Genomic DNA, 55,623 nt, shown 5'->3' on the forward strand with positions numbered 1-55,623 from the left:
AGTTCGCGGGTGTAGGTGTGCTGGGGGTGGTCGAAGATCTCCTCCGGGGTGCCGCTCTCCACGATGCGGCCGCTCTTCATCACGTGGACCTGGTGGCAGAGCATGCGGACCACCGCCAGGTCGTGGCTGATGAAGACGTAGCTGAGGCCCAGCCGCTTCTGCAGGTCGACCAGCAGGTCGAGGATCTGGGCCTGGACCACGACGTCCAGGGCCGACACCGCCTCGTCGAGGATCACCACCTCGGGCTCCAGGGCCAGCGCCCGGGCGATCGCCACCCGCTGCCGCTGACCGCCGGAGAGCTCGTGCGGGTACCGGCCGGCCAGCGACGGGTCGAGGGCGACCTGGGTGAGCAGCGCCGCCACGCGTTCGTCGCGTTCCGCCGGCGTGCCGACCCTGTGCACGTCGAGTGGCTCCCGGATGGCGTCACCGATCGTGTAGCGCGAGTCGAGCGACGCGTACGGGTTCTGGAACACCGGCTGGACCCGGCGCCGGAAGGCGAGCAGGTCGGCCCCCTTGATCCCGCTCACGTTGCGGTTGTCGAAAAGGATGTCGCCGGACGTGCTCTTCTCCAGCATGAGCAGCATCTTCGCCGTGGTGGACTTGCCCGAGCCGCTCTCCCCGACGATGCCGACGGTCTGGCCCGGCGGGACCCTGAAGGACACTTCGTCGACGGCGGTGAAGAGCGAAGACCTTCCCAGAGCACCTTTGCGTACGGCGTACTGCTTACTGAGCGCGACCACCTCCATGACCGGACGGCTCTTGGTCTCCGGGTCGGCGGGCGCGACCAACGAGCCGGTCGACAGGCTCGGCGCCGCGGAGATCAGGCGCTTGGTGTAGTCGTCGGCCGGCTCGTTCAGCACGGTCGCCGCGGGCCCGGACTCGACGATCTGACCGCGATTCATCACCACCACGTGGTCGGCGCGTTCGGCGGCGAGCGCCAGGTCGTGGGTGACCATCAGCACCGTGGTGCCCATCGATGCGGTGAGCGCGGCCAGCTCGTCCAGGATGATCTTCTGGACCGTGACGTCGAGGGCCGAGGTGGGCTCGTCGGCGATGAGCAGCGCGGGACGGCAGGCCAGGCCCATCGCGATCAGCACACGCTGCCGCATGCCGCCGGAGAACTCGTGCGGGTACTGCCGGTACCGGCGCTCCGGCTCCGGGATGCCGACCAGGCTGAGCAGTTCCAGGGAACGGGCCCGGGCTTCCTTCCCGTTCGCGACCTTGTGCACCCGGAAGACCTCGGCGATCTGCCGGCCGATCGGCAGCAGCGGGTTGAGGTTCGACATCGGGTCCTGCGGGACCAGGCCGATCCGGCGGCCGCGGATGCCGGTCATCTCCCGCTCGGAGAGGGCCAGCAGGTCCTGCCCGTCGAAGGTGACCGAGCCCGCGGAGACCCGGCCGTTCGGGGCGAGCAGCCGGTTCAGCGCCGTGGTCAGCGTCGACTTGCCGGAGCCGGACTCGCCGACGATCGCCACCGTCTGGCCGGGCAGCACGCTGAGCGAAGCGTCCCGTACCGCAAGGAGGTCGCCGTTGCGGGTCCGGAAGGTGACGGAGAGGCCGTCGATCTCGAGCAGGGGTTTCATGGTCGCAGCAGTCTCCTGGGAAGAGGTCATCGTTCGCGGCCCTTCACGTCGAGGACGTCGCGCAGGCCGTCGCCGAGGAAGTTGATCGCGAGGACGACCGAGACGATGGCGAGGCCCGGTCCGGCGGCGATCCACCACTGGTAGAAGTTCGCCGAGCCCTCGGTGATCATGGCGCCCCACTCCGGGGAGGGCGGCAGCGCGCCGAGCCCGAGGAAGCTCAGCGAGGCGACCAGGATGATGATCATGCCGAGGTCCATGGTGGCGCTGACCAGGACCGGGGTGAGCGCATGCGGCAGCACGTGCTTGCGCAGGGTGGCCAGCCGGCCCATCCCGATCGCCCGGGCCGCGGTGACGTGCTCGCGTTCCCGGATCGACAGGATCTGCCCGCGGACCAGCCGGGCGTAGATCGGCCACCAGACCACCACGATGGCCAGGAACGCGTTGGTGAGCCCGGGGCCGAGCGCGGCGGCGACCGCCATCGCCAGCAGGATCGACGGGAACGCCATGGTGATGTCGGCGAGCCGCATCAGCACCGCGTCGAGCACGCCGCCGAAGAAGCCGGCCAGCGCCCCGATCAGGCTGCCGGCCAGCGCCGAGATCGCGATCGCCAGCACCGCCATCGGCAGCGACTGCCGGGCGCCGTAGAGCACCCGGGTGAAGACGTCGCGGCCGAGCGCGTCGGTGCCGAAGAGGTGCCCGAGCGACGGGGCCTGGAGCCGGGCGCCGGAGGCGGCGAACGCGTCGTGCGGCGCCAGCACCCCGGCGAAGCAGATCACCAGGATCCAGAGCACGATCACGATCCCGCCGCCGACCACGCCGGGGGTGAGGAACGGGCGGACCCGGCTGATCATGAGAGCCTCACTCGGGGGTCGACCACCGCGTACGCGATGTCGGTCAGCAGGTTCGAGACCAGGAAGATGCAGCCGCCGAGCAGGCAGACGCCGGTGATGGCCGGGAAGTCCAGCGAGCGCGAGGACTCCACGGCGTAGGTGCCGATCCCGTTCCACGAGAAGATCGTCTCGATCAGCACCGCGCCCATGATCAGCATGCCGATCGAGACGCCGACGATGGTGATCACCGGGGTGACCGCGTTCTTGAGGACGTGCCGGTTGAGCACCTGCCCCTGGGACAGGCCCTTGGCACGCGCCGTGCGTACGTAATCGGCGGTCTGCTCTTCCAGCATCTGTGCCCGGACGATCCGGATCACCGTGCCGAGCAGCGCCAGGCTCATGATGAACGCCGGCATCACCAGGTGCGAGAACGCGTCCACGAAGAGCGGCCAGTCGCCGTGCAGCAGCGCGTCGACGGTGTACATCCCGGTCACCTCGGGCGGCGGGATCACCCGGGGCGAGAGCCGGCCCGGGCTCGGCGCGACGCCGAGCCGGGCGTAGAAGACGGACAGGAAGATCAGCCCCACCCAGAACACCGGCAGCGACGACCCCGCGAGGGCGAGCACCCGGACCGCCGCGTCACCGGCCCGGCCCCGGTTGCGCGCCGCCAGGACGCCCAGCAGGGTGCCCAGGACCACCGCGATGACCAGGGCGAACAGCGCCAGTTCCAGGGTGGCCGGCAGCCGGGTGGCGAGGTCCGAGCCGACCGCCGACTTGGTCCGGAACGACGTGCCGAGATCGCCGTGCAGCAGGTTGACGACGTACGTCACGTACTGCTCGAAGAGGCTCTTGTCGAGTCCCCAGCGCTCGGTCGCCGCCTGGACGATCTCGGCGTTGTTGAGGTTGCGCTCGCCCACGATGGAGACCAGCGGGCTGTCCCCCACCGCGTGCGAGAGCAGGAACGCGATCGTGACGATGCCCCAGAGCAGCAGGGGCATCACCGCGAGGCGCCGCAGGATGAAGCGGATCATGACTTGAAGCTCAGCCGGCTGAGGTCGAGGTTGCGGGTGATGTCGTAGTTGTTCCCGGTCACGTCGGCCGAGCTGGCCAGCAGGTACTTCGGGTTCACGATCGGCAGGATGATCTGGTCGTCGTACATCGCCTTGCCGAGCGCGTTGTAGGTCGCGGTCCGCGCGTCGCCGGTCTGGGTGAGCGCCTTCGCGGCCAGCGAGGTCTCCTCGGCGCTGACGCCGGTGCCGGAGCGGGCCAGCCAGGAGGAGCCCTCGATCATGCCGAAGTACTGCACGTACTGGATGGTGTCCGGGTGGTCCGGGGCGAAGTAGACGCTGGTCACCGCCGCGCCGTCGCCGCCCATCAGGGTGGCCCAGGCGGTGTACTCCAGCGGGTGCAGGGTCAGCTCGATGCCGGAGGCCTTCAGGCTCTGCTGGATCGACTGGAACATCGTGGTGAAGTTGACGCCGTAGATGGTGAAGTTCGGGTACGTCGCCTCGAGCTTCAGCCCGTCGGCGTAGCCCGCCTCGGCGAGCAGCGCCTTCGCGCCGTCCGGGTCGTACTCCGGCAGCGTGAGTCCGTCCGTACCCTCGAAGCCGTTGGGAATGGCGGTGGACTGCTTCTCGCCCTGCCCGGCCACGGTCGCGTCGATCACCGCGTCGTAGTCGATCGCCTTGCGGAACGCCTCGCGCACCTTGACGTTCTTGAGCGCCGCACCGCCCGGAGCGCCCGGCGCGAGCCCGACGTAGACGAAGTTGTAGGACGGCACCACCGAGCTGGTGATGTTCGCGTCCGACTTGATCTGGTCCAGGGCGTCGAAGCTGAGCTGCATGGCGACGTCGATGTCACCCTGCTGGAGCTGCTGCAGCTGCGCCGACGAGTCGGCGACCTGCTTGAACGTCACGTCGGTGAAGTTGGGCTTCGTCCCCCAGTAGTTCGGGTTCGCCTTCAGAACCAACTGCGAGCCCTCCGCGTACGACCCCAGCTGGTACTGCCCCGAGCCGGCCGAGTTGGCCATGAACCACTGCTCGGCCTGGTCGGTCTTCGCGGCGTCCTTGTCCGCGGTGGCCCCGTTCTCGCTCGCCACGTCGGAGTTGATCACGCCCATGTAGCTGGCGGTCACGATGTTGAAGAAGGCCGAGTTCGGCGCGGACGTGGTGACCACGACGGTGTGTGCGTCGGGCGCCTCGACGCTCTTCACCCCGGACATGAAGTAGCTCGGCGAGCCGCCCAGGTTCTGCAGCCGCTCCCAGGACCACGCGACGTCCTTCGCCTCGACCGGCGAGCCGTCCGAGAAGACCGCGTCGTCGCGGAGGGTGAAGGTGAACTCGGTGTTGTCCGTGTTCGCCTTCCACGAGGAGGCGAGCAGCGGCTCCAGGCTGCCGTCGTCCGGGCTGGCGTGGATCAGCGTCTCGTAGACCGCCGAGTTGTAGATCTGGCAGGTGTCGCAGAGCGAGCGGGAGATGTCGAGGGTGGTCACGTCCATCGAGCGACCGAGGATGATCCCGGTCCGCGCCTCGGTGGCGGGTCCGGTCGACGAGCAGGCGGCGACGGCGAGCAGCGCGGCCGTGGCCACCGCGACCATCCGTACGGGAAGGGTGAATCTCATCGGGCGTCTCCGGAGAATCGAAGGAGAATCGAAATGATCAGGAGTTGAGCGCGGCGAAGGCCTCGCCGGTGCGCGCGAGGGTGTCGTCGATGACCTCGGCGGTGTGCGCCGTGGAGAGGAACATGTTGTGCCAGGGGTGCAGCAGCACCCCGCGCTTGGCGGCCTCACCGGTGAACGCGAAGGCCTTCTTCAGCTCCGGGTCGTCCTCGAAGCCCAGCAGCGGCATCTGCACCGGCCCGGTCAGCCGCAGCGGCATCCCGGCGGCGGCGCCCTGCGCTTCGAGACCGGCCTTCAGCCGCTCCCCGGCGACGCGCATCAGCTCGGGCGCGTCGATCTCCGCGGCGGTACGGACGGTGGCGATGCCGGCGGCCATCGGGACCGCGGAGTACCAGAACGAGCCGGTCACGTAGATGTCCGCGGCCGCCGGGCGCAGGCCGTCGACGCCGACCACCGCGGCGATCGCGTGCCCGTTGGCGAGGGCCTTGGAGTACGCGGTGAGGTCCGGCCGGACGCCGAGCGACTCCCACGCGCCGCGCACGTCGAGCCGGAGCCCGGTGCGCACCTCGTCGAGGATCAGCGCCGCGCCGATCCGGGTGGCGAGCTCCCGGGCGGCCTTCGCGAACGCCGGGTCGACCAACTCCTGCGCGACGAACGCGTCGTGCCGGAACGGGGTCAGGATGATCGCGGCGACGTCGCCGTCGTGCTCGGCGGCGGCCTTCTCCATCGACGCGATGTCGTTGTAGTCGAACTCGACGATGTTCAGCCGGTCCTGCGGCGTGGTGCCGACGGTCTTCGGCGTGAACCAGTCGTTGGCGCCGTGGTACGCGACGGCGGCCTTGAGCAGCTTGGTCCGGCCGGTCGACGCGCGGGCCACCCGGACCGCGGCCGACGTCGCGTCGGTGCCGTTCTTGGCGAACATCGCCCACTCGGCGTGCGCCACGGTCCCGGTCAGCAGCTCGGCGAACTCGACCATCCGCGCCGACGGCCCGGAGAGCGTGTCACCGGCGCGGGCCTGCTCGGCGGCGGCCGCCTCGACGACGGGGTTCCGGTGACCGAGCAGCATCGGGCCGAACGCGCAGAAGTAGTCGATGAAGCGGTTGCCGTCCACGTCCCAGGTGTGCGCACCCTCGCCGCGCTCCCAGAACTGCGGGAAGGACGGGGGCATGGTCCGCTCGTCGGCGGTCATGTGGCCGTACATGCCACCAGGGATGACCTTGGCGGCGCGGGCGCGGAGGGCGCGGTCAACAGGGGTGTTCGTCACGGTGTCTCCTCGGCGGTACGGTACTGAGTACAGGATTTATTTCATACGTACGGAATAATTTGCGGAGCCATTAAGCTCCGGTGAACTGACCTGGTTGAATACCTGCCCAGACCCCTACGGACGAGGAGCCCGATGCCCAAGATCGTCGATCACGAGGAGCGCCGGCAAGAGGTGCTCGGCGCCGTCTGGCGGCTCATCGGCCGGGAGGGCCTGGACGCCGCCACGACCCGGCGGATCGCCGACGAGGCCGGCTACTCCATCGGGGCGATCCAGCACTACTTCCAGAACAAGGAGGACATCCTCGTCCAGGCCCACCTGCTGGCGTTCTCCCGGGCCAGCGACCGGATCCTGCGGGTCACGCAGGGCCGCACCGGTGTCGACGCGCTGCGTCTGGCCATGATGGAGGCCCTGCCGCTGGACGCCGAGCGTCTCCTCGAAGCACAGGTGGACGTCAGCTTCCTGGGCCAGGCCGTCGGCAACCCGCAGCTGCGCCGGATCCGCAGTACGTCCAACACGGAGTCGCGGGCGTTCTGGGAGGGCTTCGTGACCGCCGCGCAGCGCACCGGTGAGATCGCCGCGGACGAGGACCCCGGGCTGATCGTCGACGAGATCTTCGCGCTGATCGAGTCGCTCTCCATCGAGGCGATCATCGCCCCGGAGCGGATGACGCCCGAACACCAGATGGTCCTGGTCGAGCGCTTCCTGACCCGGGTGGCGGCTCATCGCTGACCGTCGCTCTGGTGGGCCTCGAGGGCACGGCGCTGCGTCGCCGCCGCCTCGTGCAGGCTCACCGCCAGAACCAGCTCCGGCATCCGGGAGCGGAAAGCCGCGCCCAGCGTCTCCTCCAGCTTCGCGAGGCGGTGCCGGACCGTTCGTTCCGCGATTCCCAGGGTACGGGCGGCGACCTGGGCGTTGAGTCCCGCTCGCGCATAGACCACGAGGGTCTCCCGAAGCTCGGCGCTGCGCGCGTCCGCCCCGTTCAGGCGGCGCAGTTCGTGATCGGCGAAGGCCCGCGCCGTGCTCTCGTTCTCCAGCGCGACGGCGAGCAGCGCCACGTCCTCGTAGGCGACCACCGCGTCCACCGGCGCGACCAGCTTGCGCGCCCAGAGCGAGGCGGCGAGCCGCGCCTGCCGGTGGCCGGCCGCGAACCCGTCCCGCCCGCCCGCCGGCGCACCCAGCGCGAACCGCCCGGCACCGAGCCCGGCGAAGGTCCCCCGCACCGCTTCGGCGTCCTGACCTGCCACGATCGCCAGCCACGCCCAGGTCTCGCCCTCACCCGCCTGGACGATCAACGACGCGGCGCCCAGCGTCCGGCAGGCCGCCGCGACGGTGTCGCGCAGGTTCTCGGCACCCCGGGCGACCACGGCGACGTGCGTACCGGCCAGGCGGTAGCCCAGCTCGGCCTCGGGCACCGCGACCCCGTCCAGCACCTGCTCGACCAGCCGGCGGATCCGCTGGTCACGCTCGTCGCGCTGCTCCAGCCGGACCCGGGCGTACACCTCGCCCGCGCCCGTCGACAACCGGTCGAAGTAGGTGAAGAGCCGGTCCGAGACCGCCCGCAGCACCAGCGAGTCGTCGGCGCGCGCCAGCTTCAGCGCGGCCAGTTCGGTGATCACGGTTTCCCAGAGCACCTGATGAGTCAGGCGGTAGCTGCGGTCCAGCGACTCCCAGGAGAGCCCGTTGCGGGCGGCCGCTGCCGACTCGGCGACGACCTCCCGGGGCAGCCCGGCGACGGCCGGATCATCGGTCATCGCCAGCAGCGCGTCCTCGATCACGGCCGAGAGCGCCTCCCAGCCCGCGGCCTGGAAGTCGCTGGCCGCAACGGCGTAGTACTCCGGGACCACCTCGCGCAGCCGGGGAGCGAACCGCGCGCCGATCGCGTCCTGCTGGCGGTGCACCGCGGCGGCGAGGTCACGCACGTGGTTCCTGGTGCGGTGCACTGCCCCTCCCCTCGCGGGGAGCGTATCCCGGATCATCGCGGGGAGGCCCCGACTTCGTCCGCCCGCGCGGCCCAGAAGTCGAGCGTCCCGGCCAGGTCCACGATCCCGGCGTCGGAGCCGAGGCCCTGGGCGACCTGCGCGGCGGCCGCGGTGCCGAGCCGGGCCGCGTTCACCACGTCCCGCCCCTGGTGCAGGCCGGTGATCAGGCCCGCGACGAAGGCGTCCCCGCAGCCGGTGGTGTCGACCACCGCACAGCGGAACGCCGGGATCCGCTCGGCCACGCCCTCGCCGTCGGCGCTGTCGCCGACGACCAGCGAACCGTCCCCGCCCATCGTGACGATCACCGTGCCGACGCCGCGGTCGCGCATCACCCCGGCCGCCTCGCGCAGGTCGTCGCGGCCGGTCAGCACCCGCAGCTGGTCCTCGTTGGGCAGGAAGTAGTCGACGTACTGCCAGGCGTCGCCGAGGAAGTCCGGGCTCTCCGGCCCGCTCAGCAGGTCGAGCGTGGTGGTCGTCCCGCTCTCCCGGGCGTGCCGCAGCAGCCCCGGCACCGCCGCCGCGGTGAACCCGCCGAGCACGTCCGGACCGCCCAGGTGCAGGAAGTCCGCCTCCGCGACCAGCGCCGGGTCGACGTCCGCGGCGGTCAGGGTCGCGGTGACGCCGGGCAGGTGCAGCGAGGGCCGCTCCCCGTTCTCCCGGATCGGCAGCACGGTCGCCGAGGTACGCCCACCGGCCCGGACCACCAGCCGCGAGGTGTCGATGCCGTACTCCTCCAGGAGCATCCGCAGCAGCCGCCCGCTGGTGTCGTCGCCGATCGCGCCGACCGAGGTCACCCGGGCGCCGAGCTTGGCCAGGTCGACCGCGGTCCCCGCCGCCGTCCCCGCCGCGGTGATCCGGATGTCGTCGACGAGCGCACCGCCCTGTCCGGGAGGGATCACGCCGACCGGTCGTACCAGGACGTCCACGATGTGCGGTCCGAGACAGACCACCCGGGCGGTCATCGGGCGTACCCCGTCGCGAACGCGGCGGCGACCTCGGCCAGCTCCTCATCGGTCAGCACCCGTGGCCGCCCGACAGCGGTGGCGCGCAGGTAGAGGTCGCAGAGCCATTCGAGCAACCGGGCCCGCTCGAACGCCTCGTCCAGCGAGCCGCCATAGGTCACCGCGCCGTGGTTCTGCATCAGCGCGGCGCTGCGCCCGTCGAGCGCGGCCGCCACCGCGCGGGCCAGCTTCTCGCTGCCGTAGAGCGCGTACGGCGCGACCCGCGGCGCCCCGCCCAGCCGGACCACGTAGTAGTGCAGCGGCGGCAGCTCGTCGACCACGGTGGAGACGCTCACGCTGCGGATCCCGTGGTGGTGCACCACGGCCCGCGCGCCGGTCTGCCGGTAGACACCCAGGTGCAGCCCGGTCTCACTGGACGGTTCGGCGGTGCCGGGCTCCCCGATCAGGTTCCCGTCGAGGTCGAGCACCGCCACGTCCTCCGGCCGGACCAGGTGGTACGGGATGGAGGAGGGCGAGATCGCCACCCGATCGCCGAACCGCACGCTGACGTTGCCCGCGGTCCCCTCGACGAGACCGTCACTGATCAGCCGCAGCCCGGCCTCGACCACGGCCGCCCTGGCTTCCTCCATCGCACCCACGCGCTCTCCCTCAGCACTCGAAGGAGCCCAGTCTCCCGGTACGCCGTCCCGCCGCGGTTACCGTCTTCCGGACATCGTCGTGCCATCCGCGTCCGGATCCGGCAACGGGACCGGCCGGGGGAAGCCGTCCACCAGGCGCTCGTAGGCGCGGGCCACCCGCAGCGCCGTCAGGTCGTCGCCGCGGCGGGCGACGATCATCAAGCCGACCGGCAGGCCGTCCGCCAGGCCGCAGGGGACGGTGGTCGCCGGGTGGCCGGTGACGTCGAACGGGGCGGTGTTGCCGAGCATCTCCTGGGCGCGGCGCTGTACCTCGGCGAGGGGTGCGCCCGGGGCGGGCAGCGGCGTCGCCACCATCGGCAGCGTGGGCAGGACCAGCGCGTCCACCTCGGTGAGAGCCTCGTCGTAGGCGGCGGTCAGCACCGGCACCGCGTTCTGCGCCGCCGCGTACCAGGCGCCGTGGTACCGCTCGGCCAGGTACTCCCCCAGCAGCAGGGTGATCTTCACGGTCGGCGAGAGCTCGGCGCCGCGGGTGGCCCGTGCCTGGCCGAAATGGGTCAGGTAGGACGCGGAGTGGAACCCGCCGTGGCCGGTCCCGTAGCCGTTGCCGTTCACCATCTGGGCGGCCGCGCCCTCGGTGGCGATCGCGCTCCAGACGTGGATGCCGTCGGCGTGCCCCGGCACCGACACGGGAGCGACGCTCGCGCCCGCCGCCGCCAGAGCGGCCGCCGCGGCCCGGACGGCCCGGTCGACACCGGGTTCGGCACCGGCGAAGCCCTCCTCCAGCACCCCGATCCGCAGCCCCTCGACCGGCGTCTCCAGCGCGGACGCGTACGGCACCGGCAGCGGGCCACCGCGCTGCCGGGCGTCGAGCGGGTCCGGCCCGGCGATCGCGTCCAGCAGCAGCGCCACGTCGCCCACGGTCCGCGCGATCGGCCCGAGATGGTCCAGGGTGAACTCGATCGGCGCCGCCCCGGTGTACGGCACCAGCCCGTACGTCGGCTTGTGCCCGACCACCCCGCACCAGCTCGCCGGGATCCGGATCGACCCGCCCTGGTCACCGCCGAGCGCGAGGTCCACCTCCCCGGTGGCGACGAGGATCGCGCTGCCCCCGGAGGATCCGCCCGCGGCGCGCGACGGGTCCCACGGGTTGCGCATCGGCCCGGTCCGGCAGGTGTGGCTCCCGCCGGAGAGGCAGAGGTCCTCGCAGGCCGCCTTGCCGGTGATCGTCGCGCCGGCGGCGAGCACCCGGCTCACCACGGTGGCGTCGTACTCCGGAACGTATCCCTCCAGGAGGGAACAGCCGTTCATCATCGGCAGCCCGGCCACCGCGATGTTGTCCTTGACCGCGATGGATCGCCCGGCCAGGGGCCCGTCCGGCGCACCCGGCACGGTCGCCTTCCAGTACCAGGCGTTGAGCGGGTCCTCCGTGGCGGAAGGACGGCGGCCAGAAGCACGGGCCGGGACGTCCTTGGTGACCGAGAGCCCGTCGACGACCGCGTACGACCCCAGCAGGCCGCCGATCACCGAGGTGAAGGCGGCGATGTCGGTGTCGGAGAGCCCGAGACCGTGCCGCTGCGCGATCCGGCCGATCTCCTCGGGTCCGGGTGGTTGAAGCTCCATGACCAATCCTCCTAAACGCCCAGGTACTCGTGTTGCATGTCGCGATCGGCCAGCAGGTCCGCGGTGCGCACCGACCGGACCACCTCGCCCTTGTCCACGATCAGGGCACGGTCGCAGACCCCGGCGGCGAACTCCAGGTTCTGCTCGACGAGCAGGACGGTGAGCCCGTGCTCGTCGTTCATCCGCCGGACCGCGCCCGCGATCTGGTCGACGATCGACGGCTGGATCCCCTCGGACGGCTCGTCGAGCAGCAGCAGCCGCGGCCCGGTCATCAGCGCCCGCCCGAGCGCCAGGATCTGCTGCTGCCCGCCGGAGAGGCTGCCCCCGGCGGCGTGCCGCTTCTCGCGGAGCACCGGGAACTCGTCGAACACCTGCTCCAGGCGCCCGGTCCGGTCCGCCACCCGCAGGTTGTCGAGCACGGAGAGGTCGGGGAAGATGTCCCGCCCCTGCGGCACGTAGGCGATGCCGGAGCGGGCCCGCCGGTGCGCGGGGTGCCCGGTCACGTCGGCGCCGTCCACCAGGATCCGCCCGCCGGTCGCCGGGACGAGGCCGATCAGCGTCTTGAGCAGGGTGCTCTTGCCGACGCCGTTGCGGCCCAGCACCGCCGTCCGGGAGCCGGCCGGCACGCTCAGCGTCATCCCGTGCAGCACCGCGGTCCGGCCGTAGCCCGCGTGCAGCCCCTCGACCTCAAGCATCGGCCTTCGCCCTTCCCAGGTAGACGTCGAGGACCCGGTCGTCGGCGCGCAGCTCGGCGATGCTGCCCTCGGCGAAGACGGTGCCCTCGTGCAGCATGGTCACCGGCGCGCCGAGGTCGCGGACGAACTCCATGTCGTGCTCGACCACGAGGACCGTCGCCGAGCGCGCCAGCACCGCGATCAACTCCACATAGCGGCTGGTCTCGGCGCGGGTCATGCCCGCGGTCGGCTCGTCGAGCAGCACCACCCGGGGCCGCCGGACGAGCACCATGCCGATCTCCAGCCACTGCTGCTCGCCGTGCGCGAGCGCGCCCGCCGGCAGCTGGGCCTTACCGGTCAGGCGCAGCCCCGCGAGGACCTCCGCGACGCGCTTCTCCGCGTCCGGTCCGGCGCCGTACGCGGCGATCCAGACGTTCTCCGCCACACTCAGCTCGGGGTAGATGCTCGGCACCTGGGTCTTGATCCCGAGCCCGAGGCGGGCGCGCTTCTCGGGTCGCAGCCGGTTCAGCCGCACGCCGTCGAGCAGGATCTCCCCCGCGTCCGGCCGGTGCCGCCCGGTGAGCAGCCCGAAGAAGGTGCTCTTGCCCGCTCCGTTCGGCCCGATCACCGTCCGCACCTCGTTCGGCGCGACGTCGAGCGTCACCCCGCGCAGCACCCGCAGCCCACCGAACCGCTTCTGCACGTCGACCGTCCGCACCCGCGAGGCAGGCGTGGCGTCCCGGCCGAAGGCCGCCTCCGGATCCGGATCACTTTCGGCCACCCCGAGATCAAGGTCGGTTCCTTTCCGTACGGCGGAGAGCACCCTCTCCCGGAGCGGGTGAAGCACGCCCTCGGGCAGGAAGAGGACCACGACCAGCAGGATGGCGCCGAGCACCGCGGGGATGACGGCGCCCTCGGTCACCCCGCCGAGGTAGTCGGAGAGCGCCTGCACCGCGAAGGCACCCGCGAACGCGCCCGGAATCGAGCGCCGCCCCCCGACCAGCGTCCAGATCGCCACCAGCGAGGCCTGCTGGAGCGAGAAGACCTGCGGGTTGATGAAGTTGCCCCAGGCCGCGTAGAGCGCACCGGCCAGCCCGGCGACGAACCCGCCGATCACGAACGCGCCGAGCTTGCGGGCCCGGACCTCGTACCCGAGCAGCTGGGTGCGGACCTCGTTCTCCCGGATGCCGGCGAGCACCCGGCCGAACGGGCGGCGCAGCAGCACCGCGATCCCGATCGCCACCCCGCCGGCGATCAGCACGACCACGGCGAGCACGCCGTTCGCGGTGAGCCGCTGGCCGCCGGGGAGCACCAGCCCCGGGATGCCGACCATGCCGTTGTAGCCGCCGAGCAGCGCGTTCCCGATCCGGTACGTGCTGTCCGAGGTGCTGGCGAAGAAGGTGAGCAGCACCAGCGTGGTGGCGATGGTGATCACCGCGAGGTAGACGTCCCCGACGTCGCCGTAGAAGACGAAGTAGCCGAGCAGAGCGGCCACCGCGGCGGCGACCAGCGCGGCGATCAGCAGCGACGAGAGCGACTCGCCGGTGGACGGCACCAGGTTGATCCCGGCGACGCCGTACGCGTAACCGCCGATGCCGAAGAAGGCGGCCTGACCGAGACTGAAGATCCCGCCGTGCCCCCAGACGAAGGTGAAGGAGAGCGCGAGCAGGCCGTAGACCACCCAGAGGGTGACGCTGTGCGCGGTGTAGGGGGCGAGGGTCAGCGCGAGCAGCGCACCCGCGCCGACGGTGAGCGGGCCGGTGAGCCCCGGGCGCATTCTGATCATCGGGACCTCCTCCAGAGGCCGGTCAGGCCGGTCGGCAGGAACCGGAGTACGAGCATCGAGACGAGCAGCAGGGCGACCGTGCCGAGGACCGGGCCGGCCAGGTTGGAGACGCCGGCGTTGACGCCGCCGAGCAGGGCCGCCGCGCTGGTGGTGCCGAGCAGCGGGCTGGCGCCACCGACCACGACGGTCATGAAGGCCCGGCCGATGTAGCCCTGCCCGAAGCTGGGGCCGACCCCGCTGACCGGGGCGAGCAGCGCGCCGCCCAGCCCGGCCAGCGCGGCGGCGACACCGAACGAGATCATGTTGGTACGGGCCACGTTGACGCCGAGCGCCGAGGCCATCTCGGGCAGCGCGGCGGCGGCCCGGGCGGTCGCCCCGAACGGCGTGCGGTGGAAGAGCAGGTAGGTCGCGACGATCATCACGACCGCCGCGCCGATCATGACGAGGTTGTAGGCCGACACCGTGTAGTCGCCGACCTTCACCGTGCCGAGCGGGTTGGCGATGCCTTCGGTGGTCGTACCGAAGAAGAACTGAACCGCACCGACCAGCAGAAGGCTGAGTCCCCAGGTGGCGAGCATGGTCGCCCAGATCCGGCCGTAGAGGCGCCGCAGGATGAGGCGCTCGACGGCCATCCCGAGCAGACCGACGGCGAGCGCGGCGACCGGCACGGTGAGCCAGAACCCGAGCCCGGCGTGCACCAGCGTGATGCTGACGTACGCCCCGAGCATTAGCAGCTCGCCGTGCGCCATGTTGACCACGCGCATCATCCCGAAGGCGAGCGCGAGCCCCAGCGCGGCGACGACCAGCAGGGAGACGCTGTACAACAGCGACGTACCGATGATGACGACATGATCGAAGTGCACAGCGTCTCCTCCGGTCACGGCTTGAACTGCTGGTTGGTGTCCGGCTTGGTGATCAGGTCGCAGGTGGAGTGCTCGAACGCAGGCGACACCTGGTCGTAGCTCTGCAGGACGCTGAACGTGCCGTCCTTCGTCCCCTGGGCGACGTAGACGTTCTGGATCGCGTGGTGCGACCCGCCGTCGATGGTGATCTTCCCGCCGGGGCCGTCGTAGGAGACGCCGGACTCCAGGGCGCCGATGACCTTGTCGCGGTCGAAGGTGCCGGCCTTGGTGACCGCGGCGGCCCAGAGGTGCCAGTCGTTCCAGACCGCGACCGCCGACGGGGTGACGTAGGGGTAGTCGTCGCCGTACTTCGCGTGCCACTTCGCCAGGAACGCGGTGTTCGCCGGGGTGTCGAGTTCCTGGAGGTAGGAGTAGGCGATCACGATGCCCTCGGTGGCCGCGCCGCCGATCGAGAGCTGTTCCTGCCCGTCACCGAAGACCGGGGTGATGATGTGCGTCGAGGCGCCCAGCCCGGCGGCGGCGAACTGCTTGTAGAACGCCATCTGGTCGCCGCCGACCAGCAGCGACACCACCACCGACGGCTTGTCCTGCTGGAGGTTGTTCAGGGTGGAGCCGAAGTCGGTCTGGTCCAGCGGCAGGTACTCGGTCCGGGTGACCGTCCCGCCGTTCTCCTCGATGTACTTCTGCGCCCACGCCGCCTCGTCGTGCCCGAAGTTGTAGTCGGCGGCGAGGATGGTGAAACTGCTTCCGAAATTCTTCTTCGCGTACGGCACGAGCTGCGCCAACTGCTGGGACGGGACGGAGCCCGTGGCGAAGACATTGCCGTCGCAGAGCCCGCCCTCGTACAGGTTGCCGTAGAAGTAGGGGATGCCGGCCGCGTCCACGATGGGCCGGATCGCCTCGCGGGAAGCGCTGGTCACGCCGGCGTCGATGGCGGCGACCTGGTCCTTCTGCACGAGTGCGGTGGCGTACTGGGTGTACTTGGCGTTGTCGGACTGGGCGTCGTAGCCGATCAGGTTCAGCTGCCGCCCGAGCACCCCGCCGCTGGCGTTGATGTCCTCGATGGCGAGCTTCGCGGCGTCGGACTTGGGGGTGCCGATCGCGCTGAGCGAGCCGCTCAGGTCGTAGATGGTGCCGACGTCGACGGGTCCGTCCCCGTCGGCCACGGCGGAGCCGGACTGACAGCCGGCGGTTCCGATCAGGAGCGCGGCCACCAGGCCGGCGGCGCCGAGGCGCGGTGCAGTCTGCAAGGGGTACCTCTCATGTGATGGTTTCTCTTTCGGGGCCGGGCGCCGCGGCCGCGTAGCGCACCGGTGTCTTCGCCGTCGTGTCGACGGTCAGCGAGAAGATGTCGGGCCGGGCGTAGTGCCCGGTCACGTCGAAGTCCAGGCTCATCCGGACGATCTCGGCCCGGTCCACCTCGGCGAAGAGCAGCGTCTCCGCGTCGAAGACCGGTCCGGCCAGCACCTCGCCGGTGGGGGCGACGACCGCGCTGCCGCCGCGCATCAGCACGTCGTCCGGGTCGTGGCCGAAGAGCGCCTGGTAGTCGTCGGGGTAGTCGCGGCGGCGCATCACCTGGCAGGCGGAGATCACGTAGCAGCGGCCCTCCAGGGCGATGTGCCGGATGGTGGAGAGCCAGGACTCGCGGTCGTCGGCGGTCGGCGCGCAGTAGATCTCCACGTCCTGGCCGTAGACCGCGGCGCGCATCAGCGGCATGTAGTTCTCCCAGCAGATCACCGCGCCGAGCCGCCCGGCCGGGCTCGCCACCACGGGCAGCGTCGAGCCGTCGCCGAAGCCCCAGATCAGCCGCTCCGAGCCGGTCGGCATCACCTTGCGGTGGTGCCCCACCCGGGAGCCGGTCTCGTCGATCAGCACGACCGTGCAGTAGAGGGTCCGCCCGGCCCGCTCGACGATGCCGAGCACCACGAAGACCCGGTGCTCGCGGGCCGCGGCGGCGATCGCGGCGACCTCGGGCCCGTCCAGCGCGACCGCCGCCGCCCAGGAGCGGGCGAACTCGTCGCGGCCCAGCTCGGTGCGCCGCCCGACCGGGCTGCCGAACGCCAGCCCCTTCGGGTAGGTGCCGAGGTACGCCTCCGGGAAGACGACCAGGTCGGCGCCGCCCTCGCGGGCCCGCCCGATCGCGTCCACGGCCTTGGCGACCGAGGCCGGCGCGTCGAACGCGACCGAGCCGATCTGGGCCACGGCGATGCGGGTCATGCAGTCCTCCTCGCTGGTTCGAGGCTCTTGGCGAGGTCCTCGACGGTGCGGACCATCCACTTCACCCGGGGGTCGAAGTCGCGGGCCTGGTGCCAGACCACGGACACGGTGAAGGACGGCAGGTAGATGGGCGGTTCGCAGACCGCGAGCCCGAAGTGCCGGCCGAAGACCCGGGCCACGTGCCGGGGCATGGTGGCGATGGTCGCCACCCGGGTCAGCAGGTACGGCGCCATCGCGAAGTGCGCGGTCGAGGCGATCCGGTTCCGGGAGAGCCCCTCCGCCTCCAGGGCGTCGTCGACGATGCCGCGCGTCCCGTCGTACGAGATCATGATGTGCGGCAGGCTCAGGTACTCCTCTTTGGTGAGCGCGCCGTCGTGGCCGACCAGCCGGGGGTCGTAGACACTGGCGTACCCGGACTCGAAGAGCTCCCGCGAACGGAACTGACTCCCCCAGGCGGTGGAGGCGGAGACGCCCAGATCGGCGTCGCCGGCTTCGAGGAGGGCGGCCATCCGCAGCCGGGTGGTCTGCACGCAGTAGAGCGAGAGCCCGGGGCTGCGCGGCTGCACGGTGCTGAGCACCTCGGGCATCAGCACCGCCTCCAGGTCGTCGGACATCCCGATCCGCAGGGTGAACCGGTCGGTGTGCGGGTCGAAGATCGGTTCGCCGCCGATCGCCACCTCGAACGAGCGCAGGCCCTCCAGGATCGGGCCGTACATCCGCTGGGCGCGCAGCGTCGGCGCGACACCGCCGGGAGCGCGGACGAAGAGCTGGTCGCCGTGCATCTTGCGGAGCCGGCTCAGCGCGGCGCTGACCGCGGCCTGGCTCATGTGCAGGCGCAGCGCGGCGCGGGTGACGCTGCGCTCCTCCATCAGCGCGACGAAGACCACGAAGAGGTTCAGGTCGTGGTTGCGCAGCTCGGCGGGCTCAGTCATCGAGGACCGTCCAGCGGCTGGTGGCGTACTCCAGGATCCCGGTGCCGGGGTGGCAGTTGACGTACTCGTAGGACGAGCTCTCCGGGAGCACGAAGACCTCGTGCCAGGTGGTGACCGTCCGGTCCGCGCCGTACTGCCGGTTCTTGGCGATGGCGTGCTCGTAGATCGCGGCGTGCGTGGCGTGGCTCTCCGCCCACTCCTCCAGATCGCGCAGGCTGTGGAAGTAGGCGAGCGTGGAGGTCTCCCGGCGCGGCGCCAGGGTCGCCGGGTCGACGCTGGTCAGCACCCGCAGCGACATCGTCCCGGTGGCGTCCCGATGCCCGGCCAGGTGGTCCATCCCCCGATCGAGCTTGGGTTGCAGCTCGGTGAGGTAGTCGTCCAGCTGGTCGCCCTCGGCCCGCTCCCAGTGCTGGCCGCTGCGGATCACCGCGGTGTTCAGCCCGGTCACCGCGCGCAGCCGGGCGCCACGGGACGGGGCCGGTTCGCGGTGCCGCAGGTGCGGCGCGGGGGCGTCGAGATCGTCCACAGCGGAGATCGGCAGCCGGTCGCGGGCCGCGCCGTAGTAGCCGTTCGTGGTCATCTCGTCGATGGTCATTCCCGGACAGGCCGCGTAGCCGAACGGCCGCCGCGGATCCGAGAAGATCATCTCGGCGCGGTCCGGGGCCACCCGGATCACCTCGTGCCAGGCGCCGAAATCGATCACCGCTGGGTCGAGGCTCCGGAACCACCGGCCGGGCGCCGAGCGCTCCACCCAGCGGGCGTGCTGCGCGGCGTCGGTCCAGTAGCCGAGGTGCACGACGTTGAGCAGGCCCTCGGCGTCGACCGTGGTCAGCAGTTCGGACGACTCGGGCGCGGCGGGCTCGCCGGCCCGGCCGAGCAGGGACCGGAACTCGTCGGCGGCGGCCACCGAGGGCACCTGCACCGCCAGATAATCGGCGACGACGGCCGTGAAAGGGGCCGGATAACCGACGGTCCAGCGCGGCGCCCGGGGCTGATGCCCGGCCGGACGGCGTGCCGGGCGCAGTCGCGGATACTCCGGTCGCCATCCCATGCCTGCCTCCTTCTGACCAGCTCAGAGCCGTGGTCCGTGTGGAAAGCAAGCTACCGATCAAGCCGAGTTCAGAAAAACAAATAGTCCGCATAACCGATATCAGGAAAGCTGAATACGCCTGGCGGGCCCGCGCCCGTCACAGACCCGAAACCTCCCGGGTCTTGCACGCCGCCCCCTGCCCGATATTCGATCATCTTGCTCGAATAAGCGGGCGGAGGGATGGGCACGTGGAGTTGATCGTGGCGGGACTGCAGGCGGCGGGGGCGCCCGGGGACGTCGCGGCGAACCGGGCACAGCTGCGCGACGCGGCGCGGGAGGCGGCCGCCGCCGGGGCCGGGCTGCTGATCACCACCGAGCTCTTCCAACAGACCCTCGAGTACGTCGGCCGCAGCAGCATCGTCGCACCCTCCGGCGCGGTGCTCGCCGGGGCCGTGCACGGCGACCATCTGCTGCTCGCGACCGTCGACACCGGTGTCGTGGCCCGCGACCGGGCAGCCAACCCGTACCTCACCGATCGTCGCCCCGACCTCTACTGACTCCTACGGCCGACGCGGTCCACGAGCATGTGGTCGCCCCTGCACCGCACGACGTACATCGGCCTGGACCGAGCGGTCAGCCCTTCGGGCAGAGGGCGGCCGGGATCGGGGTGGTGACCCGCATGGTGTCCGGGTCGAAGCGGATGTCGACGGTGCCGTCGCTGGTGGTCAGGCGGGCGCGTCCCGGTTCGAACGACGCGATGCCCTGGTACGTGGTCGCGGAAGCCGCGAGGCAGCCGGCGTCGGTGGCCACGAAACGGAAGGTGCCCCGGCGCTCGACGAGGACCTGCCACTCGGACGGGCCGTCCGCGTAATCCCAGGAGTAGATCCGCAGCTCGTAGCGGCCGTCGGCGGTGTAGGCGTCACCGGCGAGGTCGTGCCCGCGCCGGACGAACGAAGCCGGGCTCTCCAGGAAGAACCCGCCGCCGCAGATGAGCGCTATCACGACGACGCTCACCAGGACCGCCGCCAGCCGTCCGACGGTCCAGGAGAAGAGCTCCAGCGCCAGGACCATCAGCAGGCTCGCCGTGCCGAACGCCCAGTTCCCCGACAGTGGATGATCCTGCAGGAACGTCAGGTGCATCGGGTTGGTACGCGCCAGCACCAGGACGACCGCCACCGTCAGGGCCGCCGCGGCCGCCACCCGCACCCGCCGCGGGCGGGTCTCCGCCCGCTCCCTGACCCGGCGCACCACCGTCTGCGTATCCACTTCTTGATCATGAAGAGCCCGGGGCGGCGGGTCAACCGCCGATCAGCGCGGGCGGGGTAGCCCGGCGGGGGTGATCACCTCGACGTCGCCGGCGGTCAGCGCCTCCTGGAGGTCGGCGGGGGGTGCGCTGTCGGTGATCAGGTAGTCGGCGGCGCCGAGCTCGGAGACCTGGGCGAAGAGGCGGCGGCCGAACTTGGTGGAGTCGGCGACGACCGCGACCCGGCCGGCGCGGGAGATCATCTCCTGCATCATCGCGGCCTCGGCGATGTTGCTGGTGGTGAAGCCCGCGTCGGCGGAGACCGCGCCGACGCCGATGATCGCCAGGTCGCAGGTGATGTCGAGGTCGGCGCCGTTGTTGGCGCGGAAGCTGACCGGACCTATGGTGGCCAGCGTCAGGGCGCGGACGGCGCCGCCGAAGACGTAGATGTCGCGGATCGCCGTCGGCGGCAGCGCGCCGGGGACCAGCAGGTTGTTGGTCGCGACGGTGAGGTCGCGGTGCTGGCCGAGCTTGCGGGCCACCGCGAGCGTGGTCGTCCCGCCGTTGATCATGATGGTGGAGCCGTCCTGGACCAGGTCGGCGGCGAGCGCGCCGATCCGGTCCTTCTCCTTCTCCTGCTCGGTCAGCCGCTGGTCGACGGCGCGGTCGGTGCGGGAGACCGTGGAGAGGCTGACCGCTCCGCCGTACGTCCGGACCAGCGCACCGTCCGCGCTGAGCTGGTCCAGGTCGCGCCGCACCGTGTCGATCGAGACGCCGAACCTCTCGGCCAGCTCGCCGACGGTGACCTGGCCGGCCTCGGCGACGTACGCGGCCAGCTGTGCCTTGCGCCCGGCGGGCAGATGACGCTGCCGATCGTCCTTGTCGGAGCTCATGGCACCCCCTTCGTCAGTGCGGGAGTATGCCACAACCCTGCGGATGCCGCTCACAACGCCGCTCAATACTGCACAGAACCGCACGAGGTCGCCGACCTCTCAACACCCAGGCCAGCTGTTTCGCGCGCTCATAAGTTACGCAGGAGTATGCAGTACTGCGCAGCTTTCTGCGGTTCTTCTCTTGTTCTTCTTCGTAACACGCTGCTAACGTGACGCCAACACAGCAAACAACTGAAGGACTTCTATATAGAAGGAGCCTGTTATGGCTGTTCGTTCCACCCACCTCAGGAGACTTCTCGCGGCGGCGACGGCGACCGTGACGCTGGCGTTCGGCGCGGCGTGCGGATCGAGCTCGTCCGGTGACAGCGGGGACGGCACCGTGACCCTCGAGTTCGCCCAGTGGTGGGGCGCCGAGCTCCCGGACGGCGAGTTCGACAAGCTGATCGACGACTTCACCGCGCAGAACCCGACCATCAAGGTCAAGCTGCTCAGCGCGCCGTACGCCTCCACCAAGCAGCAGCTGCTCACCGGCGCGGCCTCGAAGACCCTGCCCGACGTGGTGGGTCTCGACGGCGCCTGGGTCAACGACTTCGCCAAGCAGGGCGCCATCGCCGACATGTCCGCGCTGATGAAGGACGCCGGGTACGACGAGAGCCAGCTCGCCAGCCAGGTCCAGCTCGACGGCAAGACCTACATGATCCCGGTGGTCAACTTCGTCTACCCGCTCTTCGTCAACAAGGACCTGCTGACCAAGGCCGGCGTCGCGGAGGTGCCGAGCACCCGGACCGAGTTCCTGGACGCGGCCAAGAAGATCAGCGCGACCGGCGGGGACGTCAAGGGCTGGGCGCTGCCGCTCGACACCGCGGTGCCCAACGGCGTGCAGAACGACGTGATGTCCTGGCTCTGGGCCTCCGGCGGCAGCATGCTCGCCGACGGCAAGCCGAACCTGACCAGCGACGGCGTCAGGAGCACCGTCGAGTACGTGAAGAGCCTCAACGACGCGGGCGTCATCGCGGCCGGGTCGCTGACCATGAAGGAACAGGACAAGGTCGAGAAGTTCAGCAACGGCCAGGTCGGCATGATGATCGACTCGCTGGCGCACATCAACCTGATCAAGGAGAGCCAGCCGGACCTGGACTTCACCGTGGCGGCGCTGCCGGCCGTGGACGGGTACACCGGCAAGCGCGGCATCCCGTACGCCTCCTGGGGTATCGGCGTCTCGAACTCGACCGAGCACAAGGCCGAGGCCTTCAAGCTGGTGTCGTACCTGATGAGTCAGGAGACGAACGCGACGCTGAGCACGATGGCGAACGGTTTCCCCGGCAACAAGAACGCCGAGCCGGACTTCACCGACAGTGACCCGCTCTTCAAGACCGCCTTCGACATCTACCAGGCGGGCTACCCGGCGAACGAGTTCGTCGGCCTGCCCAAGTCGGAGGACCTGATGCGCAGCTTCGACGAGCAGCTCCAGCTGGTGCTGACCGGCAAGTCGAGCGTCGACGACGCCCTCGCCGCCGCCCAGCAGGACTGGTCCTCGGTGATCGAGTAATGACAGTGATGAAGGCGCCGGGCCACCGGATCCGGCGCCTCACCCCCTTCGGCTACCTCTCCCCCACGATCCTGCTGATCGTCGTCCTGATGGTGGTCCCCATCGTCATGGTGATCGGCTACTCGTTCCGGGACAACGTGATCGTCCAGGAGAACTCGGTCTTCGCCGGATTCGCCAACTACGCCGAGGTCCTCACCGACCCGGACTTCCTGGCGGCGCTGAAGAACACCGCGGTCTTCATCTCGGTCAGCACGATCGCCCACCTGATCCTGGGCCTGTCGTTCGCGATGATGCTGAACACCCCGCTGCTCGGCGGCGTCACGAAGGCGATCTTCCGGATCGTCTACATCCTGCCGTGGCTCTTCACCATCGCGGTGATCGCGGTGATCTGGCGGCTGCTGCTCGACCCGACCGGCGTGGTCAACTACGTGCTGCACGCGCTCGGCGTGATCCAGCAGGGCGTGGACTGGTTCGGCGACCCGGGTAAGGCGCTCTGGGCGGTCACCTTCGTCAACGTCTGGTCCGGCTACCCGTTCTTCATGATCAGCCTGCTCGCCGGGCTGCAGGGGATCTCGCCGGACCTCTACGAGGCGGCCGCGGTGGACGGCACGAACGGGCTCCAGCGGTTCCTGCACGTGACGCTCCCGCAGCTGCGCCCGGTGATCGCCAGCATGGCGGTGCTCGACCTGATCTGGACGTCCCAGCAGTTCGCACTGATCTGGATGACCACCGGCGGCGGGCCGCTGAACGCCACCGAGATGCTCAGCACCTACACCTACAAGCAGGCGTTCAGCGAGTACGAGTTCGCGACCGCGTCGGCCGCCGCGGTCATCGTGCTGCTGCTGACGATGGTTCTGGCCTTCTTCTACGTACGCCAGCAAAGGGAGCGGTGACCATGCTCTCCATCAAGGCCCGCCGCACCCTGGCCAAGGCCGGCGTGATCACCGGGCTCGTCGCCGGCGCCCTCTTCGCCGGGCTGCCGGTGCTCTGGATGCTCTCCACGTCGTTCAAGAGCAACGGGGAGGTCTTCCAGAACCCGCCGAAGCTGATCACCGACGGCTTCTCGCTCGACGCGTACCGGGAGATCTTCGGCAATCCGGACCAGCTGCGGTTCTTCCTCAACAGCTACGTCGTCGCGCTCGCCGTGACCGTGCTGACCCTGCTGGTGGCGCTGCTCGCCGGGTACGCGTTCAGCCGCTTCCGGTTCCCGTTCCAGCGCACCATCAACGCGGTGATCGTCAGCGTGCAGGCGGTGCCGCCGATCACGCTGGTCATCCCCTACTTCGGGCTGGTCGTCGCGCTCGGCCTCTACAACACGTACCCCGGGCTGATCCTCACCCACATGGTCTTCACCCTCCCGTACGCCATCATCATGATCACCGCCTATCTGAACACCCTGCCGCGGGAGCTGGACGAGTCGGTCAAGGTGGACGGCGGGACCAGCTGGACCGCGCTCTGGCGGGTGCTGGCGCCGATCTCGGTGCCGGGCCTGATCGCGGTCGGCGTCTACACCTTCATGATCTCGTGGAACGAGTACCTCTTCGCGCTCACGCTGACCCGGACCGACGACATGCGCACCGTGCCGATCGGGATCCAGCTGCTGATGGGCCAGCACTCGTACGAGTGGAACCAGATGATGGCGATGAGCATCCTCGGGTCGATCCCGGTCCTCGTGCTCTTCCTGATCTTCCAGCGGCGCTTCATCGGCGGTCTCACCGCCGGCGCCGTCAAGGCCTGACCGGCCACCCCTCTCACGAAGGAGAACCACCCCATGCTCACGACCGGCAAGGTCATCCTCGACGTCGCCAACGAGCACAACTTCGCGGTGCCCGCCTTCAACATCAGCGACTGGGCGATGTTCAAGGGCATCGTGGAGATCAGCGAGGAGACGAACGCCCCGCTGATCGTCGCGATCCACCCGGACGAGGTACGCCACATCGGCCGCGAGATGATCACCGGGATCATCGAGCGCTCGCACAACGCCAGCGTCCCGATCGCCATCCACTGGGACCACGGCGCCACCTACGAGCAGGCACTTCAGGCTTTCCAGTACGGGTTCACCTCGGTGATGATCGACGCCTCGATGAAGCCGTTCGACGAGAACGTGGCCATCTCCCGGCAGGTCACCGCCTCGGCACACGCTCTCGGTGTCTCGGTGGAGGGCGAGCTCGGCACGATCGGCGCGAACGACAGCTACGCCGAGGGCGGGTCGGCCACCATCATCTACACCGACCCGGACGACGCGGTCACCTTCGTCGAGCAGACCGGGGTGGACAGCCTGGCCATCGCGATCGGCACCTTCCACGGCTTCTACCCGGCACACCTGAAGCCGGAGCTCAAGCTGGACCTGCTCAAGGAGATCAAGAGCCGGGTGCACCTCCCGCTCGTCCTGCACGGTGGCTCCAACAACCCGGACGACGAGATCGCCGAGGCCGCCCGGACCGGCATCAACAAGATCAATATCTCGACGGACATCAAGGTGGCGTACCACAACCGGATGCGCGAGGTGCTCGGCGACGACCCGAAGACCCGCGAGCCGAACGCGATCCAGCCGCTCTGCATCGAGGCGATGAAGGCGGTCGCGGCCCAGAAGATCGAGCTGTTCGGGGCCACCGGCAAGGGATCGCTGTACTGACATGGCGAGCGCGTCCCGGGTACTCCTCGGTCTCGGTGGCTGCGTCGACTACGAGTTGACGCTGACCGCCGAGGTCCTGGACCAGCTGGTCGCCGAGTACGGCGTCACCGATCTCACCCCGCCCGCCGTGGTGGCCGGCGAACGGGACCTGCTCGTGTCGATCCTCGGGTACGTGGCCCGGGGCGGGGGCGGCGAGCACTTCGTCGCGTCCGCCCCGGCCCTCGAGGCGTTCGCCGCCCGGTTCCCGTACCGCGCCACGCTCGGCGGCACCTCGGTCCGGGCCGGGATCCTGATGAGCCGGCTGGGTGTTCCGTCGACGCTGCACCTGGTCAGCGTCAACGACACGATCCGCCGCCTGCTGCCGGCGGACGGCGACCACGTCTCCAGCGGCACCGAGGACACCTACTTCCCCCACCTGATCGTCCAGTACGACCGTGGCCTGCGTGTCGGCGCGCTGGACATCACCGCGCCGTACCCGAACCGGCTGATCTACGTCAACGACCCGGCGAACGGCGCCATGCTGCTCACCCCGGACCTCGGCGACCGGCTCGCCCGGGCGGAGGTCTTCCTGATCTCCGGGTTCAACGCGATGCGCTCCGCCGACGAGCTGGACAGCCGGCTCGCCGAACTGCGGTCGCGGATGCGGCGGCTACCGCCGACCGCGGTGACCTACTTCGAGGACGCGGCGTACCACGAGCCCGCGTTCAGCCACCGGGTCCGGGCGGCACTGCTCGGCGCGATCGACGTGTACGGGCTCAACGAGGACGAGATGCAGGCGTACCTCGGCCGCCCGGTCGACCTGCTCGCCCCGGACGACGTCGCGACGGCGCTCGCCGAGTTGCACGCGTTCATCCCGGTGCCCACCCTGGTGGTGCACACGAAGTACTGGGCCCTGGCGCTCGGGTCCGGGGACTACACCGCGGCGCTCGACACCGGAACCGTGATGGCGGCGACCCGCTACTGCCACGGCGACGACTTCACCGACGCGGACATCGCCGCGCTGCGCGACCGTCCCCGGCGGGCGGAATCGGTCACGTTCGCCGAGGCCCTGCACGCGCGGACGGGCGGCGCGGTCCGCTGCGTGCCCGGGTTCGCCCTCGACGTCGCGCACCCGACGACGGTCGGGCTCGGCGACACCTTCGTCGGCGGTTTCCTCGCCGCCCTGGCTCTCTCGGGGGAAGAAGGATGAGCATCGAGAAGCTGCCCGCCAACCAACCCGGGACGTTCTACCGCGGGGCCGGGCGGATCGCCGCCTTCCGGGGTGATCCATCGCTGCCGGACCGGCCGGAGGACTGGGTCGGCTCGGTGACCAGCCGGTTCGGGCTGACGCCGGCCGGGCTCTCCACGCTGGCCGACGGGCGGGTGCTCGCCGAGGCGATCGCCGCCGACCCGCGCTGGTGGCTCGGGCCGGACCGGGCCGACCCGGGCGTGCTGGTCAAACTCCTCGACGCGGGGCAACGACTGCCCCTGCACGTCCATCCCGACCGGGGGTTCGCGAACACACACCTGGCTTCCGCGTACGGGAAGACGGAAGCGTGGGTGATCGTCGAAGCGCGACCCGGCGCGTACGTCCATCTGGGTTTCGCCCGGGACGTGCCGGGCGACGAGCTGGCCCGGTGGGTGACCGATCAGGACACCGCGGCGATGCTGGCCGCCACCCACCGCGTGCCGGTCACCGCGGGTGACGCCATCCTCTGCCCGGCCGGCCTCCCGCACGCCATCGGCGACGGCATCCTGCTCGTCGAGGTCCAGGAGCCGACCGACTTCTCGGTGCTACTGGAGTACGAGGGTTTCGGCCTCACCGACGGTCACCTAGGTCTGGGCTACGAGCGGGCCCTGGAGTGCGTCGACCGCAGCGCGTGGAGTCCGGAACGGATCACCGGTCTGCGCGGCGGACGGCGCCTGCTCCCGGAGGCCGCCGACGAGTTCTTCACGGCCCGTCGCCTGCGCGGCGGCGACCGCCTGCCACGCGGATTCGGCGTGGCGGTCACCGTCGCGGGCCGGGGCCGCCTGCTCGGCGAGCACGACGAGCTACGGATCCGGCGCGGCGACACCCTGCTCATCCCGTACGCGGCGGGCCCGTTGCGCGTCCGCGGCGAGGTCGAACTGATCCACCTCGCCGGAGCCGCTTGACTGGTAGGAAAAAACCTACCTATTGTACGGGCCATGGCTGTCACTCACCTCGACGTGGTCTCGCTGCCGGTCCGCGACCAGGATCGCGCTCGCGACTTCTACGTGGACACCCTCGGCTTCGAGCTGGTCCGGCAGAACGACATGGGCCCGGCACAGCGCTGGATCCAGGTCGCCCCCAAGGGCGGGCAGACCTCGATCACGCTGGTCACCTGGTTCGACACCATGCCGCCCGGGTCGCTGCAGGGTCTCGTCCTGCACACCGACGACCTGGACGCCGAGGTCGCCGCGCTGACCGCGAAGGGCGTCCCGGTGCCGGACGGCGTGCAGGACGCACCGTGGGGCCGGTTCGCGGTCTTCACCGACCCGGACGGCAACCGCCTCGTGCTGCGGGGACGGCCCCCGCGTGCCTGAGCCCACCGCCACCGCCACCGCCGCCACCGCCACTGCCACCGCCGCCGACGCCTTCACCGTCGATGTCTTCACCGCGGTGGCGAACCCGGCCCGCCGCGAGGTGCTCCGCCTACTCCGCGACGGCGGCCCGCGCCCGGTCGGCGAACTGGCGGAGCACTTCGACATGCGCCGGCCCAGCCTCTCCGAGCACCTTCGCCTGCTCAAGGACGCCGGGCTGGTGACCGAGCGCCGGGTCGGCCGCCAGCGGTGGTACGCGCTGGAAGCCGCCCCGCTGCGCGCGCTCACCGACTGGCTGGCGCCGTACGAGAGATTCTGGAACGACCGCATCGACGGCCTGGCCGACCTGCTGGACGCCGAGCGCGACGACATCGACGGCCCGCCGAACGCCGGGCACCATGACTGAGCCGACAAGCATCGATGTCGACCGTTTCCTGCCACACCCGCCGGAGAAGGTGTGGCGGGCGCTGACCGATCCGGAACGCCTCGCCGGCTGGCTGATGCCGAACGACTTCGTGCCCGAGATCGGTCATCGGTTCACCTTCCACACCGAGCCCCGCCCCGGCTTCGACGGCGTGGTGCACTGCGAGGTGCTGGCCCTCGAACCGCCCCGGCTGCTGGCCTGGTCGTGGCGGGGCGGCACACTGGACAGCACCGTCACCTGGACACTGGCACCGGAGGGCCGGGGCACCCGGTTGTTCCTGCGCCACGAGGGCTTCGACCCGGACGACCCGCTCCAGCGTCAGGCCCTGCGCATCATGGGCGGCGGCTGGCGGTCCCACATCATGCGCGCGCTGGAGACATCGCTCGCCGATCAGCCCTGAAGCCGCCTTTCACGCCGCTGCCGCCACGTCCGCCGCGGCTGCCGCCGCCGCACGCCGGTCACGCCGGACGCCGGTCACGCCGGACGCCGTCACGCCGGACGCTGCTGGGCGGCGCGCAGGTCGGCGTGCATCTCCCACGGCGCCTGGGGCAGGACGTGACCGGTTTCGAGAAGGGACTTCAGGTTGGCCATCACCGCGGGCCAGCCCGCCGAGACGGCCTCGAGGTCGGCGGCGGTCGGCAGGTCCACGTGGGTGACGGTCAGCCGGACGATGTCGCGGTACGGCTCGACCAGGAAGGTGACGGTCGAGGAGTCCCCGCCGCCGGCCGCCTCGAAGGTCATCACCAGCCGGGCCGGCGGAATGGCCTCGACGACGACGCCACCCGTGTCGGCGATGCCGGAGCCGTCGGTGCGCCGATGCTCCCAGCGGGAGCCGGGCTGCCAGTCGGAGACGTTGTGGTGCCCCCAGTACGCGCCGGTCAGCTCGGCGTCGGTCAGCGCCTCCCAGACCCGCTCGGGGGTCGCGTGAATGTAGGTCACGTAGACGAATTCGGTCATGCGCTGCTCCTCCGCACGGTGCCGGATCGCCGCGAGGGCCCGCAGCCGGGGCTCCTCGAACGGGGCGATCCAGCGCTGCTGCACGTCGTGGATGGGGACCGGGTTGAGGAAGTGCCGCTTCTCCCGGCCATGGCGTACGAAACTGATCAGGTTCGCCTGCTCCAGCACGGCGAGATGCTGCGTCACGGTCTGCCGCGTCATGTCCAGCCCGTCACAGAGCCGCCCGAGCGTCTGCCCGTTCTCCGCACGCAGGCTGTCCAGCAGCAGACGCCGCGTCGGGTCGGCGAGCGCCCTGAACACCGCATCCATGTCACCGTCCATGACCAGCATTATGCAGTTCCCAGACTGCATGATGTCAACCACCCGCCACGCCTCTCCGGAGCCGGCACTCACGCACGAAACCCGGCAGGCAGAGCCGACGATCCGCGGACGGCGAGTGTCCGGGCGGGCACCCGGTCACGGGATCCGGCCTCCCAACCAGGTGGTCCAGATGTGACCAGCAGGGTCACACCTGGAGGCCAGCCAAGAAGATCCACTGCCCGCCCGGAACGCCGGAACGCCGGAGCACCGGAACGCCGAAACGCCGGAGCGCGATGGCGGTTCGATGCGGGCGGTGGGCGGATCGACGGCGCGCGGGCGCGAGCGTCGCGTGTGCTGGGCGGGAGAACGTCTACCGTGGCAGTCGTCCACCGGTGCGGAGGAGTGGGCGAGAGGACGGGAGCACGGTTCATGGCACAGGTGCGGCGCTTCGACCATGTCGGGATCACGGTCGGGGATCTCGATCGGGTGGCCGACTTCTTCGTGGGGCTCGGGCTGGAGGTCGAGGGGCGGACGTTCGTCGAGGGCGAGTTCCTCGACACGGTCTGCGGGATTCCCGGGTCGCGGACCGAGATCGTCATGCTGAAGTCACCCGGGGACGGTGGACGGCTGGAGCTCGCCAGGTTCGTGCGGCCGGACTCGGAGCCCGGCGCGCCCGATGCGATGGCCAACGTGCTGGGGCTGCGCAACGTCTGCTTCGAGGTCGACGATCTGCACGGGGCGGTCGGCTGGGCGGCCGCACAGGGCTACGGGCTGGTCGGCGGGGTCGGCGAGTACGAGGGCGTCTGGCGGATGGCCTACGTGCGCGGACCGGAAGGGATCATCGTGTCCCTGGCCGAACAGATCAGGAACGCCGAACAGAGCAGGAACACCGAGCAGAGCAGGAACGCCGAGCAGACCGAGGCGGCCGAGCAGACCGAGGCGGCCGAGCAGACCGAGGCGGCCGAGCAGACCGAGGCGGCCACGTAGACCGAGCGCGTCGGCACGGGCCCGGCGCGCGAGGTGGCGTACGCGAAGAAGCAAGCAGGAAAGAAGCAAGCAGGAAGGGTGAGGCGCGTCATGAGCGGTGGCGGCACCCTCGTCGCGTGGCGTAATTTCGTTAATTAGCGAAATACCGAAGGAGGGTGCGCCGACATGCTGGAGGAGTGCAAGGCGCTGTCGAACGAGACGCGCCTGGCGATCCTGGAGTGGCTGAAGGATCCGGCCGTCCACTTCCCCGGCTGCGGGGACGTGGACGACGGGGTCTGCGCGGGGCTGATCCAGCGCCGGGCGGGCTGTTCCGGCTCCACCGTCTCCGCGCACCTGGCGATCCTGCAGCGCGCCGGGTTCCTGCACGCGACCCGCCGCGGGCAGTGGATCTATTACCGGCGTGACGAGGAGCGGATCCGCGCCTTCGCCGAACGCCTGCACCGCGACCTGTAACCCTTGGAAGGCGGCACCGCCCATGCCCACCGTACTCTCCCTGCTCGACCTGGCGCCGATCGCCGCCGGGCAGACCGCCCGCGACAGCCTCGCGGCCAGCGTGGCGCTGGCCGGCGCCGCCGAGCGCGCCGGCTACCAGCGGGTCTGGTACGCCGAGCACCACAACATGGCCACCATCGCGTCCTCGGCGACCAGCGTGGTGATCGGTCACGTGGCCGCGCACACCAGCACGATCCGGCTCGGCGCCGGCGGCATCATGCTGCCGAACCACTCGCCGCTGGTGATCGCCGAGCAGTTCGGCACCCTGGAGACGCTCTACCCGGGGCGGATCGACCTCGGACTGGGCCGGGCGCCCGGAAGTGACCAGGTCACCATGCGGGCGCTGCGCCGCGACCACTCCTCCGCCGACACGTTCCCGCAGGACGTCCTGGAGTTGCAGGGCTACCTGGCCGGCAAGTCGGTGATCCCGGGCGTGCAGGCGGTGCCGCGCGGCGACCAGCCGGTGCCGCTCTACATCCTCGGTTCGTCGCTCTTCGGCGCCCAGCTCGCGGCGAAGCTCGGTCTCCCGTACGCCTTCGCCTCACACTTCGCCCCGGACGCGCTCCACCAGGCGGTCCGCGTCTACCGCCAGACGTTCACGCCGTCGGAGCAGCTCGCCGAGCCGTACGTGATCGCCGGGGTGAACGTGGTGGCGGCCGCGTCGCACGACGAGGCGGTTGCGCAGAAGACGGCCGCCTACCGGGCGCGGACCAGGGCGTTCATCTCCCGGGGTGCCGTCGGGCAGAACTTCACCGACGCCGAGATCGACGCGTTCCTGGCCTCGCCGGGCGGGCAGAACCTGGCGCAGATGACCCGCTACACCGCGGTCGGCACCCCGGACGAGGTCCGCGACTACCTGACCGAGTTCGCCACGTCCTGCGAGGCCGACGAGCTGATCACCGCGCACCACGCGCAGTCGGTCGAGGACCGGATCCGCTCGATCGAGCTGACCGGCGCGGCGATGGCGGCCCCGGCAGCGGTCTGATCAGCTATCGGGTGGCGGTGCCGATGTCCAGGGTGTGGAGGAGAGACGGGTGCCGGGCGCCCTCTACGGCCGCACCGCCACCGAGATCACCGGCCCGCTCCGGCCCGCCGGTGACCGGGTCCGGTACCGGGCGGCCTATTCCCGTCGCGAGGACGGGGCGCTGCGGGCCCTCGGCCTGACGCACGTCCTGCTCGCCGTCGGGCTCACCGTCTACCTGCTGCTCCCCGGCAACCTGCCGAACCTGAACCCGCTCAGCGTCGCCGGGCTGGCCGTCATGGTGGTCATGCAGGTGATCGTGGCGCTGCGGACCTGCGTGCTGACGTTCTTCGCGGCCCGGGCGCGCGACCCGATCCCGATGGCGCCGCCGCCGGGGCTTCGGGTGGCCGTGCTCACCACGATCGTGCCGGGGAAGGAGCCGGTCGAGCTGGTGATGGCCACCCTGCGGGCGATGAAGCGGATCCGGCACGACGGCGCCCTCGACGTCTGGCTGCTCGACGAGGGCGACGATCCCCTGGTCCGGCGCCGGTGCGAGAAGCTCGGCGTACGCCACTTCAGCCGTAAGGGCGTGGCCGCATGGAATCAGCCGGACGGGCCGTACAAGGCGCGGACCAAGCACGGCAACCACAACGCCTGGCGGGCGGCCCACGAGGGCGAGTACGACGTCGTCGCCCAGATGGACCCGGACCACGTCCCGTACCCGAACTTCCTGGAACGCACCCTGGGCTACTTCGGCGACCCGGACACGGCGTTCGTGGTCGCCCCGCAGGTGTACGCGAACCTGACCGAGTCGTTCGTCGCGCGCGGCGCCGCCGAGCTGGCCTACCTCTTCCACGGCGTCATCCAGCGCGGCGGCAACGGCCGGGGCGCGCCGCTGCTGATCGGCACCAACCACCTGTACCGCCCGGCGGCGTTCCGCCAGATCGACGGCTACCAGGACTCGATCATCGAGGACCACCTGACCTCCATGGTGATCTTCGGGGCGGTCAACCCGGCGACCGGGCACGGCTGGCGCGGCGTCTACACCCCGGACGTCCTGGCGGTCGGCGAGGGACCGGCCACCTACACCGACTTCTTCAGTCAACAGAAACGCTGGGCGTACGGGATCTGGGAGATCCTTCGCGGACACTCGCCGTCGGTGTTGCGGGTCCTGCCCCGGTGGAGCCAGCGGCTCTCCTTCGCCGCGCTGCAGACCCACTACCCGACCACCGCGATCTCCTGGCTCAGCGGCATCGTCCTGACCGGTCTCTACCTGGTCGGCGGGGTCAGCGTCAGCCGCCTGCCCGCGCTGATCTGGGCCGGGCTCTTCGCCGCCAATCTGCTGGCCGGTCTGGCGTTCATCCAGTTCACCCGCCGTTTCAACCTGGTCGACCACGAGCGCCGCTCGCTGGGCCTGGCCGGGATGGCGCTGGAACTGGCCACCGCGCCGGTCTACCTGGCCGCCGCGGCCGCCCAGCTGGCCGGGCGCCCGCTCGCCTACGTGGTCACGCCGAAGGGCTCCGCCGCGACCGGCGACACGTGGCGCACGTTCCGCCCGCACCTGGCGTGGGCCGCGGTGAGCACGCTCATGATCGTGGCCGGGCTCGCGCTGGGTCACACGTACCCATCGCTCTATCTCTGGTCTCTCCTGACCATCGTGACCTGCCTGGCGCCGGTCGCCCATGTGGCGATGAACACCCGCACCCGTGCCCACCCGGTCACCACCGGCCGCCGTCTCGGCCAGGCCCTGCTCGCCGCCGGTCTGCTCACCGAAGCCCAGCTCGACGAGCTGCTGGACCGCCAGCTCACCACCGACGGCCCGTGGCGCCGCCTGGGCGACCTGGCCGTCGAGGCGGGGTACCTCACCCCGGCCCAGCTGTCCGGCGATCTGAACCGGGCGGCGTGAGCCGATACACCCTAGGGTGATCAACCATGCGAAGGCTGGCGGCGGTGGCCGTGCTCGTGCTGGCGGCGGTCCTGGTCCCCGCGGCGCCGGCGGCCGCCGCGCTGCCCGACCGCCTCACCCACCTCGGCAACGCCCGCCAGGTCATCGTGGTCACCGGCCGTGGTTGGCACTCGACGCACGCCACGCTGCGTGCCTACCGCCTCGACGCCGCCGGCCACTGGCGTCCGGCCTTCGCCGCGATGCCCGCCCGCACCGGTTACGGCGGCTGGAAATGGGCCGCCGAGCGCGTCCAGGACACCGGCCAGACCCCCGCGGGCACCTTCACCGTCACCGAGGCTTTCGGGGTACGCGCGGACCCGGGCACCGCACTCCCGTACCGCAGGGTAGACGGCAACGACTACTGGGTCGGCGACCGGCGCGACCCCCGCACGTACAACGTCTTCGAACCCGCCGCCAAGCCCCGCACCTGGCGCCTCTCCCAGGCCGAACGCCTCGCCGACTACCCGCGCCAGTACGCCTACGCCGCGGTGATCGACTTCAACCGCCCCGCGGGCGTTCACTGGAGCAGGAAGCTCCGCGAATACGTGACCGCCACCCCGTCACACATCGGCCGCGGCTCCGCGATCTTCCTGCACGCCAGCGGCAAGGGCTCCACGGCCGGCTGCGTCTCGACCGGCCGCGCGAACGTCGCCCGCTTGCTCCGCTGGCTCGACCCGTCTCAGCACCCACGCATCGTGATGGCCCCGTCGGCCGCGATCACCCGCGCCTGAACCCCGCCCGGTCATCCTGGTAAAGATCATTCTCCGGTACGGTTCAGGCCCACGATCGTCGCGTTGAGCGCCGTCGCGAAGAGGGTCCACGCCACATAGGGGGCCAGCGCGGCACCCGCCACCGGGTCGGTCCGGGCGGCGCGGCGCCAGAGCAGCACGTTCGAGACGTTCAGGGCGACGATCTCGGCGAGGGCGGCGCGCGGACGGCGGGCGCCGAAGAAGACCAGGGTCCAGCCGGCGTTCAGGGCCAGGTTGATCGCGTACGAGCGGGCGAACGCACGCCGGTCGTCCGCTCCCCCGCGGTTCAGCGCCCGGGCCCCGGCCAGCGCGATCAGCCCGTAGAGCGGCGTCCAGACCGCGGGGAAGGCGGCGCTCGGCGGCTGCCAGGAGGGTTTGCGCAGCTCCCGGTACCACTCGGAGTCGGCGTCGGTGGCCACCGCACCGGCACCGGCCGCGACCACCACGGCCGCCGACGTCGTGACCCAGGTCGGGATCCTCATACCCGCAGCCTTACCCGGCGCGGGACACGTCAACCTCCACGGCCGGCTCACCGCGCGGCACGCCGGGATCCGCGCGGGGCTCACCGCGCGGCACGCCGACCTCCGCTCTCCGCACGCCGACCTCCGCTCGCGGCACGCCGACCTCCGCTCGCGGCACGCCGACCTCCGCTCGCGGCACGCCGACCTCCGCTCGCGGCACGCCGACCTCCGCTCGCGGCGCGCCGACCGGGGTGAGCGTGGCGAGGAAGTCGTCGAACGCGCGGTCGGCGCGGGGCACGTCGCCGGTGGCGTCGACGTCCAGGATCAGGCCCCGGATCACCGCGAGCACCAGGGTGCCCAGCTCGGGGCGGCCGATGGTGCGCATCCCGTCCTCCAGCGGCTGCAGCCAGTCGGTGGTCGCCTCCCGGCGGAAGTCCGGCCATAGCCGCTGCCCCGCTTCCTCCCGGAGCCGTCCGAACATGCTCAGGTACGGCCGCCCGGCCGGGCCGATCATCTCCCGCCAGGCCCGGCGCAGCGTGTCCGGGTACGGCTCGCCGGGGCGCGGGGCCATCAGCGCGCCGAAGAGGTCGCGCTGCCGCCGCCGGGCCCGCGCCAGGGTGTCCCGCAGCAGCGCGTCCCGGGTGCCGAAGTGGTAGATCAGCATCCGCTTGGACACGCCGGTCGCCGCCGCGAACGGTTCCAGCCGGTCGGGGAGGCCGTGCGCGAGCGCGTGGTCGGCGCAGGCGTCGAGGATCCGGTCCCGGATGCCGGGCTGTTTGTGGCGTCCCATCGCCGCACTTTTTCACGTAACAAACGGTACGTCTACCGTTGCGGAGGAACCACGAAACGGGAGGTAGCGATGCGTGTGGTGTTCGTTCACGGTGCCTGTGTCCGGGACGGCGCGTGGTGGTGGCACCCGGCCGCGGAGGTACTCCGCGGCCGGGGCGTCGAGAGCGTCGCCCCGGCGCTGCCGAGCTGCGGCGAGGACGGCCGTGTCCCCGGGCCGGACGGCCCCGGGCTGGCCGAGGACGTCGCCGCGGTCCGCGCCGTGCTGGCCGCGGGTGACGAGCCGACGGTGCTCGTCGGCCACAGCTACGGCGGGATCGTCGCCGCCGAGGCCGCCGTGGACGTCCCGGCGGTGCGGCACCTGGTCTTCGTGTCGAGCTACCTCCCCGAGCCCGGCGAGTCGCTGTCCACGTTCGGCGCCGCGACCCCGCCACCGTTCCTGGACTTCGACCCCGACGGGGGTACGTTCGGCGCGGTGCCCTCGCTCTTCGCCGAGACGTTCGCGCAGGACTGCCCGCCGGAGATCGTCCGGGAGGGCGCGACCCGCCTGATCCGCCAGTCCCTGAGCGTGACCCAGCAGCCGGTCCGCGCGGTCGCCTGGCACGACCTGCCCACCACCTACGTGCTCTGCGCCGACGACCGCGGCACCCCGGCCACGGCCCAGCGCGAGTTCGCGAAGCGCGCCGACACCACCGTCGAGATCCCGTCCGGCCACCACCCGTTCCTCTCCCACCCCCACACTGTCGCCGACCTGATCACCGCTCTGTAGTGGCGTTCCCGGGCTGGTGCTGAGGGTGACTCGGAGGCCGTCAGGCACCCCTGATCCTGTCGGCTTCTTCGGTACGCCGTATACCGGCAGTCCGTCCGGGGTGAGGGGTAGCCGCCGTGTCAGGTCAGCTTCGTGTGGCCCACGGCGCCACGGTCCGGCGATCCCGGGGCGACGCGCGGCACGGACACCGCGGGCCGGGCAACACGAACACACGAACAGCGCACGCCGGGCCGCGGGTGTGCACGAACAGCCGGGTTCAGGGGCGACAGGCGCACACGGCCCATGATCGTGTGCACGCACCGCCACCAGAAGGGCGCCGCAAGGACACGGACGGCGAACGTGAATCCCGCGCCCCCGCAGAGCATGATCGCGCACCCGGACCGCCCCGGCCCACCGGCACACACGCACGCCAATCGAAGATCACGAATCAGAGTGGATCTTGGCAAGGGCAACGCACCGGAGAGGGGGCCCACCCCATACCGGGGGAATCCCCCATCCCAACAGGCATCCTGCCCGAAAACCAGTGATCTTGACGCGCCGTCTGTGGACAACCCCGTGTCGCGGCGAGAACACGAACACGCATCGACGCGACCAGGATGCGGGGCCCGACCGAAATTGACCACAGTGCCTACTGTCGGGAAGGAGCTGAGGAGGTCGCGTGCGGGACTACGTCGCTGAGGTCTGGCTGTCCAGGGTCGCCGGGGAGACCGAGGTGCGGCGCTATGCGGCCGCCGCGCAGGATCAGTTCCTCGACATGGTGGAGCGCGAGGTGGTGCGGATCCGGCTGGACCCCGAGGTCGGGGCGGTCGCCGAGCTGGCCGACCGGCAGGACGCCGGGGAGGCGGACACCGCCCTGCTCGACGCGCTGTTCCCGCCGGGGCACACCACGGCGGCCCTGAACCGAGGGTTTCTCGCGGCCAAGGGCGGTGCGCTGGGGCGGGCCGCGCGGCGGCGGACCCGGCGGGCCGGGCTGTGGCGGGTCGCGCTGCACCTCCCCCGGTTCCTCGCGGCCCTGGCCGGCACCGTGGTGGCCGCCGTCGGGGTGTACCTGCTGCCGACCGGAGCGCGCGGGCCGGTGGGTGTCCCGCTCTCCTTCCTGGCCGTGCTGGCCTGGCTGCACTTCACGGACTGGCGGCCGCACCCCGAGCTCACCCCGGCGGGCCGCGCGGCCGTGGACGAGATCGGGCGGCACGAAGACGAGCGGCGGCGCGGGGAGAAGCGACGGCCCGGCGGGGAGGACCTGAGCGAGGAGGTGCGGCGGTACGTCGAGCGGGCGTTCACGTTCGGGCCGAACCCGCACGCCTGACATGGGTTAACGGCGCGGAAACCGCGAATACGCACGGGCGACTCATCGCGTGCCTACCTTCGGTCGCAGCTTGAGTCTCGCGACGCACATCATCGTATTCGCCTCGCACGCTCTCCGGCTCCATTGATGATTATCATCTGCTTGGAGGCCGTTTTGTATCTATGCGAGGGCACCACGTGAGCGCCGAGGCCATCCGGGTCTCCCGGGTACGCCGTGTGTACGACATCGGAGCCGGCGGGTCGCTGACCGCGCTGGACGACGTGGACCTGACCGTCGCGCCGGGCACCTTCGTCAGCGTGATCGGGCCCAGCGGGTGTGGCAAGTCCACCCTGCTGCGGGTGATCGCCGGGCTGGAGACGCCGGACGGCGGGGAGGTCCGGATCAAGGACGCCACCCCGGATCAGGCCGCACGGGCGAAGATGCTCGGGCTGGTGCCGCAGACGCCGGCGCTGCTGCCGTGGTTGAGCGTACTGAAGAACGTCTCCCTGCCGTTGAAGGTCAATCGGGATGCCGGCCGGCGGCGGCGTGCGGAGGCCGGGCACGACGGGCCGGACATGGTGGAGCTGCTGCGCAAGGCCGGGCTCGCCGATGTCATGCACAAGCTGCCGTCGCAGATCTCCGGCGGGATGCAGCAGCGGGCGGCGATCGTCCGCGCCTTCGGCCTGCACCCGGACGTGCTGCTGATGGACGAGCCGTTCTCGGCGCTCGACGAGTTCACCCGCGAGGCGCTGCAGGAGCAGCTGCTGGATCTGTGGGACGAGCTGAAGGCGACCGTGCTCTTCGTGACCCACTCGGTCACCGAGGCGGTGCGGCTCTCCGACCGGATCGTGGTGATGGCGCCGCGACCGGGATGGATCACCGACGTGCTGGACATCGACCTGCCCCGGCCGCGCGGTCAGGCGATCCTGAAGACGCCGGAGTTCCACCACTACGAGGACCTGGTCCGGGACGCCCTGCGCGGCGCCTTCCACGCGAGGGTCGCATGACGACGGCCGAACGGACCGGCGCCGCGTTCCGCACCCGATGGAGAAAGACCCCGAGAGCGGTACATCCGCGGATGTGGCTGCCGCTCGTGCTGATGCTGATCGTGCTCGGCGGGCTCTGGCAGTGGGGCGCGCACCAGCTCCCCTACCTGCTCCCGCCGCTCGGCGACGTCGGCACCACCCTGGTCGAGGACGCCGGCTACTACCTGCGGAACGCGCTGGTCACGCTCCGCGAGGCGCTCGGCGGGCTGGCGCTCGGCGGGCTCACCGCGTTCCTGCTGGCCGTGCTCGTCAGCGAGTTCCCGCTCGCCCGGCGGGCGATCATGCCGGTGGCGGTGGTGCTCAACGTGACGCCGCTGGTGGCGATCGCGCCGGCGCTGGTGGTGGCGTTCGGATTCGGTCCGGCGCCCAAGCTGATCGTGACCGGGTTGATCTGCTTCTTCCCGATTCTGATCAACACCTCGGTGGGGCTGCGGGCGGTGCCGCTTCCGGTGCTGCAGGTCTACCGTACGGTCCACGCGTCCCGCTGGGAGACGCTCTGGCATCTGCGGGTGCCGAGCGCACTGCCGTACCTCTTCGCCGCCCTGCGGATCGTGTTCCCGCTCTCGGTGGTCGGTGCCGTGGTCGCGGAGCTCTCCGCGGCCGGCTCCGCCGAGGGGCTGGGCACCGCGATCAGCCTGGCGTCGTCGATGAACCGGCTGGCCGCCGTCTGGGCCTCGATCGCGATCCTCGCCGCTCTCGGCTCGCTGCTGCTGCTCGTGGTCACGCTGCTGGAGCGCCGTCTCCTGCACTGGCACGAGACCCAGTCCGCGCACTGACGCGCTGACGCACCGCTTCAAGAACCAATCCTTAGGAGCGACCCTTCATGCTGATCCGTTTCCGTGCCGTGGCGGCCGTCGCCGTGGCCGCTCTCCTGACCGTCTCCGCGTGTTCCTCCTCGAAGGAGGAGGAAAGCACAGCAGCGGGGAGCGCGATCTCCGCCGAACGCTGCGCCGAGAACAAGGCCGCCGGGAAGATCACCTACCTCTCCGGCTACCAGTACCAGGCGTCCGCCTCGATCCTCGAGTACGTCGCGGCGAAGAAGCTCGGCTACTTCGACGACCTCTGCCTCGACGTCACCCTGCAGCCCGGCACCGGCGACACCAGCCAGAACACCAAGCTGCTGGCGAGCGGGAAGGTCACCTTCAGCCCGGTGAGCCAGCAGGACGTGCTCTCCGCGAACGCCAACGGCATCAAGGTCGAGGGCATCTCGTCGTACTCGAACGTGGGTCTGGAAGTCCTGATGACCAACCCGGACGTCACCGACCTGAAGCAGCTGGACGGCACCACGCTGGGCCAGAAGGGATCGATGCCGGTCGGCGTGCAGGCGATGCTCGTGCAGGCCGGCGCCGACTTCAAGTCCATCAAGCAGGTGGTGGTCGGCTACGACCCGACGATCCTGCCGCGCGGCCAGGTCAAGTCGCTGACCGGGTTCATCTCCAACGAGCCGAACCAGCTCAAGGCCGCGGGTAAGGACGTCACCGTCTGGCGGCCGTACGACTACCAGGTCCCCGGCTCGCTCGGCGCGATGGCGGTCAACCCGGACTTCGCCGCGAAGTACCCGACCGCGGTCGAGGATTTCCTCCGCGCCGGACTGCACGCGTTCGCCTACTGTGAGCAGAACGGGGCCGAGTGTGTGAAGGCCGCCGCCGACCTGACCGGCGCCGGGTACGACGAGAAGCAGAACCTGACGATCTGGCAGACCGAGGTCGGCGTGATCCGGGACAGCGCCAAGGCCGGCACGCCGCTCGGCACCATCGACACCGCGAACGTGACGTCGCTGGTGACGATGCTCAACACCTACACCGGCACGACGATCGCCGACGCGGACGCGACGGCGGAATTCGACGGGAAGTTCGTGCAGGCCGTCTACTCGGGCGACACCCTTACCTGGCCCGCCCCATGATTCCCGGATCGGAGAAGGTATCGATGACCGACAAAGAATATGGCGTTTTCCTGCCGATCGGGAACGGCGGCTGGATGATCTCCGAGAGCGCGCCGCACCCCGAGGCCACCTACGCCTACAACCGGCGGGTCGCGGTGGACGCGGAGACGATCGGCCTGGACTTCATCATGTCGATGGCGAAGTGGAAGGGCTTCGGCGGCACCACCGACCACTGGGGCAAGACCCTGGAGTCGATGACGATGATGTCCGCGCTGGCCGAGGCGACGTCCACGGTGAAGATCTGGGCGACCATGCACGCCAACGTGCACCACCCGGCGATCGCCGCGAAGATGTTCACCACGCTCCAGGACGTCTCCGGCGGCCGGGCCGGGATGAACATCGTGAACGGCTCCTACGCCGACGAGTTCCGCCAGATGGGCCTCTGGGACGAGACGCTGTCGCACGCCGACCGGTACCGGATGACCGAGGAGTGGACGCAGGCGGTCACCCGGCTCTGGGCCGAGGACGTCGTGACCATGAAGAGCGACTTCTTCGCCCTGGACGAGTGCGAGTCCCGACCACATCCGGCCACCCGGCCGACCATCATCAGCGCGGGACGCTCCGACCGGGGGCGCGACTTCCAGGCCCGCTATGCGGACGGCGCGTTCCTCAGTGCCGACAACCTCGATCAAATGCGCGACTTCTCACGGTACGTCCATGACCGCGCCGCCGGGTTCGACCGCAGCGTGAAGACGTACTCGATGCTGACCGTGGTGCTCGACGAGACCGACGCGGCGGCCGAGGCGAAGGCGAAGCGGTACTCGGCCGGGCTGGACAAGGCGGCGCTGATCGGCATGCGCACCTCCTGGGGCATCCCGGCCGACGTGGCGCGGGCCTGGGCGGACGGGGTCACCGGTGCGGAGGCGTTCCAGACGCCCTACGTCACCGGCGGACCGGACACCGTTCTCGAACACATCAACAAGATCGTGGACTCCGCGGAGCTGGACGGGCTGATGCTGATCTTCCCGGACTACCACGCGGACCTGCTGCCCTTCGGCGAGACCGTCCTGCCCCGGCTGCGGGCCGCCGGATGAGCGCGCTGCGTGAGGCGCAACTCGGCGCGATAAGGGCGACGAATCCGGCTTTGGTGGTGGTGGACGTTCAGCAGTCCTTCGCCGATCCGGCGGTGATCGGCTCCTACGGCGCGGATCTCGCCACCGTGCAGAGCGCGGTCGACACGATCGCCACGCTGGTGACGGCCGCCCGCAACGCCGGTGTCCCCGTCGTCTGGGTCGAGCTCGGTAGTGATCCGGAACGGCCATGGCGGGCCAGCGCGTGGCTCCGGGGCGGTGACCCGGGCGCACCGTTCGGCCCGGAGGAGCCCTGCGTGGTCGGCACACCCGGCGCCGAGTGGTTCGGCGTCACCCCCGCCGACGGGGAGATCCGCGTGGTCAAGCGCGGCTACAGCGGATTCCTCGGCACCGGCCTCGCCGACCGGCTGACGAGCAGGGGCATCGGGTGGCTCGCGATCTGCGGTCTGACCACCGAGTGCTGCGTGGCGGCGACCGCGACCGACGCCTGCCAGCTGGACTGGCCCGTCCTGATCCCGCAGGACGCGACCGCGGCGTACGAGAAGGAACTGCACGAAGCCGCACTGGCGCAGCTGGCTCTCAACGTCGCGGTTCTCACCGACAGCGCCGAGCTGATCGAACTGTGGAAGGCGGCCCCGGCATGAGCGGCATGCACCTCGCCTTCGATCTGTCGTTCACGCACACCGAGGGGCGCTGGGCGCGGCGCGGATCCTGGATCGGGCGCGACTTCCCCGACCCGAAGATGTACATGGAGCTCGCCCAGACCGCCGAGCGGGCCGGCATCGGCATGCTCTTCTTCGGCGACGGCACCGGCATCCCGGACACCTGGCGCGGTTCGATCGACGCGGCCGTGGAGTGGGGCGTGCAGTGGCCGCGGCACGACATGAGCCCGATCATCGCGGCGATGTCCACGGTGACCGAGCACATCGGGTTCGGGCTGACCTACTCGTCGACGTTCATGCATCCGTTCTACGTGGCCCGGCTGCTCAACTCGCTGGACCACGTCACCGGCGGCCGGATCGCGTTCAACGTGGTCGCCTCCACCCGGAGCGCGGACGCCGCCAACTACGGCTTCGACACGCTGATGGCCCACGATCTGCGCTACGAGCGGATGGAGGAGTTCATCGACGTCTGCCAGGCGCTCTGGTCCTCGGTCGCCCCCGACGCGATCATCCGGGACCGGCAGACCGGGCGTTTCGCCGACCCCGCCAAGGTCAACACCATCAACCACAAGGGCGAGTTCTTCTCCGTACGCGGACCGCTGCCGTCCATTCCCAGCCCGCAGGTCTCCCCGATGCTGGTCCAGGCGGGCAACTCGCCGCGGGGGATCGCCGCGTCGGCCCGCTTCGCCGACCTGGTCTTCGGCTTCGGCGGCAGCCTCGCCGGCCAGCAGCGGCACCGCCGGATGCTGGACGAGGCGCTCGCCGCCGAGGGCCGCGACCCGGCGAACGTCGGGATCCTCTGGGCCACCCAGGTCATCGTCGGCCGCACCGCCGAGGAGGCCCGGGCGCGCCGCGAGGAGGTGCTGAGCTTCTGGAGCGAGGAGGCGGTCGGCGCGTTCCTCTCGCACAACGCCGGCGTCGACTTCTCCCGGTTGCCGGCGTCGTTCCCGCTCGGCGAGCTGAAGCGCCAGGCACTGGCGGCGCAGGCGTCCCCGTCCGGCCTGATCGGCACCCTGCTGGCCGAGCACGGCGAGGACTACGAGATGAGCCGCACCGAGTTCTTCGAGCACGGCTGGACCAGCGCCACCGGCCTCGACCACACGCTCTGCGGCGACCCGTCGTCGATCGCCGACGCCCTGGAGGAGAACTTCGCGGCCACGGGTTCGCGGGGCGGCTACATGCTCTCCAGCCCCCTGGCCATGCCGTCCGGCCTCGCCGACATCGCCGAGTTGCTCGCGCCGGAGTTGCGCCGCCGGGGTGCCCTGGCTCCCCGCTATCCGGGCGGGACGCTGCGCGAGAACCTGGCTGTCTGATGGGTTCCTCCCCCTCACCGGCCGCGCAGACCGTACTCGTCTGCGCGCTGATCGGGACCGCCCAGATGACGTGGGGTGTCACGGTGCCGGTGCTGCCGCTGTACCTGTCGTCGTACGGGATGGCGGTCGGCCTGCTCGGCACGGTGGTGGCGGCGTTCGCGGTGGGCCGGGTCATCGCCAACGTCCCGGCCGGGCTGGCCCTGCGCCGCCTCCCCCCGCGCCGCTACCTGTGGTCGGTGATGCTCGCCCTGTCTGCGGTCACCGCGCTGACCGGTCTGGCCCACTCCGCACCGGCGCTGCTCGCCATCCGGCTGGTGGCGGGCCTGTTCGGCGGTGCCGCGGTGACGGTCGGGTTCGCGCTGCTGATCGCCGGGGCGCCACCCGGCCGGCGCGGCGCGGCCCTGGCGACGGCGACCGTGGTGCAGATGAGCGCGGGTGCGGCCGGTTCGGTCCTGGGCGGGGCGATCGTCGGCGTGATCGGCCCGGCCTGGACGTTCCCGGTCGCGGCCCTCCCCGCCCTGGCCTGCCTCCTCTGGGACGCGGCCCGCCCCGCCACGCTCTACTGGTCCGCCCCGGTCGGCCGCCCCGCGCCCCGCTCTCCCGGCGCACCCGCCGCGATGGCATCCGGCCGACATCTCCGGTTTTTCGGAGATGTCGGCCGGCTTACCGGGCAGGGATACACCGGCGGGCTGCTGGTGGCGCTCTGCGCGGTCTCGTTCGCCACCTTTCTGGTGCGGTTCGCCGGGGAGCAGGGCCTGATTCCGGTCCTCGCCTACGACAGCGGTGGCCTCACGCCGTTCACGCTCGGGCTCGCCACGGCGGCCGGGACGCTGGTCAGCCTCGGTGCCATGCCGCTGATCGGGCGCTCGGTCGACCGGGGTGCCCGCAACATCCTGCTGATACCGGCCGGGATCGCCGGGGCCGTGGCCCTGCTGGCGCTCCCCCTGCTGCGCGTACCGGCCGGGTTCGGCGCCGCCATCGTGCTCTACTCGCTGGCCACCAGCGTGATCGGGGTACTGCCGGGCGTGGTCGCCGGGGACGCCTATCCGGCCGAGGCGACCGGGGCCGTCATCGGGCTCACCCGCACCGCCGGCGACATCGGCGCCGCCGTCGGCCCGGTCGGCGTCTTCGCCGTGGCCGCCCTCGCCGGCTACCCGGCCGCCGGCGCGCTCCTCGCAGCACTGTTCCTGGTCGCGGCCGCCTGGTTGGCCGTGGCGATCCGACCCACGACAGGGAGGCAATACCATGGTGACCGCCTTGAGCCAGCGCTGGTTCACGCACGTTCCACCAGCGCCGGGACGTAGTCTGGAGCGCGTGCCCGAGGACGCCGCCGACGAGAGAGGGTGGCGCCGGTTCGGGCCGGAGAGCATCGAGCGGGCCATGCTGCTCGCGCTCAGTGCCGAGTTCGGGGTGACGCTGCGTCCCCGGTCGATCGACCTCGGTGACGGCACCCGGCTGGAGATCGAGGGGGCCGACGACGGGTTCGGGCTGCTCATCCAGATGGTCGGCAACCAGGGCACCTTCCGGTCGCTGCACCGCAACAAGGTGATGGCCGACATGTTCAAGCTGAGCTGGCTGCGGAGCGCGATGTTCCCGTCCGGCCGGGCCGTGCTCTGTGTCAGCGAGACCGTCGCCCAGGTGTTCACGCCGTCCGGCTGGACCACCCGGGCCGCCCGTGACATGGGCATCGAAGTGTGGATCTTCAGCGAGGGCGGACTCGCGCCGCTGTCCCAGTGAACCCTCGCGGGGTTCCGGTCTCATCCCTGACGATGTGCCTGGCGACCATTCCGGGCTGCCCCGCGGCAACCGACACCGAAGGAAGAAGCTCTCATGAAGGTCGCCATCGTGGTGGGCAACCCGAAACCGCAGTCCCGAACCCTCCAGACCGCTCTCTCGGTCGCCGCCGCCCTGTCCCTCCCCGCCGCCGACACCGTCGTCGACCTCGCCGAGCACGCCGGCCGGCTCTTCACCTGGCCGGACCCCGTCCTCGACGACCTCACCGCCCGGGTGGCCGCCAGTGACCTGCTGATCGTCGCGTCACCCACCTACAAGGCCACCTACACCGGCATGCTCAAGGCGTTCCTGGACCGCTATCCCGGAAACGGTCTGGCCGGCGTGGTCGCCGTCCCGGTGATGACCGGCGGCGCGCCCGACCACGCGCTCGCCGTCGAGGCCTACCTGCGCCCGCTCCTGGTCGAGCTGGGCGCCAGTGCGCCGACCCGCGGGCTCTACATGGTCATGTCCCGGATGGCCGAACGGGATCAGATCGTCGCCGACTGGGCCACGGCGAACGCGCCGCTGCTGCGCGGAGCGGGGGTGACCGCGTGAACCAGTTCGAGTTCCGGCGCGTCCTCGGCGGCTTCTGCTCCGGCGTCACCGTGGTCACCGCGATGGCCGACGGCGTACCGGTCGGCATGACCTGCCAGTCGTTCTTCAGTCTCTCGCTGGACCCGCCGCTGATCGCCTTCTCGCCGTCGCGCAGCTCCACGTCGTACCCGAGAATTCGCAGTTCAGGTTCTTTCTGTGTGAACATCCTGGAGGCCGGGCAGGAGGAGCTGTGCCGCCAGTTCGCGCGCAGCGGCACGGACAAGTGGCGCGACGTCCCCTGGCGTCCCGGCGTCACCGGCAGCCCGGTCCTCGACGGCGTGCTCGCCTCGATCGACTGTGCACTGGAACGCGATCTGGAGACCGGTGATCACTATCTGACCATCGGGCGGGTGGTCGCCCTGGAGAGCACCCCGGACCGGCGGCCGTTGCTCTTCTTCAACGGCGCCTTCGAGCGGTTGCCGGCCGCCTGATCGGGTGGTTCCGGTTGGTCACCGGCCCCTCGAGACCAACCGGAACCCCTCCCCGGTCCGCCAGGTACCTGCTGGTAGGTCCGATTCGGGAGGAACATACATGAGCGACGATCTGTCCGGCTGGTCGGAGGAAGTGCGACGCCGGCTGACCGCCATCGAGCAGCACTACGACCGGGAGTCACTGGTCCGCGCCCTGGAGCTGATGCACCAGATCATGGCCGCGATCCCACCGGGCGGCCCGATCAGCGCGCACTTCCGCTACATGCAGAGCTGGTCCCACCAGGTGCGCTTCGAGCACGACGCCGGCCCGGACGATCTGGAACGCGCGATCGATTTCGGCCACGAGGCGGTCGCCTGGACCCCGGACGGCGATCCGCAGAAGCCGATGCGGCAGGCCACACTCGCGGTCTCGCTGCTCACCCGGCATCGGCGGACCGGCGACCGCGCCGCGCTGGACGAGGCGATCGAGCTGTACCGGGAGGCCTGCCGGACCGGGACCGGGCATCTCCTGCACGGCAACTGGCAGGTCAACCTCGGTGTCGCGCTGCGGTTACGCAACGAGTGGGCCACCGACCGGGACGCGGTGGACGAATCGATCACAGCGGCCCGTGGTGCCCTCACCACCGCGACGTCACGGCCGCACTCCCCCGACCTGCCCACGGCCGACCTGTCGCGTGCCCGGCTGAACAACGACCTGGCCCAGGCGTTGTGGAACAGATTCTCGTTCCGGGGAGGAGACGACGACCTGGCCGAGGCGATCGACCTGCTCCGGACCACGGTGGCCGGGCTGCCGCCGGGCCATCCGGACCGGGCGCTCTACGCGTCGAACCTCACGGTGATGCTGGGCGAGCAGTCCGAACACACCGGCGCGGCCACCGACCTGGACGCGGCGATCGCCGCCGGTCGCGCCGCCACCCGGGACGGCACGCCGCCCGCGGCCGCGCTGATCAACCTGGCGACGGTGCTGCGCAGCCGGTACCACCACCGGGGTGAACTCGCCGACCTCGACGAGTCGATCGGCCTGTCCCGGCGGGGTATCGACGCGCTGGACGACGAGACGCACCGCTCGATGGCCCGGAACAACCTCGGCGACATGCTCCGCTCCCGGTTCCTGCGCACGTTCGACCGCGCCGACCTGGACGAGGCCGCCCGGCTGCTGACCGCCACCGTCGCCGCCACCCCGGACGAGCATCCCCGCGCGGGTGCCTATCTGGCGAACCTCGGCGGCGTGCTGCAGCTGCGGTTCGAGTGGTTCCGCGACGAGACCGACATGCGCGAGGCGATCCGCGCCACCCGGGCGGCGGTCGCCGTGACCCCGCCGGAACACCCGCACCACGGCCGCTACCGGGGCAACCTCAGCCTGCAGCTGCAGGACCGTTTCGAGGTGCACGGCGAGCGGTCCGACCTGGACGAGGCGGTCGAGTGCGCCGAGGCCGCGGCCCGGTTCCGCCCCGCCGGGCACCCGGAACGCGCGAAGCACCTGCACGGGCTCGGCATGGCCCTGCTGCTCCGCGCCGATGAGGAGAGCGCCTGCCGCGTCCTCCGCGAGGCCGCCGGCGTGACGACCGCGCCCGCCGCGACCCGGCTGCGTTCCGCCGCACTGTGGGCGAACACCGCGGCCGCGGCACAGCGCTGGACGGAGGCGATGGAGGCGTACACCATCGCGGTGGAACTGCTCGCCATGCTGGCCTGGCCCGGGGTCAGCCGGTCCAGCCGGGAGCAGCTGCTGAACGAGATGGCCGGGCTCGGCGCCGACGGGGCCGCCTGCGCGATCGCCGCCGGGCAGCCGCGGCGCGCCGTCGAGCTGGTCGAGCGGGGCCGGGCCGTACTCTGGGCACAGTTCCTGGAGACCCGCACCGACCTGGTCACCCTGCGGGACGCCGACCCGGTCCTCGCCGACCGGATGCACGAGGTGCGCACCGCCCTGGACACCGCCGGCGGCACGGAACCGGACGCGGCGATGCGGCTCGCCGGCGAGTGGGAGGACCTGCTCGCCCGGGCCCGCGCGCTGCCCGGCTTCGAGCGGTTCGCGGCGGCACCCGAGTTCGCGGCCCTGACCTCCGCGCTGCCCGCCGAAGGCCCGGTGGTCATCGTCAACGTCAGCCGCTGGCGCTGCGACGCCCTGCTCGTCGACAGCGGCGAGGTCCGCGTGGTGCCGCTCACCGGCGTCACCGGCGACGAGGTGGTGCACCGGGTCGAGTCGTATCTCGACGCGGTCGAGGGCCTCGCCGTACCCCGCGACCTCGTACCCGGCGGCCCGGCACGCCGCGCCCCCGGTGCCGCCCTGGACACCGTCCTCGCCTGGCTCTGGGACGACGTCGTCGCCCCGGTCCTGGACGCCCGCGGGTACGCCCCGGTCCCCGGGGACGGCGCCTGGCCGCGGGTCTGGTGGTGCCCGACCGGCCCGCTGGCCCTGCTCCCCCTGCACGCCGCCGGCCACCACGGCGAACCCGGCCGCAGCACCCTGGACCGGGTCGTCTCGTCGTACACCGCGACCCTGCGCAGCCTCGCCGAGGCGACCCGCCGCCCGCCGGTGACCGGGAACGGCCGCCTGCTCTTCGTCGGCCTCGCCGACACGCCCGGCCAGTCCCCCCTGCCCGCCGTCGAACGGGAGCGGCGCGTCCTGCGCGACGTGCTGCCCGCGGACCGCCGCACCGAGCTGACCGGCCCGGACGCCACCCGGGAGGCGATCCTCACCGCGCTGACCGCCCACCCCTGGGTGCACGCCGCGTGCCACGGCAGCCAGGTCCCGGACGCCCCGGCCAGCGGCGGCCTGCTCCCGCACGACTGGGCCACCGCCGGGCGGGTGGGCATCACCGACGTCGCCCGGGTCGACCACCCCGGCGGCGAGCTGGCCTTCCTCTCCGCCTGCCAGACCGCCACGGTCAGCGCGCTCAGCGTCGACGAGGTGATCACGCTCGCGGCCGGGCTGCACTACGCCGGCTGGCGGCACGTGGTCGGCACCCTGTGGACCGTCGCCGACACGGCCGCCGCCGAGGTGACGCATCTGGTCTACGCCCGGATGGCCGCGGACGGCGTGCCCGACCCGGCCCGTACCGCCGAGGCCCTGCACCACGCCCAGCGTGACTTCCGCGCCAACCACCCCGCCGACCCGGGCCTGTGGGCCCCGTTCACCCACACCGGCCCTTGACAACGGTCTGTCAGATCTAGGTTTCTCCGGATCACGACCGGGTCCGACCATCGACACTGGACGGTGTGAGCCAACGGCCAGCCGACGTGTTCGACCGCTTGAGCAGCACCGCCCAGCCCGTCATCGCCACCCGATCGATACGCCGCGCGATCGTGCTCGGCGGCAGCGTCGCCGGGCTGCTCGCCGCCCGCGTCCTCGCCGACCATGCCGACGAGGTGGTGATCGTCGAACGGGACGACCTCGACGGCGAGCGGCACGGCGTGCCACAGCGGTTCCAGGTGCACACGCTGCTGCCGGGCGGCCGGGCGCAGATCGAGCGCTGGTTCCCCGGCTTCACCAAGGAGGCGGTCGGTCTCGGGGCGGTGCTCTCCCAGCCGCACCAGGTCGAGGCCTGGGCGGACGACGTGCGCACCGTGCAGACCCCGAACGCCGTGCTGCTCAGCGAGAGCCGGCCGTTCCTGGAGACGCTGCTGCGACGGCGTACCCTAGCTCTGGAGAACGTCCACCCACGGCACGGAAACGCCACCGGACTGCGCTTCCACCACGGCCGGGTGACAGCGGTCCGGGTCGGCGACCGGGAGCTGACGACCGATTTCGTGGTGGACGCGATGGGCCGGGCGAGCCGCCTCTCCGACTGGCTGGCCGAGGACGGCTGGGAGCGCCCAGAGCTGGAGCGGATGCGCATCGACGTGAACTACGCGACCGCGTACTTCCGCCGTCTCGAGCAGGATCCGCCGGTCGGCGCCTCGATCTCCCGTTTCTCCCCGCACTACCCGAAGAGGACGCAGGCCGCCGCGGTCGGCGTCGAGGACATGCGGTGGATGCTGATGCTGACCACGTACGGCGACGACCGGGTGCGCCCGGAGCTCGGCGACTTCCTGAGCCGCTGCGCCGACCTGCCGCCGCTGTTCCGGGAGATCGCCCGCCAGGAGCCGGTCAGCGAGGTCCGCACCTACCACCAGGCCGACGCCCGCCGCCGCCGTTTCGACCGGCTGACCCGCTTCCCGGCCGGCCTGGTCAGCGTGGGCGACGCCGTCGCGTCCTTCAACCCGATCTACGGCCAGGGCATGTCCTCGGCGGCCCTGCACGCGTCCTGCCTCTCCGAGCACCTCTGCGGCCACCCCACACCGTTCTTCCAGCTCCAGAAGGTCGTCGTCGACGCCGCCTGGCAGCTGTCCACGTCGGCCGACGCCCAGCGCCTGGAAACCTCCCCACCCCCTCTTCCGGTACGACTCCAGCGCGCCCTCTTCCACCAGGTGCTCTCCGCGGCCTTCGTCGACACGCGGATCGGCACCGCGTTCACCGACGTCGAGTTCATGAACACCCACCCGAGCACCCTGGCCACCCCGTCGATCCTGCTCCGCTCGCTCCTGGTCAACCTCCGCCGCCCGCGCTGATCCCCGGCTTCTTCGTTCCTCCGGCCGTTCGGCTCAGCATTTCCCTTCATCCTCGCCTCGGCCGCCGCGATCGGCGCGGGCCTGGGCGTCGTCGTCGATCAGAACACCCACCATTCCGAGCTCTCCGGTACGGCCTCCGGCTACGCGGTCGCCATCCCGGTCGCGATCCTGCTCCTGGCCGTGTGGCTCCTGCACGTCCGCCCGGTGCAGACCGGCCCACAGCTCGCGGTGTTCCCGGTCGCCGCCGCCCTGGTCCTGCTCACCCCTCTGGTCCCGGCCGCGGTCCCGACCTGCGCCGCCCTGCTGGTCATCCTGGTCGCGGCGACGGCGCCGATCGGCCGCCGCGACCGTTCCTGATCTCCGCAGCGCCCACTCACGATCCCACGCCGCGACCGTTCCTGGTCCCCCGCGGCGCCCGCTCATGACCGCCCGCGCCGTCCCCGGGCCGGTGTCACCGCCAGGCCCGGGAGGCATCGCCGTGTGCGAGCGAAGGCCATCGGTCCACCGCCCACTCGAACCATCCCGGCCACCCCGGCGGCGGCCCGGGAACGCCGTCACCGCCGAGCTCGGCGGCATCGGGTGCCTGGAACATCCCGCGCCACGTGCCGATCTCCGCCTCGCTCATCGGCACGGTCGTGTGCGGGGCGGTCGCCTGGCGGTGGGCGATCCTGGCGCGTTGAACGTCGGGCTCGACGGGCAGATAGATCACCTGACACGCCGCCCCGGCCGTCGCCGCCAGCCAGCGCAGCGCCGACCGCTCGTCGCGGCTCCAGAGCCCGAAGTCGAGCACCACGTTCACGCCCAGGTGCAACGCGCGCAGGGCCAGCGCGATGAGCCGCCCCTCCAGCAGGTCGCGCTTGCCCTCGACCTCCAGCTCGCCGAAGAGCGGAAGCATCCACTCATCCGGGGTCAGCCGCAGGGCACGGTGCACCACGGCGAGCTCCGCGGCCCGGGTGGTCTTGCCGGCACCGGGAAGCCCGACCATCAGGAGAAGCCGGACAGGGCGCGTGGAACGGGGATACTGCGACAGCAACCCATACCGTCACCATACCCATCACAGCTGCCGCTGGATGATCGGGTCCTTGATCCGCCGGTCGGCGGCCAGGAGCAGGGCCTTGCTGAGGATCTCGGAGAGGCGGCCGTCGCCCTCGAAGGGTAGGAACACGTCCGGCTCCGCGGAGCGCCGGGCCGAGTCGGGAATGATGCAGAGGTAGCGGTCCTCCGGGGCGATCAGGATGTTCCCCGATCCGCAGTGGATGCGGTAGGTGTGCAGGTCGCCGCGGACCTCCAGGAACCTCTCGGTGAGCGTGCACCGGTCGGCCACCGCCAGGCGCGGGATCAGCGCGGCCAGCACCTCGCGGCGGGTCGCGGCGGGCGGGGTGAGCGCGCCGAAGCTGCTGCGCGCCCAGTAGTCGCGATGCCGTCCCTGCGGCCCGCCGTCGTACCAGTTCGGGTCGGCGCCCACGCCGGCCACGGCCACGAAGAGGTCGACGTCGCGCATCACCTCGCTGAGCACCACCGGCGGGACCTCCGCCAGCGGCGCCGGTGTCCCATCCGCCCCGAGGAACCGCAGCTGGTCGGTCGCCATCGTGTCGAACACGCCGTCGCCGCGCTCGTCGATCCCGGCGACGGTGAACTCGGCGCGCAGCCCGTGGTCCGGCAGGGTCAGGCGGGGTGGCTCGTACCAGGCCCCGTCGTCGCGATGCTGCTGGTAGGACCAGCCGCGCCGGGAGAGCAGCGCGTTCAGCCGGTGCTGGCGGACGACGTGCGCGGCGAACCGGTTGGAGTACGTCCCGGTCGCCCGCTCGGCGTCGGTGAGCACGTACTGCTCCCGGTGCGCCTGCTTGAACGGCTGGGTGATCCGGTGCCGCGCCAGGAAGTCCCGCCAGGCCGCGACGACCGGCGCGTCCCGCCCGGCCGGGTGCCAGAGCCGGATCGCCGCGGCGTCCTTCACCTCCAGCTCCGCGTCGTCCACGGTGCGCAGCGCGTCCCCGCCCCAGCAGCAGGCGACGCCGTCGGCCGTCCAGATCAACCGCCTTGCGAGGGTACGCGCGAGCGGGTGATCCAACAGCCGCTCCCGCCACTGTCCCGCTGACCATTCCCGGTCACGTCGCAGGAGCCCGTCGAGCCGGTCCCGGGTGGCGATCAGCGTGGCGCCGATGTCCTTGACCGTCGCGGTGAGCTCCTTCAACTCCTCACGATGGTCGGCGCGGACCGGGGCCGGCACCGCCTTCAACGCCTTTCCGCCGGCATCGCGCCAGGTCAGCGCCGCGTCCAGGCCGCTGATCCGGATCTCGTACGCGCAGCCGCCGAGCGTGTCCGCGACCGGCAGCCCGTACCCGGGAAGCGCCATCTCCTCGACGTCCTCCCGCGCGATCCCCGATGCCGCCGCGCGCTCATCCAGTCCTTTTCCGATCAACTTCAGGGTGCTCTTGTACGTCACCCGGGAGGCGAGCCGGGCCAGCTGGGCGACCGCCGCCGGATGGTCCGCCCCGATCAGCGCGGTGACCGCCGCGTTCGCCAGCCGGGGACTCGCCGGCCCCTGCCCCGGGAGCTTCCGGGTGGCCCGCTCCGCGATCTGGCCGAGATGCCGCAGGCCCTCCTCCGCGGGCGGGCACATGGCGCGGAACCAGAGCAGCCCGGTGAGCAGGCGGACGTTGTAGCGGTCCGGCGTCCGCGGGTCGACCAGGTCGTCCCGCCGGCCGGTACGCACCGGACGGCTCCGGGCGGCGCCGACGAGCCCGAGCCAGGCGTCGCAGCGTACCCGGAAATCGGCGGAGCCGACCGCGTCGAGCAACGGCCCCGCCCGCTTGCGCCACGCAGCCGGCGGGCGTGCCTGGTCCTTACCGGACACGCAGTGGGCGAGCAGCGCGTGCCAGGCGGCCCGGTGCGGCTCGGTCATCGCCTCGACGTCGGCGATGGCCCGGTCGGCCCACGGCTCCCCCGGGTTCGGAATCGGCCACAGTGTGCCGCCGGTCTCCGTCTTCCAGGTCTCGATCTGCATCCGGCGCCAGGTGGCGAGCGCCCACGGGTGCGGACGGCCGTCCCGGTGTGCCGTCCGCACCAGATCCTCGGTCCAGTCGCCGCTGTGCAGCAGGAAGTGGCCGCCCAGCCGATCCAGCCAGCCGGTGCTCTCCAGCCCGCCGGCCGCCACCAGGTGGCCGATCAGGCTGCGCCGCGGTTCACGGCCGGGGTGCTGCCGATCGTTTCCGGCCGTCCACGCGTCGAACAGCGTCTGCCGGACCCGCACCGGCTGCGCGGCCAGCAGTCGCCCGGCCCGCTCGCGCATCGCGTCCGCGGCGGCGAACCAGCGGTCCCCGTCCGGGTAGTAGGCGCTGCCGACGATCCCGCTGCTCTGGAACTCCGACGCGATCTCAGCCGCCGCCACCCGCCGGTCGTGGTCCGCATCCGTGCTCTCCAGCACCGCCACGGCCTCGGTGAGCGCGGCGGTCCGGCGTACCACGCCGGGCAGCACCTGGCGCTGCAGCGGCACCAGGTCGTAGGGCCCGTCCGGGTCGGTGAGCGCGGCGAGCAGCCCCGGACCCGTGCCGTCCGGCGCCCAGCCGCACACCATGGCCACGTGCTCGGTGAACTGCCGGAGCTCGCTGCCATCGGCCCGGAGGCGGGTGCCGCGCTCCTGCATGACCCGGATGCTGCCGGCCACCATGGCCGTCGTCTCCGCCGCGTCGAAGCCCGCCATCAGCCACCCACCAGCGGCACGAGCTTGAGGAAGGTGACCCGCGACCCGGCCCGCAGCTCGACCGTCTCGTCCGGCTCGGTCACCTGACGGTCGTCGACGAGCACCACGAACCCGTTGCGCGCGAACGCGTCGAGCGCCGCCCGGACGCGCTCCTCCGGATCGGCCGCGCTCCCGGACGCCGCGACCTCCTGGCACACCCGGCGGCGGATCAGCTCGTCGAGACGGACGGCCTCGCCGGGGATCCGCATGGCCCAGCCGGGCGCCGTCGCCCCCGAGGTCGTCTCATCCACGATCGTGATGGTCGGCATGCGGGGAAACTACCAGCCGGGTACGACAGGATTCAGCGATCGTCGCCGCTGCCGCCGAGGACGCCGCGGGACTGACGGCTCGCCAGCTTGGCCAGGTTGGCCGTGGCGATGTCGTCCAGCGACAGGTCCAGGTAGTCGGCGAGGACCGCGATGTACCAGAGCACGTCGCCGAGCTCCTTGGCGATGTCGGCCCGGTCGATACGCGACTCGTCGCTGTCCTGGTCGCGGACCCACTTCTTGAACTTCTCGGCCACCTCGCCGGACTCGCCGACGAGCCCCAGCACCAGGTGCAGCAGCTCGTTC

At 71.3% G+C, this 55,623-nt stretch carries 55 protein-coding genes and 1 pseudogene (2 of these 56 only partly in view); 31 read left to right on the forward strand and 25 right to left on the reverse strand.

Annotated features, from left to right (window positions below):
• The 5 genes in view from AB0M08_RS13095 to AB0M08_RS13115 are tightly spaced (at most 37 nt apart) and all read right to left on the reverse strand, a layout consistent with a single transcriptional unit that may run on beyond the window.
• On the reverse strand, positions 1-1,583 hold the 5' portion of the coding sequence (locus AB0M08_RS13095) for an ABC transporter ATP-binding protein (RefSeq protein ID WP_364492307.1). Its footprint begins 43 nt before the window's first position; the window shows 1,583 of its 1,626 coding nt (coding positions 1-1,583); the start codon lies at positions 1,581-1,583; the stop codon falls past the left edge of the window.
• A 26-nt stretch (positions 1,584-1,609) separates the two neighbouring features.
• Positions 1,610-2,434 carry an ABC transporter permease gene (locus AB0M08_RS13100; RefSeq protein WP_364492308.1) on the reverse strand — a complete coding sequence of 275 codons (825 nt, stop codon included), beginning with the start codon at positions 2,432-2,434 and terminating at the stop codon, positions 1,610-1,612.
• Positions 2,431-3,444 carry an ABC transporter permease gene (locus AB0M08_RS13105; RefSeq protein WP_364492309.1) on the reverse strand — a complete coding sequence of 338 codons (1,014 nt, stop codon included), beginning with the start codon at positions 3,442-3,444 and terminating at the stop codon, positions 2,431-2,433. Before AB0M08_RS13105 ends, AB0M08_RS13100 begins: the two co-directional genes overlap by 4 nt.
• Complete coding sequence (locus tag AB0M08_RS13110; protein WP_364492310.1) at positions 3,441-5,033, reverse strand: ABC transporter substrate-binding protein; 1,593 nt, start codon at positions 5,031-5,033, stop codon at positions 3,441-3,443. Before AB0M08_RS13110 ends, AB0M08_RS13105 begins: the two co-directional genes overlap by 4 nt.
• A gap of 37 nt (positions 5,034-5,070) precedes the next feature.
• Positions 5,071-6,294, reverse strand: coding sequence for an aminotransferase class III-fold pyridoxal phosphate-dependent enzyme (locus tag AB0M08_RS13115; RefSeq protein WP_364492311.1), 1,224 nt, complete (start codon positions 6,292-6,294; stop codon positions 5,071-5,073).
• A 132-nt stretch (positions 6,295-6,426) separates the two neighbouring features.
• Here AB0M08_RS13115 and AB0M08_RS13120 point away from each other — a divergent pair, with 132 nt between their 5' ends.
• Positions 6,427-7,023: a TetR/AcrR family transcriptional regulator gene (locus tag AB0M08_RS13120; protein WP_364492312.1), complete on the forward strand. Its 597-nt coding sequence runs from the start codon at positions 6,427-6,429 to the stop codon at positions 7,021-7,023.
• On the opposite strand, the gene AB0M08_RS13125 is transcribed toward AB0M08_RS13120, so the two are convergent.
• The 11 genes from AB0M08_RS13125 to AB0M08_RS13175 form a co-directional block, all read right to left on the reverse strand.
• Entirely contained in the window at positions 7,014-8,234 is a 1,221-nt protein-coding gene (locus AB0M08_RS13125) for a helix-turn-helix domain-containing protein (protein ID WP_364492313.1), read from the reverse strand. The genes AB0M08_RS13120 and AB0M08_RS13125 overlap by 10 nt on opposite strands.
• Before the next feature lie 32 nt (positions 8,235-8,266).
• Positions 8,267-9,235 (reverse strand): carbohydrate kinase family protein, encoded by a 969-nt coding sequence (locus AB0M08_RS13130; protein ID WP_364492314.1) that lies wholly within the window; start codon positions 9,233-9,235, stop codon positions 8,267-8,269.
• Entirely contained in the window at positions 9,232-9,864 is a 633-nt protein-coding gene (locus AB0M08_RS13135) for a class II aldolase/adducin family protein (RefSeq protein ID WP_364492407.1), read from the reverse strand. Before AB0M08_RS13135 ends, AB0M08_RS13130 begins: the two co-directional genes overlap by 4 nt.
• Before the next feature lie 66 nt (positions 9,865-9,930).
• Positions 9,931-11,493, reverse strand: a complete 1,563-nt coding sequence (locus AB0M08_RS13140; RefSeq protein ID WP_364492315.1) for an amidase — start codon at positions 11,491-11,493, stop codon at positions 9,931-9,933.
• An 11-nt stretch (positions 11,494-11,504) separates the two neighbouring features.
• Positions 11,505-12,188, reverse strand: a complete 684-nt coding sequence (locus AB0M08_RS13145) for an ABC transporter ATP-binding protein (protein ID WP_364492316.1) — start codon at positions 12,186-12,188, stop codon at positions 11,505-11,507.
• Positions 12,181-13,953, reverse strand: a complete 1,773-nt coding sequence (locus tag AB0M08_RS13150; RefSeq protein ID WP_364492317.1) for an ATP-binding cassette domain-containing protein — start codon at positions 13,951-13,953, stop codon at positions 12,181-12,183. The genes AB0M08_RS13145 and AB0M08_RS13150 overlap by 8 nt, the downstream gene beginning before the upstream one ends.
• On the reverse strand, positions 13,950-14,816 hold the full coding sequence (locus AB0M08_RS13155) for a hypothetical protein (protein WP_364492318.1): 867 nt from the start codon (positions 14,814-14,816) through the stop codon (positions 13,950-13,952). The genes AB0M08_RS13150 and AB0M08_RS13155 overlap by 4 nt, the downstream gene beginning before the upstream one ends.
• Positions 14,817-14,830: 14 nt before the next feature.
• Positions 14,831-16,066: an ABC transporter substrate-binding protein gene (locus AB0M08_RS13160; protein ID WP_364492319.1), complete on the reverse strand. Its 1,236-nt coding sequence runs from the start codon at positions 16,064-16,066 to the stop codon at positions 14,831-14,833.
• Positions 16,067-16,076: 10 nt separating this feature from the next.
• Positions 16,077-17,033, reverse strand: a complete 957-nt coding sequence (locus tag AB0M08_RS13165; RefSeq protein WP_364492320.1) for a carbon-nitrogen hydrolase family protein — start codon at positions 17,031-17,033, stop codon at positions 16,077-16,079.
• A complete protein-coding gene (locus AB0M08_RS13170; protein ID WP_364492321.1) occupies positions 17,030-17,965 on the reverse strand; it encodes a LysR family transcriptional regulator in 936 nt (311 codons plus the stop codon). Before AB0M08_RS13170 ends, AB0M08_RS13165 begins: the two co-directional genes overlap by 4 nt.
• Positions 17,958-19,016: a phenylacetaldoxime dehydratase family protein gene (locus tag AB0M08_RS13175; protein ID WP_364492322.1), complete on the reverse strand. Its 1,059-nt coding sequence runs from the start codon at positions 19,014-19,016 to the stop codon at positions 17,958-17,960. Before AB0M08_RS13175 ends, AB0M08_RS13170 begins: the two co-directional genes overlap by 8 nt.
• Positions 19,017-19,243: 227 nt before the next feature.
• On the opposite strand from AB0M08_RS13175, the gene AB0M08_RS13180 reads away from it, so the two are divergent.
• Complete coding sequence (locus AB0M08_RS13180; protein WP_364492323.1) at positions 19,244-19,552, forward strand: hypothetical protein; 309 nt, start codon at positions 19,244-19,246, stop codon at positions 19,550-19,552.
• A gap of 76 nt (positions 19,553-19,628) precedes the next feature.
• Here the strand turns inward: AB0M08_RS13180 and AB0M08_RS13185 are convergent, their stop codons facing one another.
• Both AB0M08_RS13185 and AB0M08_RS13190 read right to left on the reverse strand, forming a co-directional pair.
• A complete protein-coding gene (locus AB0M08_RS13185; protein ID WP_364492324.1) occupies positions 19,629-20,261 on the reverse strand; it encodes a hypothetical protein in 633 nt (210 codons plus the stop codon).
• 42 nt (positions 20,262-20,303) lie between these two features.
• Positions 20,304-21,131 (reverse strand): DeoR/GlpR family DNA-binding transcription regulator, encoded by an 828-nt coding sequence (locus tag AB0M08_RS13190; protein WP_364492325.1) that lies wholly within the window; start codon positions 21,129-21,131, stop codon positions 20,304-20,306.
• 262 nt (positions 21,132-21,393) lie between these two features.
• Between AB0M08_RS13190 and AB0M08_RS13195 the strand changes: the two genes are divergently transcribed.
• The 9 genes from AB0M08_RS13195 to AB0M08_RS13235 are packed head-to-tail and all read left to right on the forward strand — an operon-like array spanning position 21,394 to position 28,680.
• Entirely contained in the window at positions 21,394-22,680 is a 1,287-nt protein-coding gene (locus tag AB0M08_RS13195) for a sugar ABC transporter substrate-binding protein (RefSeq protein WP_364492326.1), read from the forward strand.
• Positions 22,680-23,573 (forward strand): sugar ABC transporter permease, encoded by an 894-nt coding sequence (locus tag AB0M08_RS13200; RefSeq protein WP_364492327.1) that lies wholly within the window; start codon positions 22,680-22,682, stop codon positions 23,571-23,573. The genes AB0M08_RS13195 and AB0M08_RS13200 overlap by 1 nt, the downstream gene beginning before the upstream one ends.
• Before the next feature lie 2 nt (positions 23,574-23,575).
• Positions 23,576-24,418 (forward strand): carbohydrate ABC transporter permease, encoded by an 843-nt coding sequence (locus AB0M08_RS13205; RefSeq protein ID WP_364492328.1) that lies wholly within the window; start codon positions 23,576-23,578, stop codon positions 24,416-24,418.
• 33 nt (positions 24,419-24,451) lie between these two features.
• Complete coding sequence (locus tag AB0M08_RS13210) at positions 24,452-25,315, forward strand: ketose-bisphosphate aldolase (RefSeq protein ID WP_364492329.1); 864 nt, start codon at positions 24,452-24,454, stop codon at positions 25,313-25,315.
• Between the two features lies 1 nt (position 25,316).
• Positions 25,317-26,504, forward strand: a complete 1,188-nt coding sequence (locus AB0M08_RS13215; protein ID WP_364492330.1) for an ADP-dependent glucokinase/phosphofructokinase — start codon at positions 25,317-25,319, stop codon at positions 26,502-26,504.
• A complete protein-coding gene (locus tag AB0M08_RS13220; RefSeq protein WP_364492331.1) occupies positions 26,501-27,448 on the forward strand; it encodes a class I mannose-6-phosphate isomerase in 948 nt (315 codons plus the stop codon). Before AB0M08_RS13215 ends, AB0M08_RS13220 begins: the two co-directional genes overlap by 4 nt.
• A 33-nt stretch (positions 27,449-27,481) precedes the next feature.
• Positions 27,482-27,859 (forward strand): VOC family protein, encoded by a 378-nt coding sequence (locus tag AB0M08_RS13225; protein WP_364492332.1) that lies wholly within the window; start codon positions 27,482-27,484, stop codon positions 27,857-27,859.
• On the forward strand, positions 27,852-28,262 hold the full coding sequence (locus AB0M08_RS13230) for a metalloregulator ArsR/SmtB family transcription factor (RefSeq protein ID WP_364492333.1): 411 nt from the start codon (positions 27,852-27,854) through the stop codon (positions 28,260-28,262). The genes AB0M08_RS13225 and AB0M08_RS13230 overlap by 8 nt, the downstream gene beginning before the upstream one ends.
• Positions 28,255-28,680: an SRPBCC domain-containing protein gene (locus AB0M08_RS13235; RefSeq protein WP_364492334.1), complete on the forward strand. Its 426-nt coding sequence runs from the start codon at positions 28,255-28,257 to the stop codon at positions 28,678-28,680. Before AB0M08_RS13230 ends, AB0M08_RS13235 begins: the two co-directional genes overlap by 8 nt.
• 89 nt (positions 28,681-28,769) lie before the next feature.
• Here the strand turns inward: AB0M08_RS13235 and AB0M08_RS13240 are convergent, their stop codons facing one another.
• Positions 28,770-29,558: a metalloregulator ArsR/SmtB family transcription factor gene (locus tag AB0M08_RS13240; RefSeq protein ID WP_364492335.1), complete on the reverse strand. Its 789-nt coding sequence runs from the start codon at positions 29,556-29,558 to the stop codon at positions 28,770-28,772.
• A 408-nt stretch (positions 29,559-29,966) separates the two neighbouring features.
• On the opposite strand from AB0M08_RS13240, the gene AB0M08_RS13245 reads away from it, so the two are divergent.
• The 5 genes from AB0M08_RS13245 (at position 29,967) to AB0M08_RS13265 (ending at position 34,653) form a co-directional block, all read left to right on the forward strand.
• Positions 29,967-30,524, forward strand: coding sequence for a VOC family protein (locus tag AB0M08_RS13245; protein ID WP_364492336.1), 558 nt, complete (start codon positions 29,967-29,969; stop codon positions 30,522-30,524).
• A 165-nt stretch (positions 30,525-30,689) separates the two neighbouring features.
• Positions 30,690-30,977: a metalloregulator ArsR/SmtB family transcription factor gene (locus AB0M08_RS13250; protein WP_364492337.1), complete on the forward strand. Its 288-nt coding sequence runs from the start codon at positions 30,690-30,692 to the stop codon at positions 30,975-30,977.
• Positions 30,978-30,999: 22 nt separating this feature from the next.
• Positions 31,000-32,001 (forward strand): LLM class flavin-dependent oxidoreductase, encoded by a 1,002-nt coding sequence (locus AB0M08_RS13255; RefSeq protein ID WP_364492338.1) that lies wholly within the window; start codon positions 31,000-31,002, stop codon positions 31,999-32,001.
• Positions 32,002-32,050: 49 nt separating this feature from the next.
• Complete coding sequence (locus AB0M08_RS13260) at positions 32,051-33,883, forward strand: glycosyltransferase family 2 protein (RefSeq protein WP_364492339.1); 1,833 nt, start codon at positions 32,051-32,053, stop codon at positions 33,881-33,883.
• Between the two features lie 26 nt (positions 33,884-33,909).
• Positions 33,910-34,653, forward strand: a complete 744-nt coding sequence (locus tag AB0M08_RS13265; protein ID WP_364492340.1) for a L,D-transpeptidase family protein — start codon at positions 33,910-33,912, stop codon at positions 34,651-34,653.
• Positions 34,654-34,679: 26 nt separating this feature from the next.
• On the opposite strand, the gene AB0M08_RS13270 is transcribed toward AB0M08_RS13265, so the two are convergent.
• Together AB0M08_RS13270 and AB0M08_RS13275 are read right to left on the reverse strand one after the other, a co-directional pair.
• The gene (locus AB0M08_RS13270; protein ID WP_364492341.1) at positions 34,680-35,153 is read right to left on the reverse strand and encodes a TspO/MBR family protein; all 474 of its coding nucleotides are present in this window, start codon (positions 35,151-35,153) and stop codon (positions 34,680-34,682) included.
• 10 nt (positions 35,154-35,163) lie between these two features.
• Entirely contained in the window at positions 35,164-35,922 is a 759-nt protein-coding gene (locus tag AB0M08_RS13275) for a TetR/AcrR family transcriptional regulator (protein ID WP_364492342.1), read from the reverse strand.
• Positions 35,923-35,991: 69 nt separating this feature from the next.
• Here AB0M08_RS13275 and AB0M08_RS13280 point away from each other — a divergent pair, with 69 nt between their 5' ends.
• From AB0M08_RS13280 to AB0M08_RS13350, 15 genes and pseudogenes are all read left to right on the forward strand, one after another.
• Positions 35,992-36,687 (forward strand): alpha/beta hydrolase, encoded by a 696-nt coding sequence (locus AB0M08_RS13280; protein ID WP_364492343.1) that lies wholly within the window; start codon positions 35,992-35,994, stop codon positions 36,685-36,687.
• 658 nt (positions 36,688-37,345) lie between these two features.
• Positions 37,346-37,993, forward strand: a complete 648-nt coding sequence (locus AB0M08_RS13285; RefSeq protein ID WP_364492344.1) for a hypothetical protein — start codon at positions 37,346-37,348, stop codon at positions 37,991-37,993.
• Positions 37,994-38,169: 176 nt separating this feature from the next.
• The gene (locus AB0M08_RS13290) at positions 38,170-38,979 is read left to right on the forward strand and encodes an ABC transporter ATP-binding protein (RefSeq protein WP_364492345.1); all 810 of its coding nucleotides are present in this window, start codon (positions 38,170-38,172) and stop codon (positions 38,977-38,979) included.
• A 71-nt stretch (positions 38,980-39,050) separates the two neighbouring features.
• Positions 39,051-39,794 carry an ABC transporter permease subunit gene (locus AB0M08_RS13295; protein ID WP_364492346.1) on the forward strand — a complete coding sequence of 248 codons (744 nt, stop codon included), beginning with the start codon at positions 39,051-39,053 and terminating at the stop codon, positions 39,792-39,794.
• Positions 39,795-39,841: 47 nt separating this feature from the next.
• Positions 39,842-40,921, forward strand: a complete 1,080-nt coding sequence (locus tag AB0M08_RS13300; protein WP_364492347.1) for an ABC transporter substrate-binding protein — start codon at positions 39,842-39,844, stop codon at positions 40,919-40,921.
• Between the two features lie 23 nt (positions 40,922-40,944).
• Complete coding sequence (locus AB0M08_RS13305) at positions 40,945-41,994, forward strand: LLM class flavin-dependent oxidoreductase (protein WP_364492348.1); 1,050 nt, start codon at positions 40,945-40,947, stop codon at positions 41,992-41,994.
• Entirely contained in the window at positions 41,991-42,635 is a 645-nt protein-coding gene (locus AB0M08_RS13310; protein ID WP_364492349.1) for an isochorismatase family cysteine hydrolase, read from the forward strand. The genes AB0M08_RS13305 and AB0M08_RS13310 overlap by 4 nt, the downstream gene beginning before the upstream one ends.
• Positions 42,632-43,966, forward strand: coding sequence for an NtaA/DmoA family FMN-dependent monooxygenase (locus AB0M08_RS13315; protein WP_364492350.1), 1,335 nt, complete (start codon positions 42,632-42,634; stop codon positions 43,964-43,966). The genes AB0M08_RS13310 and AB0M08_RS13315 overlap by 4 nt, the downstream gene beginning before the upstream one ends.
• Complete coding sequence (locus tag AB0M08_RS13320; protein ID WP_364492351.1) at positions 43,966-45,270, forward strand: MFS transporter; 1,305 nt, start codon at positions 43,966-43,968, stop codon at positions 45,268-45,270. Before AB0M08_RS13315 ends, AB0M08_RS13320 begins: the two co-directional genes overlap by 1 nt.
• Before the next feature lie 10 nt (positions 45,271-45,280).
• Positions 45,281-45,703, forward strand: a complete 423-nt coding sequence (locus AB0M08_RS13325) for a hypothetical protein (protein WP_364492352.1) — start codon at positions 45,281-45,283, stop codon at positions 45,701-45,703.
• Positions 45,704-45,796: 93 nt separating this feature from the next.
• Positions 45,797-46,294, forward strand: coding sequence for an NAD(P)H-dependent oxidoreductase (locus tag AB0M08_RS13330; RefSeq protein ID WP_364492353.1), 498 nt, complete (start codon positions 45,797-45,799; stop codon positions 46,292-46,294).
• Positions 46,291-46,764, forward strand: a complete 474-nt coding sequence (locus AB0M08_RS13335; RefSeq protein ID WP_364492354.1) for a flavin reductase family protein — start codon at positions 46,291-46,293, stop codon at positions 46,762-46,764. Before AB0M08_RS13330 ends, AB0M08_RS13335 begins: the two co-directional genes overlap by 4 nt.
• A 100-nt stretch (positions 46,765-46,864) precedes the next feature.
• Positions 46,865-49,915 carry a CHAT domain-containing protein gene (locus AB0M08_RS13340; RefSeq protein WP_364492355.1) on the forward strand — a complete coding sequence of 1,017 codons (3,051 nt, stop codon included), beginning with the start codon at positions 46,865-46,867 and terminating at the stop codon, positions 49,913-49,915.
• A 65-nt stretch (positions 49,916-49,980) separates the two neighbouring features.
• Positions 49,981-51,312 (forward strand): FAD-dependent oxidoreductase, encoded by a 1,332-nt coding sequence (locus AB0M08_RS13345; protein ID WP_364492356.1) that lies wholly within the window; start codon positions 49,981-49,983, stop codon positions 51,310-51,312.
• 39 nt (positions 51,313-51,351) lie between these two features.
• Positions 51,352-51,669, forward strand: a pseudogene (locus AB0M08_RS13350) (low temperature requirement protein A); the annotation flags it as partial.
• 94 nt (positions 51,670-51,763) lie between these two features.
• Here the strand turns inward: AB0M08_RS13350 and AB0M08_RS13355 are convergent.
• The 4 genes from AB0M08_RS13355 to AB0M08_RS13370 form a co-directional block, all read right to left on the reverse strand.
• Entirely contained in the window at positions 51,764-52,297 is a 534-nt protein-coding gene (locus AB0M08_RS13355; protein WP_364492357.1) for an ATP-binding protein, read from the reverse strand.
• 69 nt (positions 52,298-52,366) lie between these two features.
• The gene (locus tag AB0M08_RS13360) at positions 52,367-55,012 is read right to left on the reverse strand and encodes a DUF4132 domain-containing protein (RefSeq protein WP_364492358.1); all 2,646 of its coding nucleotides are present in this window, start codon (positions 55,010-55,012) and stop codon (positions 52,367-52,369) included.
• Positions 55,012-55,320, reverse strand: a complete 309-nt coding sequence (locus AB0M08_RS13365; RefSeq protein ID WP_364492359.1) for a hypothetical protein — start codon at positions 55,318-55,320, stop codon at positions 55,012-55,014. Before AB0M08_RS13365 ends, AB0M08_RS13360 begins: the two co-directional genes overlap by 1 nt.
• Positions 55,321-55,352: 32 nt before the next feature.
• A protein-coding gene (locus AB0M08_RS13370) for a nucleoside triphosphate pyrophosphohydrolase family protein (RefSeq protein WP_364492360.1) crosses the window boundary here: on the reverse strand, positions 55,353-55,623 show its 3' portion. 59 nt of this gene lie beyond the right edge of the window; 271 of the gene's 330 nt are visible here — the last part of the coding sequence; its start codon lies off the right edge, out of view; the stop codon is at positions 55,353-55,355.

The organism is Actinoplanes sp. NPDC051851, assembly GCF_040681165.1.
In the GTDB taxonomy this organism is placed as follows: domain Bacteria; phylum Actinomycetota; class Actinomycetes; order Mycobacteriales; family Micromonosporaceae; genus Actinoplanes.

Bases quoted from the DNA above. Each gene is read 5' to 3' on its own strand.
- AB0M08_RS13145 (WP_364492316.1), bottom strand. From the start codon at position 12,188: ATGCTTGAGGTCGAGGGGCTGCACGCGGGCTACGGCCGGACCGCGGTG.
- AB0M08_RS13255 (WP_364492338.1), top strand. From the start codon at position 31,000: ATGCCCACCGTACTCTCCCTGCTCGACCTGGCGCCGATCGCCGCCGGG.
- AB0M08_RS13200 (WP_364492327.1), top strand. From the start codon at position 22,680: ATGACAGTGATGAAGGCGCCGGGCCACCGGATCCGGCGCCTCACCCCC.
- AB0M08_RS13225 (WP_364492332.1), top strand. From the start codon at position 27,482: ATGGCTGTCACTCACCTCGACGTGGTCTCGCTGCCGGTCCGCGACCAG.
- AB0M08_RS13320 (WP_364492351.1), top strand. From the start codon at position 43,966: ATGGGTTCCTCCCCCTCACCGGCCGCGCAGACCGTACTCGTCTGCGCG.
- AB0M08_RS13110 (WP_364492310.1), bottom strand. From the start codon at position 5,033: ATGAGATTCACCCTTCCCGTACGGATGGTCGCGGTGGCCACGGCCGCG.
- AB0M08_RS13210 (WP_364492329.1), top strand. From the start codon at position 24,452: ATGCTCACGACCGGCAAGGTCATCCTCGACGTCGCCAACGAGCACAAC.
- AB0M08_RS13315 (WP_364492350.1), top strand. From the start codon at position 42,632: ATGAGCGGCATGCACCTCGCCTTCGATCTGTCGTTCACGCACACCGAG.
- AB0M08_RS13280 (WP_364492343.1), top strand. From the start codon at position 35,992: ATGCGTGTGGTGTTCGTTCACGGTGCCTGTGTCCGGGACGGCGCGTGG.
- AB0M08_RS13360 (WP_364492358.1), bottom strand. From the start codon at position 55,012: ATGGCGGGCTTCGACGCGGCGGAGACGACGGCCATGGTGGCCGGCAGC.
- AB0M08_RS13100 (WP_364492308.1), bottom strand. From the start codon at position 2,434: ATGATCAGCCGGGTCCGCCCGTTCCTCACCCCCGGCGTGGTCGGCGGC.
- AB0M08_RS13310 (WP_364492349.1), top strand. From the start codon at position 41,991: ATGAGCGCGCTGCGTGAGGCGCAACTCGGCGCGATAAGGGCGACGAAT.
- AB0M08_RS13300 (WP_364492347.1), top strand. From the start codon at position 39,842: ATGCTGATCCGTTTCCGTGCCGTGGCGGCCGTCGCCGTGGCCGCTCTC.
- AB0M08_RS13220 (WP_364492331.1), top strand. From the start codon at position 26,501: ATGAGCATCGAGAAGCTGCCCGCCAACCAACCCGGGACGTTCTACCGC.
- AB0M08_RS13135 (WP_364492407.1), bottom strand. From the start codon at position 9,864: ATGGAGGAAGCCAGGGCGGCCGTGGTCGAGGCCGGGCTGCGGCTGATC.
- AB0M08_RS13295 (WP_364492346.1), top strand. From the start codon at position 39,051: ATGTGGCTGCCGCTCGTGCTGATGCTGATCGTGCTCGGCGGGCTCTGG.
- AB0M08_RS13235 (WP_364492334.1), top strand. From the start codon at position 28,255: ATGACTGAGCCGACAAGCATCGATGTCGACCGTTTCCTGCCACACCCG.
- AB0M08_RS13175 (WP_364492322.1), bottom strand. From the start codon at position 19,016: ATGGGATGGCGACCGGAGTATCCGCGACTGCGCCCGGCACGCCGTCCG.
- AB0M08_RS13355 (WP_364492357.1), bottom strand. From the start codon at position 52,297: ATGGTCGGGCTTCCCGGTGCCGGCAAGACCACCCGGGCCGCGGAGCTC.
- AB0M08_RS13275 (WP_364492342.1), bottom strand. From the start codon at position 35,922: ATGGGACGCCACAAACAGCCCGGCATCCGGGACCGGATCCTCGACGCC.
- AB0M08_RS13105 (WP_364492309.1), bottom strand. From the start codon at position 3,444: ATGATCCGCTTCATCCTGCGGCGCCTCGCGGTGATGCCCCTGCTGCTC.
- AB0M08_RS13130 (WP_364492314.1), bottom strand. From the start codon at position 9,235: ATGACCGCCCGGGTGGTCTGTCTCGGACCGCACATCGTGGACGTCCTG.
- AB0M08_RS13340 (WP_364492355.1), top strand. From the start codon at position 46,865: ATGAGCGACGATCTGTCCGGCTGGTCGGAGGAAGTGCGACGCCGGCTG.
- AB0M08_RS13165 (WP_364492320.1), bottom strand. From the start codon at position 17,033: ATGACCCGCATCGCCGTGGCCCAGATCGGCTCGGTCGCGTTCGACGCG.
- AB0M08_RS13195 (WP_364492326.1), top strand. From the start codon at position 21,394: ATGGCTGTTCGTTCCACCCACCTCAGGAGACTTCTCGCGGCGGCGACG.
- AB0M08_RS13265 (WP_364492340.1), top strand. From the start codon at position 33,910: ATGCGAAGGCTGGCGGCGGTGGCCGTGCTCGTGCTGGCGGCGGTCCTG.
- AB0M08_RS13365 (WP_364492359.1), bottom strand. From the start codon at position 55,320: ATGCCGACCATCACGATCGTGGATGAGACGACCTCGGGGGCGACGGCG.
- AB0M08_RS13170 (WP_364492321.1), bottom strand. From the start codon at position 17,965: ATGACTGAGCCCGCCGAGCTGCGCAACCACGACCTGAACCTCTTCGTG.
- AB0M08_RS13120 (WP_364492312.1), top strand. From the start codon at position 6,427: ATGCCCAAGATCGTCGATCACGAGGAGCGCCGGCAAGAGGTGCTCGGC.
- AB0M08_RS13205 (WP_364492328.1), top strand. From the start codon at position 23,576: ATGCTCTCCATCAAGGCCCGCCGCACCCTGGCCAAGGCCGGCGTGATC.
- AB0M08_RS13245 (WP_364492336.1), top strand. From the start codon at position 29,967: ATGGCACAGGTGCGGCGCTTCGACCATGTCGGGATCACGGTCGGGGAT.
- AB0M08_RS13150 (WP_364492317.1), bottom strand. From the start codon at position 13,953: ATGATCAGAATGCGCCCGGGGCTCACCGGCCCGCTCACCGTCGGCGCG.
- AB0M08_RS13270 (WP_364492341.1), bottom strand. From the start codon at position 35,153: ATGAGGATCCCGACCTGGGTCACGACGTCGGCGGCCGTGGTGGTCGCG.
- AB0M08_RS13190 (WP_364492325.1), bottom strand. From the start codon at position 21,131: ATGAGCTCCGACAAGGACGATCGGCAGCGTCATCTGCCCGCCGGGCGC.
- AB0M08_RS13140 (WP_364492315.1), bottom strand. From the start codon at position 11,493: ATGGAGCTTCAACCACCCGGACCCGAGGAGATCGGCCGGATCGCGCAG.
- AB0M08_RS13240 (WP_364492335.1), bottom strand. From the start codon at position 29,558: ATGGACGGTGACATGGATGCGGTGTTCAGGGCGCTCGCCGACCCGACG.
- AB0M08_RS13250 (WP_364492337.1), top strand. From the start codon at position 30,690: ATGCTGGAGGAGTGCAAGGCGCTGTCGAACGAGACGCGCCTGGCGATC.
- AB0M08_RS13330 (WP_364492353.1), top strand. From the start codon at position 45,797: ATGAAGGTCGCCATCGTGGTGGGCAACCCGAAACCGCAGTCCCGAACC.
- AB0M08_RS13305 (WP_364492348.1), top strand. From the start codon at position 40,945: ATGACCGACAAAGAATATGGCGTTTTCCTGCCGATCGGGAACGGCGGC.
- AB0M08_RS13215 (WP_364492330.1), top strand. From the start codon at position 25,317: ATGGCGAGCGCGTCCCGGGTACTCCTCGGTCTCGGTGGCTGCGTCGAC.